The sequence below is a fragment of the Methylobacterium frigidaeris genome, from assembly GCF_022179185.1.
Taxonomy (GTDB): Bacteria; Pseudomonadota; Alphaproteobacteria; order Rhizobiales; family Beijerinckiaceae; genus Methylobacterium; species Methylobacterium frigidaeris.
In genome coordinates, this window is record NZ_BPQJ01000010.1 from 115343 (window position 1) to 172187 (window position 56845).

At 71.3% G+C, this 56845-nt stretch carries 48 protein-coding genes (1 of these 48 only partly in view); 22 read left to right on the forward strand and 26 right to left on the reverse strand.

Annotated features, from left to right (window positions below; all coding sequences use genetic code 11):
• The 4 genes from aceF to MFF64_RS12950 all read left to right on the forward strand — a co-directional run.
• Positions 1-812, forward strand: partial view of a dihydrolipoyllysine-residue acetyltransferase gene (gene aceF, locus MFF64_RS12935; protein WP_099907393.1) — the 3' portion only. The gene continues 499 nt to the left of window position 1, outside the view; 812 of the gene's 1311 nt are visible here — the last part of the coding sequence; its start codon lies beyond the left edge, outside the window; its stop codon occupies positions 810-812.
• A gap of 24 nt (positions 813-836) precedes the next feature.
• Positions 837-2678, forward strand: coding sequence for a dihydrolipoyl dehydrogenase (gene lpdA, locus MFF64_RS12940; protein ID WP_099907395.1), 1842 nt, complete (start codon positions 837-839; stop codon positions 2676-2678).
• 478 nt (positions 2679-3156) lie between these two features.
• Complete coding sequence (locus tag MFF64_RS12945) at positions 3157-5433, forward strand: NADP-dependent malic enzyme (RefSeq protein WP_238191101.1); 2277 nt, start codon at positions 3157-3159, stop codon at positions 5431-5433.
• 254 nt (positions 5434-5687) lie between these two features.
• Entirely contained in the window at positions 5688-7445 is a 1758-nt protein-coding gene (locus MFF64_RS12950) for a methyl-accepting chemotaxis protein (RefSeq protein ID WP_238191103.1), read from the forward strand.
• A gap of 28 nt (positions 7446-7473) precedes the next feature.
• Here MFF64_RS12950 and paaE read toward each other — a convergent pair whose 3' ends face one another.
• The 6 genes from paaE to MFF64_RS12980 form a co-directional block, all read right to left on the reverse strand.
• Positions 7474-8547, reverse strand: a complete 1074-nt coding sequence (gene paaE, locus MFF64_RS12955; protein WP_099904221.1) for a 1,2-phenylacetyl-CoA epoxidase subunit PaaE — start codon at positions 8545-8547, stop codon at positions 7474-7476.
• Between the two features lie 7 nt (positions 8548-8554).
• Positions 8555-9052 (reverse strand): 1,2-phenylacetyl-CoA epoxidase subunit PaaD, encoded by a 498-nt coding sequence (paaD, locus tag MFF64_RS12960; RefSeq protein WP_099904219.1) that lies wholly within the window; start codon positions 9050-9052, stop codon positions 8555-8557.
• Positions 9046-9822: a 1,2-phenylacetyl-CoA epoxidase subunit PaaC gene (paaC, locus tag MFF64_RS12965; RefSeq protein ID WP_099904217.1), complete on the reverse strand. Its 777-nt coding sequence runs from the start codon at positions 9820-9822 to the stop codon at positions 9046-9048. Before paaC ends, paaD begins: the two co-directional genes overlap by 7 nt.
• A 286-nt stretch (positions 9823-10108) precedes the next feature.
• On the reverse strand, positions 10109-10396 hold the full coding sequence (gene paaB / locus MFF64_RS12970; RefSeq protein ID WP_099904215.1) for a 1,2-phenylacetyl-CoA epoxidase subunit PaaB: 288 nt from the start codon (positions 10394-10396) through the stop codon (positions 10109-10111).
• An 11-nt stretch (positions 10397-10407) separates the two neighbouring features.
• On the reverse strand, positions 10408-11421 hold the full coding sequence (paaA, locus tag MFF64_RS12975) for a 1,2-phenylacetyl-CoA epoxidase subunit PaaA (protein WP_238191105.1): 1014 nt from the start codon (positions 11419-11421) through the stop codon (positions 10408-10410).
• 107 nt (positions 11422-11528) lie between these two features.
• Positions 11529-12374: a PaaX family transcriptional regulator C-terminal domain-containing protein gene (locus tag MFF64_RS12980; RefSeq protein WP_099906896.1), complete on the reverse strand. Its 846-nt coding sequence runs from the start codon at positions 12372-12374 to the stop codon at positions 11529-11531.
• A 130-nt stretch (positions 12375-12504) separates the two neighbouring features.
• Here MFF64_RS12980 and paaZ point away from each other — a divergent pair, with 130 nt between their 5' ends.
• On the forward strand, positions 12505-14535 hold the full coding sequence (gene paaZ / locus MFF64_RS12985) for a phenylacetic acid degradation bifunctional protein PaaZ (RefSeq protein ID WP_099906899.1): 2031 nt from the start codon (positions 12505-12507) through the stop codon (positions 14533-14535).
• Positions 14536-14927: 392 nt separating this feature from the next.
• Here the strand turns inward: paaZ and MFF64_RS12990 are convergent, their stop codons facing one another.
• The 8 genes from MFF64_RS12990 to MFF64_RS13025 all read right to left on the reverse strand — a co-directional run bounded on the left by MFF64_RS12990 (position 14928) and on the right by MFF64_RS13025 (position 22893).
• Complete coding sequence (locus MFF64_RS12990) at positions 14928-17063, reverse strand: S9 family peptidase (RefSeq protein WP_099906901.1); 2136 nt, start codon at positions 17061-17063, stop codon at positions 14928-14930.
• A 75-nt stretch (positions 17064-17138) separates the two neighbouring features.
• Positions 17139-17567 (reverse strand): SufE family protein, encoded by a 429-nt coding sequence (locus tag MFF64_RS12995; RefSeq protein ID WP_099906904.1) that lies wholly within the window; start codon positions 17565-17567, stop codon positions 17139-17141.
• Positions 17568-17633: 66 nt separating this feature from the next.
• Positions 17634-18626: a sensor histidine kinase gene (locus MFF64_RS13000; RefSeq protein ID WP_099906906.1), complete on the reverse strand. Its 993-nt coding sequence runs from the start codon at positions 18624-18626 to the stop codon at positions 17634-17636.
• 104 nt (positions 18627-18730) lie between these two features.
• The gene (locus tag MFF64_RS13005) at positions 18731-19120 is read right to left on the reverse strand and encodes a DoxX family protein (RefSeq protein ID WP_099906909.1); all 390 of its coding nucleotides are present in this window, start codon (positions 19118-19120) and stop codon (positions 18731-18733) included.
• Positions 19121-19278: 158 nt separating this feature from the next.
• Positions 19279-20148 (reverse strand): S1 family peptidase, encoded by an 870-nt coding sequence (locus MFF64_RS13010; protein ID WP_099902152.1) that lies wholly within the window; start codon positions 20146-20148, stop codon positions 19279-19281.
• Positions 20149-20276: 128 nt separating this feature from the next.
• Positions 20277-21020 carry a S1 family peptidase gene (locus MFF64_RS13015; RefSeq protein WP_099902150.1) on the reverse strand — a complete coding sequence of 248 codons (744 nt, stop codon included), beginning with the start codon at positions 21018-21020 and terminating at the stop codon, positions 20277-20279.
• Between the two features lie 742 nt (positions 21021-21762).
• Entirely contained in the window at positions 21763-22380 is a 618-nt protein-coding gene (locus MFF64_RS13020) for an HAD family hydrolase (protein ID WP_099900674.1), read from the reverse strand.
• Positions 22381-22485: 105 nt separating this feature from the next.
• Complete coding sequence (locus MFF64_RS13025; protein ID WP_238191107.1) at positions 22486-22893, reverse strand: hypothetical protein; 408 nt, start codon at positions 22891-22893, stop codon at positions 22486-22488.
• Between the two features lie 225 nt (positions 22894-23118).
• On the opposite strand from MFF64_RS13025, the gene MFF64_RS13030 reads away from it, so the two are divergent.
• From MFF64_RS13030 to MFF64_RS13050, 5 genes are all read left to right on the forward strand, one after another.
• Positions 23119-23496 (forward strand): PepSY domain-containing protein, encoded by a 378-nt coding sequence (locus MFF64_RS13030; RefSeq protein WP_099901275.1) that lies wholly within the window; start codon positions 23119-23121, stop codon positions 23494-23496.
• Between the two features lie 35 nt (positions 23497-23531).
• On the forward strand, positions 23532-24209 hold the full coding sequence (locus MFF64_RS13035; protein ID WP_048450520.1) for a response regulator transcription factor: 678 nt from the start codon (positions 23532-23534) through the stop codon (positions 24207-24209).
• A gap of 17 nt (positions 24210-24226) precedes the next feature.
• Positions 24227-25708 (forward strand): sensor histidine kinase, encoded by a 1482-nt coding sequence (locus tag MFF64_RS13040; protein WP_238191148.1) that lies wholly within the window; start codon positions 24227-24229, stop codon positions 25706-25708.
• Between the two features lie 32 nt (positions 25709-25740).
• Positions 25741-26898, forward strand: a complete 1158-nt coding sequence (locus MFF64_RS13045) for a glycosyltransferase family 61 protein (RefSeq protein ID WP_099907762.1) — start codon at positions 25741-25743, stop codon at positions 26896-26898.
• Between the two features lie 94 nt (positions 26899-26992).
• The gene (locus MFF64_RS13050; protein WP_099907764.1) at positions 26993-27748 is read left to right on the forward strand and encodes an SHOCT domain-containing protein; all 756 of its coding nucleotides are present in this window, start codon (positions 26993-26995) and stop codon (positions 27746-27748) included.
• Positions 27749-27925: 177 nt separating this feature from the next.
• Here MFF64_RS13050 and MFF64_RS13055 read toward each other — a convergent pair whose 3' ends face one another.
• From MFF64_RS13055 to ispH, 3 genes are all read right to left on the reverse strand, one after another.
• Positions 27926-28252: a GIY-YIG nuclease family protein gene (locus MFF64_RS13055; protein ID WP_099907766.1), complete on the reverse strand. Its 327-nt coding sequence runs from the start codon at positions 28250-28252 to the stop codon at positions 27926-27928.
• Between the two features lie 419 nt (positions 28253-28671).
• Positions 28672-29646 (reverse strand): homoserine kinase, encoded by a 975-nt coding sequence (locus MFF64_RS13060; RefSeq protein ID WP_099907768.1) that lies wholly within the window; start codon positions 29644-29646, stop codon positions 28672-28674.
• Between the two features lie 142 nt (positions 29647-29788).
• Positions 29789-30790: a 4-hydroxy-3-methylbut-2-enyl diphosphate reductase gene (gene ispH, locus MFF64_RS13065; protein ID WP_099907769.1), complete on the reverse strand. Its 1002-nt coding sequence runs from the start codon at positions 30788-30790 to the stop codon at positions 29789-29791.
• 182 nt (positions 30791-30972) lie between these two features.
• Between ispH and MFF64_RS13070 the strand changes: the two genes are divergently transcribed.
• Together MFF64_RS13070 and MFF64_RS13075 are read left to right on the forward strand one after the other, a co-directional pair.
• On the forward strand, positions 30973-32832 hold the full coding sequence (locus tag MFF64_RS13070) for a monovalent cation:proton antiporter-2 (CPA2) family protein (protein ID WP_099907771.1): 1860 nt from the start codon (positions 30973-30975) through the stop codon (positions 32830-32832).
• Entirely contained in the window at positions 32825-34252 is a 1428-nt protein-coding gene (locus MFF64_RS13075; protein ID WP_099907773.1) for an MATE family efflux transporter, read from the forward strand. The genes MFF64_RS13070 and MFF64_RS13075 overlap by 8 nt, the downstream gene beginning before the upstream one ends.
• A gap of 302 nt (positions 34253-34554) precedes the next feature.
• Here MFF64_RS13075 and MFF64_RS13080 read toward each other — a convergent pair whose 3' ends face one another.
• Both MFF64_RS13080 and MFF64_RS13085 read right to left on the reverse strand, forming a co-directional pair.
• Positions 34555-36837, reverse strand: coding sequence for a Hint domain-containing protein (locus MFF64_RS13080; RefSeq protein ID WP_238191109.1), 2283 nt, complete (start codon positions 36835-36837; stop codon positions 34555-34557).
• 610 nt (positions 36838-37447) lie between these two features.
• A complete protein-coding gene (locus MFF64_RS13085) occupies positions 37448-37780 on the reverse strand; it encodes a DUF1127 domain-containing protein (RefSeq protein ID WP_099903486.1) in 333 nt (110 codons plus the stop codon).
• 146 nt (positions 37781-37926) lie between these two features.
• On the opposite strand from MFF64_RS13085, the gene MFF64_RS13090 reads away from it, so the two are divergent.
• Positions 37927-38817: a LysR substrate-binding domain-containing protein gene (locus MFF64_RS13090; RefSeq protein ID WP_099903488.1), complete on the forward strand. Its 891-nt coding sequence runs from the start codon at positions 37927-37929 to the stop codon at positions 38815-38817.
• Positions 38818-38953: 136 nt separating this feature from the next.
• On the opposite strand, the gene MFF64_RS13095 is transcribed toward MFF64_RS13090, so the two are convergent.
• The 3 genes from MFF64_RS13095 to MFF64_RS13105 all read right to left on the reverse strand — a co-directional run bounded on the left by MFF64_RS13095 (position 38954) and on the right by MFF64_RS13105 (position 40795).
• A complete protein-coding gene (locus MFF64_RS13095) occupies positions 38954-39148 on the reverse strand; it encodes a Flp family type IVb pilin (RefSeq protein WP_099903490.1) in 195 nt (64 codons plus the stop codon).
• Between the two features lie 276 nt (positions 39149-39424).
• Positions 39425-39685, reverse strand: a complete 261-nt coding sequence (locus MFF64_RS13100; RefSeq protein WP_099903492.1) for a DUF3072 domain-containing protein — start codon at positions 39683-39685, stop codon at positions 39425-39427.
• Between the two features lie 222 nt (positions 39686-39907).
• Positions 39908-40795: a branched-chain amino acid aminotransferase gene (locus tag MFF64_RS13105; RefSeq protein ID WP_238191111.1), complete on the reverse strand. Its 888-nt coding sequence runs from the start codon at positions 40793-40795 to the stop codon at positions 39908-39910.
• A gap of 193 nt (positions 40796-40988) precedes the next feature.
• Between MFF64_RS13105 and MFF64_RS13110 the strand changes: the two genes are divergently transcribed.
• The 9 genes from MFF64_RS13110 to nadC all read left to right on the forward strand — a co-directional run bounded on the left by MFF64_RS13110 (position 40989) and on the right by nadC (position 49761).
• Positions 40989-41615, forward strand: coding sequence for a MarR family winged helix-turn-helix transcriptional regulator (locus MFF64_RS13110; RefSeq protein WP_238191113.1), 627 nt, complete (start codon positions 40989-40991; stop codon positions 41613-41615).
• On the forward strand, positions 41612-42343 hold the full coding sequence (locus tag MFF64_RS13115) for a response regulator (RefSeq protein WP_099902942.1): 732 nt from the start codon (positions 41612-41614) through the stop codon (positions 42341-42343). The genes MFF64_RS13110 and MFF64_RS13115 overlap by 4 nt, the downstream gene beginning before the upstream one ends.
• Before the next feature lie 126 nt (positions 42344-42469).
• Positions 42470-43813 carry an ATP-binding protein gene (locus tag MFF64_RS13120; RefSeq protein ID WP_238191150.1) on the forward strand — a complete coding sequence of 448 codons (1344 nt, stop codon included), beginning with the start codon at positions 42470-42472 and terminating at the stop codon, positions 43811-43813.
• Positions 43814-43881: 68 nt separating this feature from the next.
• Positions 43882-44409, forward strand: a complete 528-nt coding sequence (locus MFF64_RS13125) for an MbcA/ParS/Xre antitoxin family protein (RefSeq protein ID WP_207767986.1) — start codon at positions 43882-43884, stop codon at positions 44407-44409.
• A complete protein-coding gene (locus tag MFF64_RS13130; protein ID WP_238191115.1) occupies positions 44406-45074 on the forward strand; it encodes an RES family NAD+ phosphorylase in 669 nt (222 codons plus the stop codon). The genes MFF64_RS13125 and MFF64_RS13130 overlap by 4 nt, the downstream gene beginning before the upstream one ends.
• Positions 45075-45277: 203 nt before the next feature.
• Positions 45278-46240: an NUDIX hydrolase gene (locus tag MFF64_RS13135; protein ID WP_099905479.1), complete on the forward strand. Its 963-nt coding sequence runs from the start codon at positions 45278-45280 to the stop codon at positions 46238-46240.
• Between the two features lie 133 nt (positions 46241-46373).
• Complete coding sequence (nadA, locus tag MFF64_RS13140) at positions 46374-47375, forward strand: quinolinate synthase NadA (protein WP_099905477.1); 1002 nt, start codon at positions 46374-46376, stop codon at positions 47373-47375.
• Positions 47376-47383: 8 nt separating this feature from the next.
• Positions 47384-48901 (forward strand): L-aspartate oxidase, encoded by a 1518-nt coding sequence (locus tag MFF64_RS13145; RefSeq protein WP_099905475.1) that lies wholly within the window; start codon positions 47384-47386, stop codon positions 48899-48901.
• Complete coding sequence (nadC, locus tag MFF64_RS13150; RefSeq protein ID WP_099905473.1) at positions 48898-49761, forward strand: carboxylating nicotinate-nucleotide diphosphorylase; 864 nt, start codon at positions 48898-48900, stop codon at positions 49759-49761. The genes MFF64_RS13145 and nadC overlap by 4 nt, the downstream gene beginning before the upstream one ends.
• 24 nt (positions 49762-49785) lie before the next feature.
• Here the strand turns inward: nadC and MFF64_RS13155 are convergent, their stop codons facing one another.
• The 4 genes from MFF64_RS13155 to MFF64_RS13170 all read right to left on the reverse strand — a co-directional run bounded on the left by MFF64_RS13155 (position 49786) and on the right by MFF64_RS13170 (position 56758).
• A complete protein-coding gene (locus MFF64_RS13155; RefSeq protein WP_238191117.1) occupies positions 49786-53706 on the reverse strand; it encodes a non-ribosomal peptide synthetase in 3921 nt (1306 codons plus the stop codon).
• A gap of 75 nt (positions 53707-53781) precedes the next feature.
• A complete protein-coding gene (locus MFF64_RS13160) occupies positions 53782-55104 on the reverse strand; it encodes an outer membrane beta-barrel protein (RefSeq protein ID WP_238191119.1) in 1323 nt (440 codons plus the stop codon).
• Positions 55085-56509, reverse strand: coding sequence for a prohibitin family protein (locus tag MFF64_RS13165; protein WP_238191121.1), 1425 nt, complete (start codon positions 56507-56509; stop codon positions 55085-55087). Before MFF64_RS13165 ends, MFF64_RS13160 begins: the two co-directional genes overlap by 20 nt.
• 69 nt (positions 56510-56578) lie before the next feature.
• On the reverse strand, positions 56579-56758 hold the full coding sequence (locus tag MFF64_RS13170) for a hypothetical protein (RefSeq protein WP_238191123.1): 180 nt from the start codon (positions 56756-56758) through the stop codon (positions 56579-56581).
• Positions 56759-56845 lie beyond the last annotated feature (87 nt).

A 56845-nucleotide genomic window follows, 5' to 3' on the forward strand; every position in this document is an offset into this window, starting at 1 on the left:
AGGACGTGAAGGGCTCGCTGGTGCGCTCGGCCGCCCCCGCGGCCCCGGCAGGCGCGGTCGCCCCGACCGGCGGCATGGGCATCCCGGAGATCCCGGCGGTGGACTTCTCGAAGTTCGGCCCGACCGAGGTGAAGCCGCTGCCGCGGATCAAGAAGATCTCCGGCCCGCACCTGCACCGCGCCTGGCTCAACGTGCCGCTCGTCACCCATTCGGACGAGTCGGACATCACCGAGACCGACGCCTACCGCAAGGAACTCGACACTGCCGGCAAGGACAAGGGCTACCGCGTCACCCTGCTGTCGTTCCTGATCAAGGCCGCGGTCTCGTCGCTACGTCAGCACCCGGAGTTCAATTCGTCGCTGAACCCCGAGAAGGACGCGTTGATCCTCAAGAAGTACTACAACATCGGCGTCGCCGTCGACACGCCGGACGGCCTCGTCGTCCCGGTGGTCAAGGATGCCGACCGCAAGGGCATCGTCGAGATCAGCCAGGAGCTGGGCTCGCTGTCGAAGAAGGCCCGTGACGGCAAGCTCGGCAGCGGCGACATGCAGGGCGCCACCTTTACGATCTCGTCGCTGGGCGGCATCGGCGGCACCGGCTTCACGCCCCTCGTCAATGCTCCCGAGGTCGCGATCCTGGGCGTCGTGCGCTCCAAGATGGCGCCGGTCTGGAACGGCACCGAGTTCAAGCCGCGCCTGATGCTGCCGCTCTCGGTCTCCTACGACCACCGCGTGATCGACGGCGCGCTCGCGGCGCGCTTCACCCGCCACCTCGCCCACGTCCTCGAGGACGTCCGGCGCCTCGTCGTCTGACGAGAGAAAAAGCGAGGCGATCCGATGAGCAACGAAGTCCGTCTGCCGGACATCGGCGACTTCAAGAACGTTCCGGTGATCGAGGTGCTGGTCAAGGCCGGCGACACGATCGCGGTCGACGACACCATCGTCGTCCTGGAATCCGACAAGGCGACCATGGACGTCCCCTCCTCCGTGGCCGGCAAGGTCGTGGAGGTGAAGGTCAAGCCCGGCGACACGGTCACGGAAGGTGACCTGCTCCTGGTGCTGGAGGGCGCGGCGTCGGCCGGCCAGGCCAAACCCGAGGTCGCCGAGAAGGCGGCCCCGGCGCAAGGCTCGGCTCCCGCGGCCGGCGGCTCGCCGCTGGCGGCGGGCACCGGCCAGGCCGGCTACGGCTCGCCGGCCACCGCCGGCGGGACGGGGGCGTCTGCCGCCCCGGCCCCGAGGGGCGCGGCCCCGGTCTCCGGCGAGGAGATGCGGGCCGAGGTGCTGGTGCTCGGCGCCGGCCCCGGCGGCTACACGGCGGCGTTCCGCGCCGCCGACCTCGGCAAGAAGGTTATTTTGGTCGAGCGCTGGGCGAGCCTCGGCGGGGTGTGCCTCAACGTCGGCTGCATCCCCTCGAAGGCCCTGCTCCACGCCGCCAAGGTAATCGACGAGAGCCAGGCGATGGCCTCGCACGGCATCAGCTTCGCCGCTCCCCAGATCGACATCGATCAGTTGCGGAGCTGGAAGGAAGGCGTGGTCAAGCGCCTGACCGGCGGCCTCGGGGGTCTGGCCAAGCAGCGCAAGGTGACGGTCGTCACCGGCACCGCCCGCTTCGTCAGCCCGCACCAGATCGAGGTCGAGCACGAGGGCACCAAGAAGGTCATCGGCTTCGACAACGCGGTCATCGCGGCCGGGTCCGAGCCGATCAAGATGCCGTTCATCCCGCACGACGACCCGCGGGTGATCGACTCGACCGGGGCGCTCGAGCTCGACGGGGTGCCGAAGCGCCTCCTCGTCATCGGCGGCGGCATCATCGGCCTCGAGATGGCGACGGTCTACCACGCGCTCGGCTCCAAGGTGACCATCGTCGAGCTGATGGACCAGATCATCCCTGGCGCCGACAAGGACATCGTCACGCCGCTCTTCAAGCGGATCTCGAAGCAGTACGAGGCGATCCACCTCAAGGCCAAGGTCACGGCGGTCGAGGCGCTGCCTGAGGGCCTCAAGGTGACGTTCGAGGGCGGCTCGGCGCCTTCGACCGACACCTTCGACAAGATCCTGGTCTCGGTCGGCCGCCGTCCCAACGGCAAGCTGATCAACGCCGAGGCGGCCGGCGTCGCCGTGGACGAGCGGGGCTTCATCCCGGTCGACAAGCAGATGCGCACGACGGCGCCGCACATCTTCGCCATCGGCGACGTGGTCGGCCAGCCGATGCTCGCCCACAAGGCGGTGCACGAGGGCAAGGTCGCGGCGGAGGCCGCCGCCGGCAAGAACTCGTTCTTCGACGCCAAGGTGATCCCGTCGGTGGCCTATACCGATCCGGAGGTGGCCTGGGTCGGCCTCTCGGAGAATGAGGCCAAGGCCAAGGGCATCAAGGTCGGCAAGGGCGTGTTCCCGTGGGCGGCGAGCGGCCGCTCGCTCTCGCTCGGGCGCGACGAGGGCCTGACCAAGGTGCTGTTCGACGAGGAATCGAACCGCATCGTCGGCTGCGGCATCGTCGGCCCCTCGGCGGGCGACCTGATCGCGGAAGCCGCGCTCGCCATCGAGATGGGGGCGGATGCGGAGGATATCGGGCTCACCATCCACCCGCACCCGACCCTGTCGGAGACGGTCGGCATGGCGGCCGAGGCCTTCGAGGGTACGATCACCGACCTCTACATGCCGAAGAAGAAGGCGCATTGAGGCGATAACTTCGATGTGGGGCGGCATCGCCGCCGCCCCGCGCAATCTTGATCAAGTCAAGCGCGGGATCCCCTCTCCCGAGTGGGAGAGGGGTAGCGGTGAGGGTGGCGACGGTGCCGGATAAAACTCCGGCCGTACCGCTAACAGCACGACACTCTGCGGTTCGCACTGAAGCGTGCCACCGTCACCCCCGACCCCTCTCCCACACGGGAGAGGGGAGGTCCCGCGCATCATCTTCGAATGACTATCGACGCGTCAGCGTAGTCGCCAGCGCAGCAGGCGACAGGGCTGGGACTCTGTGTCCCTGCTCTGGTGCTCTGCGCTCGCAAACATGTCTGCCCGCCGTCCCCAGCGGGATCACGACCCGAACCTTGAGCGTTGCCACCCTGATCGGCGCCCGCGAAGGCGCCGGCCGGGAGACGACCCCGCGCGCCTTGGCGCACTCGTCATCCCGCAAACACACCAGGAGGACTTGCCCGTGGACGAGCAACTCGAGAAGGCCGCCCTCGACTACCACCGCTTCCCGACGCCCGGGAAGATCGCCGTGCTGCCGACCAAGGACATGAGCACGCAGCGCGACCTCGCGCTCGCCTATTCGCCGGGCGTCGCGGCGGCCTGCCTGGCGATCGAGAAGGACCCGGCCCAGGCCGCGGAGCTCACCTCCCGCGGCAACCTCGTGGCGGTGATCTCGAACGGCACCGCGGTGCTGGGCCTCGGCAATATCGGGGCGCTCGCCGGCAAGCCGGTGATGGAGGGCAAGGGCTGCCTGTTCCGCAAGTTCGCCGGCATCGACGTGTTCGACATCGAGATCGACGAGACCGATCCCGGCAAGCTCGTCGACATCATCGCGAGCCTGGAGCCGACCTTCGGGGGCATCAACCTCGAGGACATCAAGGCCCCGGAATGCTTCGAGATCGAGACCCGCCTGCGCGAGCGGATGAAGATCCCGGTCTTCCACGACGACCAGCACGGCACCGCGATCATCGCCGCCGCCGCGATCCTCAACGGCCTCGAGGTGGTGGCGAAGAAGATCGGCGAGGTGCGCGTCGTCTGCTCGGGCGCCGGCGCGGCGGCGATCGCCTGCCTCAACCTGCTGGTCAGCCTCGGCCTCGACAAGAAGAACGTCCTCGTCACCGACAGCCGCGGCGTGATCTACCAGGGCCGCAACAACCTCGACGCCCAGAAGGCGCTCTACGCGCAAGTCACCGAGGCGCGCACGCTGGCCGACGCGGTGCCGGGCGCCGACATCTTCCTCGGCCTCTCGGCCGCCGGGGCGCTGACGCCGGAGATGGTCAAGGGCATGGCCGACAAGCCCCTGATCCTGGCGCTCGCCAACCCCGAGCCGGAGATCCGGCCGGAGGCGGCCAAGGCCGTGCGCCCCGACGCGATCATCGCCACCGGCCGCTCGGACTATCCGAACCAGGTCAACAACGTCCTGTGCTTCCCGTTCATCTTCCGGGGTGCACTCGATGTCGGCGCCACGACGATCAACGAGGAGATGAAGCTCGCCGCGGTGCGGGCCATCGCGGAACTCGCCCGGGCCGAGCAGTCGGACGTGGTGACGGCGGCCTACGGCACGCAGGACATCGCCTTCGGGCCCGACTACCTGATCCCGCGCCCGTTCGACCCGCGGCTCATCACCAAGGTGGCGCCGGCCGTGGCGCTCGCCGCCACCGAGAGCGGCGTCGCGACGAAGCCGCTGCTCGACGTCGAAGCCTATCGCCGCTCGCTGGAGAGCCGCGTCTACACGTCCGGCACGGTGATGCAGCCGGTCTTCGCCGCGGCGAGCGAGGCGGCCCGCGCCCGCGTCGCCTATGCCGAGGGCGAGGACGACCGGGTCCTGCGCGCCGCGCAGGTCGTGGTCGACGAGGGGCTGGCCCGGCCGGTGCTGGTCGGCCGCCGCGAGGTGATCGCCGACAAGATGAAGGCTTTGGGCCTTCGCATCGAGGTCGGCCGCGACGTCGACGTGCAGGACCTCGACGACGAGGCCTTCCAGGCGCAGGCCGCGCAGGGCTACTACGCCGCGCGCAAGCGCCACGGCCTGTCGCGCGAGGTGGCGCTCGCGGAGGCGCGGCGCAACCCGACACTGGTCGGCGCGATGCTGCTCAAGCTCGGCCAGGTCGACGGCCTGCTCTGCGGCGGCACCGGCTCCTATCACAGCCACCTGCGCCACGTGCGCGAGGTGATCGGGATGGCACCGGGGGTGAGGGCGCTCACCGCCATGAGCCTCCTGCAGCTGCCGCGGCACACCCTGTTCATCTGCGACCCCTACATCCACCTCGATCCGGGTGCGGAGGAACTGGCCGACATGACGCTCCTGGCCGCCGCCGAGATGCGCCGCTTCGGGCAGACCCCGCGGGTGGCCCTGGTCTCGCATTCGAGCTTCGGCACCGCCCGCAACCCCTCGGCCGAGAAGATGCGCGCGGCGCTGGCGCTCATCACCGAGCGGGCGCCGGACCTCGAGGTCGAGGGCGAGATGCAGGCCGACGCGGCGCTCAGCCGGCCGCTGATGGAGCGGGTGTTTCCGGACTCGCGCCTCACCGGCGAGGCCAACCTGCTGGTGATGCCGAACCTGGACGCCGCCAACATCACCCTCAATGCCCTGAAGGTGGTGGCCGGGCAGGGCATCAGCGTCGGGCCGATCCTTCTCGGGGCTGCCGCTCCGGTCCACATCCTCACCCACACCACCACCGTGCGCGGCATCGTCAACATGACGGCGGTGACCGCAGTGGCGGCGGCGTCGCGGGCGGAGTGACCCGGGAACCCGGGACGAAGGGAACCGGCCGCCGGGCGATCCGGCGGCCGGCCTCGAGGGCTCGCGGTGCTCCGGGCCAAGAGCATCTACCGCATCACATCACACCGGGCTCTCGGACAAGACATTATTCCCATGTTTTGCTGCGTCGCGTGACGCAGTATTTGCGCATCTCGACGTTCCTTTCGGAGGCAATCAGGCAAGAAATCTTAACTTTCCCTGGGGAAGAATGAGAGCTCCTGCTAGAGGGGAGCATCATGAGCCTTGCCAGCAAATTCGTTGGTCTGTGTACCGTCAGTCTGGTGTCGAGCGCCCTGCTGGCAGGGGCGGTGATGCTGTACCGGCACTCGGACGGGCAGGTGAGGGCGGCCAACGAGAACCGCGTCGCATCGATGCTCCTCGCCGACGAGCTTCGGCAGGTTTCCGACGATCTGACAAGGCTCAGCCGGACCTACATCGCCACCGGCAAGCCCACCTACAAGCAGCAATACAAGGACATCGTCGACATCCGCGCCGGCCGGAAGCCGCGCCCGATCGATTATCATCGCATCTACTGGGATTACGTAGCCGCCGGCGATCCCAAGCCGCGCCAGGACGGCGAGGCCGTGTCGGTGGACGCGCTGATGGATCGTCTCGGCGTCACGGCGGCGGAGAAGGAGAAGCTGGCCGAGTCGGTCCGCAACTCCAACGATCTCGTCAAGGTGGCCAACGCGGCGATGAAGCTCGCCGAGAGCGGCGAGGCGGGGGCCCGGGACGAGGCGATCCGGCTCGTCCACACCGACGAGTACCACGCCGCCAAGGCCCAGATCATGAAGCCGATCGACGACTTCTACGTCATGCTGGATGCGCGGACGAAGCACGCGGTCGCCGACGGCGAGGGGCGGGCCGCCCTCGCCTTCGCGGTCGTCATCGGCATGCTCGCCGTCACGCTCGCCTCGATGATCGCCCTGGCCTGGTTCGCCTACGAGGCCCTGGTGCGCGGCTACGCCGCGGTCGGCGGCGCGATGGGCCGGATCGCCGCCGGCGACTACGCCGCCGAGGTTCCGGGGACCGGTCGGCGCGACGAGGTCGGCGACATGGCCCGCAGCCTCGAGACCTTCAAGACCAACCTCGCCGCCGATCTGGAAGCCCGCCACGCCCGGGAGAGCGAGGAGCGCCGGGTCGTCCGCCGTGCGGAGACGGCGGCCCTGGCCGACGCGTTCGAGGAGGCGGTGGGCGGCATCGCCCGGACCGTGGCCGCCTCGGCGACCGAGCTGCAGGCGACCGCCCAGGCGATGTCACACCTCGCCGGAGGCACGGCGGAGCGCTCCGCCTCCGTGACCCAGGCGGCGCAGGAGGCTTCGGCCAACGTCGCCACCGTGGCGGCGGCCGCCGAGGAGCTGAGCGCGTCCGTGGGCGAGATCGCCCGCCAGGTCTCGGATTCGGCCGCCCTGGCCCGGGAGAGCGTGACGGAAGCCGCGCAGACCGCCGACTTGGTGCGCACCCTGAGCCAGGCGGCGACCCGGGTCGGGGACGTGGTCGCGATGATCAACGGCATCGCCGGCCAGACGAATCTCCTGGCGCTCAACGCCACCATCGAGGCGGCCCGGGCCGGCGAGGCCGGCCGCGGCTTCGCGGTCGTCGCCGCCGAGGTGAAGCAGCTGGCCAACCAGACCGCCAAGGCGACCGAGGAGATCGCGAACCAGATCGGCGACATCCAGGGCGCGACCCGCCAGGCCGTCGACGCGATCGGCGGGATCGCGTCGCGGATCGACGATCTGAGCGGCATCTCGACCGCGATCTCCGCGGCGGTCGAGGAGCAGGGGGCCGCGACCCGCGAGATCGTCCGCACCATCAGCCAGGCCGCGACCGGCACCGGCGCGGTCACGGCGACGATCAACGGCGTGGCCGACGCGGCGGGACAGGCCGGCCAAGCGGCCGGGCGGGTGCTGAGCGTCTCCTCGTCGGTCTCGCAGGATGCGGAGCACCTCAGCACCGAGGTCACGCGCTTCCTGACCCGGATCCGCGCCGCTTGAGGCGCGCCCGGGGGCGGTCCTCCGCCCCCTAGACCTGGTCGAAATCCACCGTCACCCGCCCGGAGGTCGGACGGGCCTGGCAAGTGAGGACGAAGCCGGCCTCCACTTCCCACGGCTCGAGCGAGTAGTTCACCTCCATGGCGACGTTGCCGTCGACCACCTTGGCGCGGCAGGTGCAGCACATGCCGCCGCGGCACGAATACGGCAGGTCGAGGCCGGCGCGGATCGCGGCGTCGAGGACCGCCTCGCCCTCGGCGACCGGGACCTCGGTGGCAATGCCGTCAGTGATGACCGTGGCGAGCGCCGCCGGCGCCGCCGTCGCGGAGACCGGACGGGCGGCGCGGGCGCGGCCTCGCTCGGCCGGGGTGAAGCGCTCGACATGGACGCGCTCGCGCGGCAGGCCGAGACCGAGGAGCGCGCCTTCCACCGTGTCGATCATCTCGCTCGGACCGCACACGAAGGCGTGATCGACGAGCGAGGCCGGGACGACATTGCGCAGGAAGAGCGCCGCCTTCTCGCCGTCGAGACGGCCGTTGAGGACCGAGACGTCCTGCGTCTCGCGGGAGAGGATGTGGAAGACCGAGAGCCGGTCGAGGAAGCGGTCCTTCAGGCTCTCCAGCGCCTCCCGGAACAGGATCGAGCCGGTGGCGCGGTTGCCGTAGAACAGGAAGAAGCGGCTCTGCGGCTCGGCGGCGAGCACGGTGCGGATGATCGACAGGATCGGGGTGATGCCGGAGCCCGCCGCGAAACCCACGAAGGTGCGGGCCTCGCCAGGGTGGATCTCGACGCCGAAGCGGCCCATCGGCGGCATCACCTCGATCTCGTCGCCCGGCGCGATCGCCTCGTTGGCGAAGCCGGAGAACAGGCCGCCCTCGACGCGCTTGATCGCCACCCGCAAGTCCGGATCGCCGACGCCGGAGCAGATCGAGTAGGAGCGGCGCACCTCCTCGCCGTCGATGGTCGCCTTCAGGGTCAGGTACTGGCCGCAGGAGAAGGCGAAGGCCGTGCGTGCCTCCTCCGGCACCGCGAGGGAGATCGAGACGGCGTCCGGCGTCTCGCGGCGGATATCGGCGACGCGCAGGCGATGGAAGCGGGGGGTCATCGGCGCCTCAGATGCACTTGAAGTAGTCGAACGGCTCGCGGCACACCGTGCAGCGCCACAGCGCCTTGCAGGCGGTGGAGCCGAACTCGGAGACCTTCTCCGTGCCGGCCGAGCCGCAATGCGGGCAGGCCACCCGCTCCTCGCCGAACAGGGCCCGGCGCGAGGCCTTTCCCGCTGGCGGAGCAATGCCGTAGGCGGTGAGCTTGGCCTTGCCCGCCTCGGTCATCCAGTCGGTGGTCCAGGCCGGGGAGAGCACGAGGCGCACCCGCGCGTCCGGGATACCGGCCTGCGCCAGCGCGGTCTGCACCTCGATCCCGATCACGTCCATCGCCGGGCAGCCGGAATAGGTCGGCGTGATCGCGACCTCGACCCGGCCGTCCTCGACGGTCACCGCGCGCAGCACGCCGAGATCTGCGATGGTGAGGACCGGGATCTCGGGATCGCACACGGTCGCGGCGGCGGCTTGCGCCCGCCTGGCCAGATCGGCGTCGGCGGGGGTCACCAGGTCGCCCCCGGATGGGCGCGCTGCAGGTATTGCAGGTCGGCCAGGATGAAGCCGAGATGCTCGCTGTGGCGCCCGGCCCGGCCGCCGCTCTGCATCCAGCCGCCCGCCGGGCGAGCGAGGGTGGCCTCACGCAGGATGTGGTCGATCGTGGCGTCGAACTCCGCGCGCAGGGAGCGCGGGTCCGGCAGCGTGCCGGCCTCGATGAGCGCCGCCTCGGCGGCATCGACCTCGAACATCTCGCCCGTATAGGACCACAGCTCGTCGAGGGCGGTGCGGGCGCGCTGGTGGCTCTCCTCCGTGCCGTCGCCGAGGCGGATCAGCCACTCGCCGGAATGGCGCAGGTGGTAGGCCGTCTCTTTCTCGGCCTTCGCCGCGATGGCCGCGAGCGTCGTATCGCGCGAGGCGGTGAGCGCCCGGTAGTACGGATCGATGAAGGCCGAGAACAGCACCTGCCGCACGATCGTCCCGGCGAAATCGCCGTTCGGCTGCTCGACCAGCAGGCAGTTGCGGTACTGCCCGGCCTCGCGGCGATAGGCGAAGTCGTCCTCGGCCAGCCCCTCCCCCGCCACCTCGGCGGCGTAGGCGTAGAAGGAGCGGGCCTGGCCGACGCAGTCGAGCGCGATGTTGGCGAGCGCGATGTCCTCCTCCAGCATCGGCGCGTGGCCGCACCACTCGGACAGCCGGTGCCCGAGGATCAGCGCGTCGTCCGCCAAGCCGAGGATGCCGGCCAGCAGCGGGGTCACTGAGAGGCTGAGGGAGGTGGTGGGCATGGGGGCCTCGGGGAATTCGGGGGCCGCGAGTGGACGATCACGCCGGTGACGGATGAGGCACGGGATTTCTCCTCTCCCTGCGGGCGGGGAGAGGGTCACGGCCCCCTTGCCGGGGCCGTGACGAGCGGAGGCGCAGCCACAGCGAGGGTGAGAGGGGTCTCGACGGGCCTCCTCCGGCACCTCACCCTCGCCCTGCGGGCTCCCTGACCCCTTCGGTGCTCAGGCCTCTCCCCGCCCGCGGGGAGAGGAGGACCCGCGCCCTATTCTTGGAGCGCGCGGGCGCGCGTCACATATGCCCCACCTCGTCCGGCACCTCGTAGAAGGTCGGGTGGCGGTAGATCTTCGAGGCGGTGGGCTCGAACAGCACGTCCTTGTCCGCCGGGTCCGAGGCGACGATCGCCGCGGAGGGCACGACCCAGAGCGACAGGCCCTCGCCGCGCCGCGTGTAGACGTCGCGGGCGGCCTGGAGCGCCATCGCGGCGTCCGCCGCGTGGAGCGAGCCGACATGCTTGTGCGCCAGGCCGTTGCGGGAGCGGATGAACACCTCCCAGAGCGGGATCTTCTGCTCGGGCATCGTCCCCTCCCTCACGCTGCCTGCGGCACGGCGTCGGCCTGCGCCGCCCGGCGGGCGCGCTTGTCGGCATGGGCCATCGCCGCCTCGCGCACCCAGGCGCCGGCGGCGTGGGCATCGCGGCGCTGCTTCATGCGCTGGCGGTTGCAGGGGCCGTTGCCGGCGAGCACCTGCTTGAACTCCTCCCAGTCGATCGCACCATAGCGCCAGTGGCCGGCCGCCTCGTCGTAGGCGAGATCCGGATCTGGGAATGTCAGGCCGAGATACCGCCCTTGCGGCACCGTCGCGTCGACGAATTTCTGACGCAGCTCGTCGTTCGAGAAGCGCTTGATCTTCCACTTCGTCGACTGGTCAGAGTGCTGGCTCTCGGCGTCCGGCGGCCCGAACATCATCAGGCAGGGCCACCACCAGCGGTTCAGGGCGTCCTGCGCCATCGCCTTCTGCTCGGGCGTGCCGCGGCAGAGGGTCAGCATGATCTCGTAGCCCTGGCGCTGGTGGAAGCTCTCCTCCTTGCAGACGCGGATCATCGCGCGGGCGTAAGGCCCGTAGGAGCAGCGGCAGAGCGGGATCTGGTTCATGATCGCCGCGCCGTCGACCAGCCATCCGATCGCGCCGATATCGGCCCAGGTCAGGGTCGGGTAGTTGAAGATCGAGGAGTACTTCGCGCGGCCGGCGAGCAGCTGGTCGACCAGCTCCTCGCGGCTGGTGCCGAGGGTCTCGGCGGCGGAATAGAGGTAGAGCCCGTGGCCGGCCTCGTCCTGCACCTTGGCAAGCAGGGCGGCCTTGCGCTTGAGCGTGGGCGCGCGGGTGATCCAGTTGCCCTCCGGCAGCATGCCGACGATCTCGGAATGGGCGTGCTGCGAGATCTGCCGGGTGAGCGTGCGCCGGTAGGCCTCCGGCATCCAGTCGTTCGGCTCGATCCGCTCCTCGGCGTCGATCCGCGCCTGGAACCGGGCGGCGCGCTCCGCATCCTCGGGGCCGCCGAGCGGGGTCGTGGTCTCTCTGGCGTTGAGGGCCTGCGTGTACATGGCCGCGCCTCCCTGGGCTTTCTGACCCGCAATATGTCACGGAATTTTTGAATTACAAGATTTTTCGTAACACGTTGCGGTGCGGCACGCCCGCGGGAGGGCGTCGCTCAGGCGGCGAACCGCGCGGCGAAATCCGGCCCCGGCAGCGGCAGCGGGCCGGAATCGGTGGTGGCGTTCGCGTCGAGCCAGGCTTCCGCCGCCGGCGCGACGGCGCGGTAGATCGTGGCGCAGAGATCCCGCGCCGCGGCACCGGGCCAGTCGGCCGGCAGGAGGTCGGCCGGCAGCAGCGGGTCCTTGAGCACGGCGCGGCGATACTCGTGGATGAGCAGGATGCGCAGCACCAGGGCGTCGAGCCCCACCGGCGGCTCCGCCGCCACGGCCGCCGCGAAGGTGGCGGTGAAGCGGGCGTAACGCTCGCCCACCTCCGCGACCGGCCAGGCCCGGGCGGCGAGGCGCCGGGCGGTAGCCGGGTCCTCGGGCCGGGCGGCGAGGCGCAAGGCCCCCTCCCCCGCGCCCGCCGCGGGCGCCGCCCCGATCATCAGGTCGGGCCCGAGGCTGCCGTAGCCCGCCGCCGCGAGCTCGGCCCGCCTGTCGCCGGTGCCGTCGAGGAACAGGAGGTCGAAAACACCAGACCAGGCCGGGGCCGGCAGGCCGTAGATCCGCGCTGTCGCCTGGGCGAAGGCGGCGGCGCCGGAGCCGGTCAGGCGGTAGAAGCTGTTGCGGCCGAGCTTCCAGCGCTCGAACCAACCGTCGGCGACCAGCCGCGACAGGGCGGTACGCACCACCCCGTCGCCGATGCGGAACGCCCGGGTGATCGCCAGCAGCGATTCCAGCGACAGCACCCCGCCCCGCGGCACCACCGCGTCGCCGAAAACCGTGACCACGAGGGAGCCGGCGCGGATCGGCGTGCGGGCGTGGAAATGGTCGATGAGCGGCGCGAGGAGGTCGGGCATTCCAGTCCTTCGCGGGGTCCGTCGGGAAGACTGGTTCCCGATAGCGGCGCCGACCCGGAGCTGTCGAGGTACCGTGCTTGACCAACCGGCCGGTCGGTTAATAATGAGCCCAGAACAAGGGAGGATCGCCATGCGGCTGGAGAGCTACGTCCAGGGACGCTGGATCGCGCCGGAGGGAGACTGGACCGGTATCCGCAGCGCCGTCACCGGCGCGGTAGTGGCGGAGGTCGGACAGGGCGGCCTCAGCATGGGCGAAGTGCTGGACCATGCCCGCCGGGTCGGCGGCCCGGCACTTCGGCGCCTCACCTTCCACCAGCGTGCCGAGATGCTGAAGCGGCTCGCCACCTACCTCAACGAGCGCCGGGACGGGCTCTACGCCCTCTCCCACCAGACCGGCGCGACGCGCACCGACAACCTGATCGACATCGACGGCGGCATCGGCACGCTGTTCGTCTACGCCTCGAAGGGGCGGCGCGAATTGCCGAACGCGGCTTTCCTGATCGACGGGGCGGTGGAACCCCTGTCGCGGGGCGGGAGCTTCGTCGGGCGCCACGTGATGACCTCGCGCACCGGCTGCGCCGTCCACATCAACGCCTTCAACTTCCCGTGCTGGGGCCTGCTGGAAAAGCTCGCGCCGGCGATCCTCGCCGGGGTGCCGGTGGTGACGAAGCCCGCCACCATCACGGCCTACCTGGCGCATGCCCTGGTGCGGCTGATCGCCGAATCCGGCATCCTGCCCGTTGGTGCCCTGCAATGCGTGGTCGGGCCGGCCGGCGACCTGTTCGATCACCTCACGGGCCAGGACGTGGTGTCGTTCACCGGCTCGGCCGAGACGGCGCAACTCCTCCAGCGCCATCCCGTCATCGCCCGCGAGGCGGTGCATTTCGTGGCCGAGCGCGATTCGCTCAACGCCGCGATCCTGGCGCCCGATGCCGGGCCGGGCACGCCGGAATTCGACCTCTACATCCGCGAGGTCGCCAAGGAGATGACCGTCAAGGCCGGGCAGAAATGCACGGCGATCCGCCGGGCGCTGGCGCCGCGCGCCCACCTCCCGGCGGTGATCGAGGCGTTGCAGCAGCGCCTCTCCGGAGTGCGGATCGGCGATCCCTCCCGCGAGGACGTGCGGATGGGGCCGGTGGTCGGCCTCGCGCAGCGCCGCGACGTGCTGGCCCGGGTCGAGTCCTTGAGGACGGAGGCCGAGCTGGTCTTCGGCGATCCAGGCCGCCTCGAGGTGGAGGGGGCCGACACCGAGACCGGCGCCTTCCTGCCGCCGCTGCTCCTCCACTGCGCCGACCCGCTCCGGGCCCGGCAGGTGCACGCGCTGGAGGCCTTCGGCCCAGTCTGCACCGTGATGGGCTATGACGGGCTGGAGGAGGCGGCCGCGCTCGCCAATCGCGGCGAGGGCAGCCTCGTCGCCTCGCTCTACACCCACGATCCGGCTGCGGCGGCGGAGCTGGTCTTCGGGATCGGCGCCTATCACGGCCGCCTCGTCGTGATCGACCGCGACTGCGCCAAGGAGCAGACCGGCCACGGCTCGCCGATGCCGCACATGATGCATGGCGGCCCCGGCCGGGCCGGCGGCGGCGAGGAACTCGGCGGCGTGCGCGCCCTCCACCACTACCTGCAGCGCACGGCCCTCCAGGGCTCGCCGGCGATGCTGAGCCGGATCACGGGGAGCTGGATCAAGGGCGCACCGGAGACGGTCCTGCCGGAGCACCCGTTCCGCTGCCACTTCGAGGATCTGGAGATCGGCCGCAGCTTCCACTCGGCCGAGCGGGTGATCACGCTGGACGACATCGAGCATTTCGCGCACTTCACCGGCGACACCTTCTACGCCCATATGAGCGAGGAAGCGACGAAGGGGCACCCGTTCTTCCCCGGTCGGGTGGCGCATGGCTACCTGCTCCTGTCCTTCGCGGCAGGCCTGTTCGTCGATCCCGATCCGGGCCCGGTCCTGGCGAATTACGGGCTCGATTCCCTGCGCTTCCTCAAGCCGATCCAGCCCGGCGAGGCGATCCGGGTGCGGCTCACCGCCAAGGAGAAATCGCCCCGCAACGCCCAGTACGGCGAAGTGCGGTGGGACGTGGAGATCCGGACGGCGGCAGGTGAGACGGCAGCGACGTATGAGTTGCTGACGATGAATGCGATGAGGGGAGCGTGAGCGAGGGAGCGGAGCGCGGTCACCGTCGGTAGCCCATGCCCGATCCCTCCTCCTGCGCAGGACTGTCCGGGGACGTTGGACGGGGCTGCGTGGTGGCGGGCGCATGCCCGATGCAGCTTCATCCCGCGGATGCGCCCGTCCGAGCAGGCCCGGTCGTGCAGGGCACCCGAGCGGGGAGTGGGGCTGACATCGATCGGGCGCAGCAGGGCGCGCCCGCCGCGGCGCAGGCGCAGACGCCGGTCGGAATTCGAGAAGGTGCCGCGGCCCGGTGCCGAGTGGGGATGGGCGGCGGCACGGGCGTTCCAGGCCACTTCCAGGTCGCGCAGGCTGGAGGCGGGGCGCCCTCCCCCGCTGGAGGGGGAGGTTCGCGTTAACATCACGGCCAGGACAGGTCAGGCCGCCTCCGCCCCCACCGCCGCCAGCGCGAAGGCGTAGATCAGCGCCACTTCCTCCAGCCGGTCGAAGCGTCCCGCCGCCCCGCCGTGGCCGGCCTCCATGTTGGTGCGCAGGAGCACCGGCCCGCCGCCCGTCATCGTGGCGCGCAGGCGCGCGACCCACTTCGCCGGCTCCCAGTAGGTCACCCGGGGGTCGGTGAGGCCGCCGAGCGCCAGGATCGCCGGATAGGCCTTCGCCGCGACGTTGTCGTAGGGCGAGTAGGAGAGGATGGTCTCGAAGGCCGCGACGTCGGCGCCCGGATTGCCCCATTCGGGCCATTCCGGCGGGGTCAGGGGCAGGTCGCCGTCGAGCATGGTGTTGAGCACGTCGACGAAGGGCACGTCGGCGACGATCCCCGCGAACAGCTCCGGCGCGAGGTTCGCCACCGCCCCCATCAGCATGCCGCCGGCGCTGCCGCCATGCGCGACGATGCGGCCCGCCCCGGTGTAGCGGGCGTCGATCAGCGCGCGGGCACAGGCGACGAAGTCCGAGAAGGTGTTGGGCTTCTTCTCGCGCTTGCCGTCGAGGTACCAGCGCCAGCCCTTCTCGGTGCCGCCGCGGACATGCGCGATGGCGTAGACGAAGCCGCGGTCGACGAGGGAGAGCGGGTTGGTGCGGAAGGCCGCCGACATCAGCGAGCCGTAGGAGCCGTAGCCGTAGAGGAGGAGGGGCGCGGTGCCGTCCAGCGGCGTATCGCGCCGGTGCAGCAGCGAGATCGGCACCTGCTCGCCGTCCGGCGCGGTCGCGAAGAGGCGCCGGGTGACGTAGGACGCGGGATCGTGACCGCTCGGCACGTCCTGGCGCTTGCGCAAGGTCCGCTCGCGGGTCGTCGCGTGGTAGTCGTAGGTCTCCGCCGGCGTCGTCATTGACGAGTAGGTGAAGCGGATGAGATCCGTGTCGAAGGCGTGGCCCGGCGAGAGGCCGAGCGAGTAGGCTTCTTCCGCGAAAGCCACCGTGTGCTCGGCGCCGCTCTCGGCGTCGCGCACGATCAGGCGAGGCCGGGCGTTCTCCAGCTCCAGCCGGACGAGGTGGCGGGCGAGGACGTGCTGGAAGCGGATCATCACGCCGGCGCGGTGCGGGATCAGGTCGCGCCAGTTCGTCCGGGCCGGGTCGGAGACCGGCGCCACCACGATCTTGAAGTCCTCGGCGCCGTCGGCGTTGGTGAGCACGAACAGCTCGTCGCCCCGGTGCTCGACCGAGTAGATCAGCTTGGGCTCCCGCGGCGCCACGACGCGCAGGAGGCCGTGAGGCTTGGCGCGATCCGCGAGATGGACCTCGGAGGTCTCGTGGTCGTTCGCCGTCACCACCAGGTAGGCGCCGGACTGGGTCTCGCCGATGCCGACGAAGAAGCCCGCGTCGCTCTCCTCGTAGACCGTCTCGTCGTCGCTCTGCAGCGTGCCGAGGCGGTGCAGCATCACCGTGGCGGGGCGGTGGTTCTCGTCGACCGCGACGTACCAGAACGCCTTGCCGTCGGCGCTCCACACCACGTCGCCGGTGGTGGCGAGCACCTGGTCCTCCAGGTCCTGGCCGGTCGCGAGGTCGCGGACCCGGATGGTGTAGAGCTCGGAGCCCTTGGTGTCGGCGCTCCAGGCGACGAGGGCGTGGTCGTCGGAATGGCTGGCATCCTCCAGGCTGAAGAAGGCGTGCCCCTCCCCTTCCCGGTCGCCGTCGATCAGGATCTGCTCGCCCTCGCCGGCCAGGTCGCCGACGAGGCCCGGAGCCACGCGGTCGGCCGGGCGGCGGCAGACCAGGGGGTGCTGCCCGCCCTCGCGGTAGCGGGTGTAGTAGGCGAAGGGCCCGTCGAGGTCCGGCACGCTGCCGTCATCCTCGCGGATGCGCCCGCGCATTTCGGCCACCAGCGTCTCGCGTAACGGAACGGTGCCGGCGAGCGCGGCTTCCGCGTACGTGTTCTCGGCCACCAGAAGGTCGCGGATCTCCGCCGGCAGGGCGGCCGGATCCTTCAGGACATCCTTCCAGTTCTCCGCCTTGAGCCAGGCATAGGGGTCGGTCACCGTGCGGCCATGGACCGTGACGGTGACGGGCCGGGCTGGCGCCGTCGGCGCGGCGGCGGGCGGGCTCAGGCGAAGGGTCATGCGGCTCCCCGGGAGGTGGCATCAAGGCACGGATGTGCCGTCCCGGAGCGGCCGCCGCAAGGGCGGGATGGCGCGTTACGCCGCCGCCGCGACGCCCTCGGCGTCGGCCCGGATGCGGTCCATCATCGCCCGGGCGCCGTTCGAGCGCTGCGCCGTCAGGTGCTCGGAGAGGCCGAGCGTCTGGAACAACCCGAGGGCGTCGGCCCGGGCGGCATCGGACGCCGTGCGGCCGTCGAAGAACGCGATCAGCACCGCGACCACGCCCTTGGTGATGTGGGCGTCGCTGTCGCCGCGGAAATGCAGCCGCGGCTCGGGGCCGGAGCGGTCGACATGGGTCTCGAGCCAGACCTGGCTGACGCAGCCGCGCACCCGGTTGGCCTCGTTATGGGCCTCCTCGGGCAGGGGCGGCAGCTTGCGGCCGAGCTCCATCAGGTAGTGATGGCGGTCGTCCCACTCGTCCAGGAACTCGAAATTGGAGACGATCTCGTCGATGGGCGGCAGCATGGGACCCGAAGGGGATGTGAGATGAGACCCGGCATATAGGCGGGCGGGCCTCTGCCCGCCACCGCCTCACGTCGGCAGCGTCAGCTCGAGCGGCGCCTCCGGGGTGCCGGTGCCCGAGACCGCGATCTCGGCCTGGCCCGCATAGGCCGCGATCAGACGGGGGCCGATGCGCGGCACGCCGGCCGGCGGCTCGCCGGCGACACCGCCCGACGTGATCAGTACCCGCACCGGATCGGCCGGCCCCCCCGCCGGCACCTCGACCCGGGTGACGCAGGCGGCTCCCTCGTCGGTGCCGTCGAGGCATTCGGCGACGATCTCGGCCACGATCATGCCGAGCGCGTTGACCCGGCGCGGCTCCAGGAGGGCGGTGCGCCCGGCCTCGACCGTGACGGTGATCCGCCCGGCCCGGCGCAGCTGACCCAGGCCTTCGGCGAGGCGCGTCAGGTATTCGGCGAGGTCGACGCTGGCGATCTGCGGCGCCTCGTGCAGGTGCTGCTGCACCAGGGCGATCGCCCGCACCCGCTGGCCCAGCGCGTCGAAGGCCGGACGGCAGGGCGAGGCCGCGGCGCGGCCGTAGAGCCCGATCAGGCTGACCGTGACCTGCAGGTTGTTGCGCACCCGGTGATAGATCTCGGCCAGCAGCGCCTCCTGCTCGGCCATCGCCCGGGCGGCGTGCTCCTCGGCCTCCTTGCGCTCGGTGATGTCGAAGCAGGAGCCGGCGAAGCCCGTGAACGCGTCACCCTCGTGCAGCGGGTAGGCGTGGCCGTGGACCCACCGGAAGGCACCGTCGTGGCGGCGCAAGCGGTACTCGGCGCTGTGCGGCCGGCGGCCGGCATAGGCCGCCGCGAGCGCAGCCTCGTGCCCGGCCCGGTCGTCGGGATGCAGCCCATCCTTCCAGCCGTGGCCGAGCTCGTCCTCCGCCGCGCGGCCGCGGAACGCCGTCCAGGCCGGGTTGACGTAGATGAGCCGGGCTTGCCGGTCGGCGCGCCAGATCATCAACCCGGCGCCTTCGGCGAAGCTGCGGAAGGCCGCGTCCGGCAATGTCGTGTCCGCGGCCATGCCCCTCGCCTGCTCCGTGTCGCCGATCGCATCCCCTCAGGGCCGGTCAACGTACCGGGCGCGGCGCCGTTCCGGCGCAGACCTCAAGACAAAAAGCCTCTTGGTCAGCGCCGGTTGAGGGCGAAGCGGCCGGGGCCGGCGGCGGCGATCATCAGGAGTCCGCCGACGATCGAGAGATTCTTGAGGGCCTGGATCTGGTTCGTCCTGGCGGCGTCTCCGGTCATGGACCAGAAATTGTGGAAGAACACGATCGTCGCGACGGTGAAGACGGCGAGCAGCACGGAGGCCGCCCGGGCATAGAAGCCCAGCGCGATCAGGAGGCCGAGGCCCAGTTCGGCCGCGATGGTGAGGTAGGCCAGCACCTCCGGATAGGGCAGCCCCTTGCCCGAGACCGCGCCGACGACGCCGGCCGGGTTCATCAGCTTCTGGGCGCCTGAGACGCAGAACAGCACGACGACGAGGATGCGGGCGAGGCTGAGGACGGCTTGGCTCATCGGGATCTCCGGGTGTGACGGAGCCCGTTGGAGGACCTGGCCGCGCAACAGTCAAGCTGCCGTGAGAGCATCCTCCGACGAATCGGCATCCGCTTCGTCGAAGAAAATTCCGTCAACTCAACGACCCGGAGCGTCGCCTGGTGGCAACGCGATCGGGTCTAGTGCCCTCCGGTCCAGTCCGCCCGGTTGGGGCGCGTGCCGGCCGGCATCGCCTCCCCGGGCTCGAACCGGGCGAGCTCGGCGGCGCGGGCGTTGATCCAGCCGGCATGCTGGCCGATCGGCGTCACGGCGGTGAAGCCGCCGCAGGCGGTGCGGACGCGGCCCTGCTGAGCGGCGCCGCTCGACCAGCTGACCACGCCGACGAGCTGGTAGCCGCCGGGGCCGCCGCGCAGGATCGGCCCGCCGGAATCGCCGAGGCACGCGCCGGCGCCAGCGGTCTCGGCGAGCGTGGCGCGATCGGCCACCACCGTGACGGTGTTGGCGACCTGAAGCTCGCCGAGCGAGACGAGGCGGGCCTGGCGCAGCACCCGAGCGGTGCTGCGGCGGTTCTCCGCCACCACGCCGTAGCCGGCGATCGCCACGGCGTCGCCCTGCGGGATGTCGCCGCCATAGCGGGTGTCGAGGGGGTGGAAATCGGGGCCGAGGCGCTCGCTGAGCTTCAGGATGGCGAGGTCGGTGCCGGGCTGGGTCTCGGGCGTGGTACCGGGCACGAAATCCGGGTGCATCGCCGCCGCGATCGCCCGCAGGCGGCGCTGGCGGAAGCCACGGTCGACCACGACGACCCAGTAGCCGGCCTTGCGCATCACGCAATGGGCCGCGGTGAGCACGAGGTCGGGGCCGATGAGCGAGCCGGAGCACATCTCGCCGGTGGTGCTCTCGATCCGCACCACCGAGCCGCGCAGGCCGTCGGGATCGCGGGTCACCTCGCCCCGGACCACGGCGCCGGCGCCGCCGCTCCACAGGCCGAGGGGCGCGGCCACCGCGAGGGCGGCCAAGGCGGAACGGAGGCGGGACGGAGAGACGCGCATGAATCCACCCTAGAAGCGTGCGGCCACGCTCGACAAGTGAAGTCTCGCGCCGGGCGTGTGGTTCCGCACCGGCACCGGGCCGTAGCGTGAACGAAAGCGTGAGCGCGGCACCGGCGCGGGGATTCCTCTCACTCCCAGCGCGCCTCGGCGCCCCACGCGCCGGTCGTGCGGGCGATCCAGGCCCGTTGCGGCCCGACCAGCACGCCCTGCGAGACGCCGCCGCACGCCGACTTGCCGGCCCCGCTCGCCCAGGTGGTCACCGCGAGCACGCCTCCGCCCGCGGCGGTGATCGGCCCGCCCGAATCGCCCTCGCAGGCGCCGGAGGCGGCGGCCCCCTTGAGCCAGACCAGGATGCGGCTCGGGCCGTAGGGCTCGACCAGCGGCAGGATCGCGGTGCGGAACGTGCCGGTGCTGCGATGGTCCCCCGGGCGCGCCACGCCGTAGCCGCCGAGCGTCAGCGGCGTGCCGGGGGCGGCGGGCGCTTCGGTGAGGACGGCCGGGACGAAGCGGGCCGGCAGGGCGGAGTCGGTGCGCAGGAGCGCGAGGTCGATCGAGCGCCGCCGCCCGGCGATGGCTCCCGCATCGTAGCCTGGATGCACCGCCCGGGCGGCGACCCCGATCAGCACCGGCGCCCCGGCCTCGTCGCGAAAATGCACCCGGTGCTCGGCCCCGGGGGCGGCGCAATGCGCCGCCGTGAGCACCACGTCGCGAGCGAGCACGATGCCGGTGCAGACCCCGCCGCGGGAGGAGAGCACCATCACGCTGGAGCGCGCGAGGGTCGCGTCGGGTGCCTCGGTCCCGCCGACCACGGCCTGGGCGGGGGTGGAGAGGGCGAGGAAGGCGGCGAGGAGGGGCAGCGGGAGGCGGGACATGGGATTCACGAGGACATGGGATTCACGGGGAAGCGGAGCCGGTGGTCCCGCCCTGCCCGGTCCGGGGTGAAAGGTCCAGAGCGGCGAACCTCGATGCCCGATATATCTGCGAAGCGTGGTGATCACTCGAAGATCGCATGATCGAGGCTGGTCCACCGAGGCGACCGGCAGCTTCGGACACGTCGGGGCAGCGACAGGAACGGCGTGCGGTATTTTTGTACGCACGGAAAATCTTGAATACCCGGAGGTCCGCATGGAAGGATGGCCCATGCGGTTGGTCTGGGACGAGCCTGAGCGCGAGAGCAACATCCGCAAGCATCGGATGGATTTCGCCGATGCGCGCGACCGGTTCGAGTGGGTGGACTCCAGGGTCGCGGCGGCCGAGCCGGCACCGGATGGCCGCCCGCGTTTCCTCGCGGTCGGAGCTTCCTCGACGGGCAGCTCGTATCCCTGGTCTTCGCCCGCGTCGGCAGCGAGGCCTTCTCGATCATCAAGCCTGCGGCGGGCGAGCCGCAGCGAGAGGAGTCGCTATGACCAAACGGAGGGCGAGCCTGCCGCCCCTCTCCGACGAAGAGGAGGCGGAGATCCAGGCCGGGATCGCGCAAGACGCCGACAACCCAGAGATCACGGCGGAGCGGTTCGCCCGGATGCGGCCCGCTGCCGATGTGCTGCCGCCCGCGCTCTACGCCGCCCCGACGCGCCCGCGTGGCCCCGACCGAAGGCCAAGGTCAGGTCGAGGGCCCTACACGTCCATGCCCCGAGTCGCGAGATCCCTGAGCAGCCTGTCGACCGATGTGAAATGATGGGCATGGAGCCCTGCCGCTCGTGCTCCCGCGACGTTCTCGGGGAGATCGTCGATGAACAGCACGGCCGACGGCTCCACCGCCAGACCCGCGAGGCAGCGCTGGTAGCATGCAACATCGGGCTTCGCCGCGCGAAACGACGCCGACGCGTAGATCCGATCTCCGAACAAGGGCCTGAGCTCCGGGCAGATGACGTCGATGTGGTCGGTCAGCAGCTCCGAGTTGTTCGTCAGGACCGCGACGTCCTTCGAGGCCCGCAGCCGCTCGACGAGCGCGAGCATCTGGTCGTTCGGCGCGACGGATGCACGACGCGCATCCAGCCACTCCGTCAGGCTGATCGGGTAGCCGATCCGGTCGCCGAAGGCCCGAAGATAGGCCCGCGGCGCGAGAGCCCCGCTATCCCCCTGAAACTCCAGACCGCCGTCCCAGATCGCGGCGTAGATGTCGTCGGCAGGGATGCCGGTGATCTTCGACAGGTACTCGACCCGCCGGCGGCGGTCATAGTGGTACAGGACATTGTCGAGGTCGAACAAAACGAGTTCGATGTCAGCGACCATGCTCGCCGATGCCTCCTGCGCCAAGGCGACCGAGACGGAGGGCCGCTCCGCCCTGTCCGCCGGTGACATCGGGGGCGGACTCGGAAAGGTCGTCAACCTCGCTGATCACGGCTCCGTCATCGCGACCGAAGCCGGAACCAGCCGTGGCGGCGCGGCCACGGCGCCCGGCGGCGCCAGCGCCACGGATGGCGGCACCGGCCCCAGGCACCCGGTGCAGACCGAGGCGATCGCCCGGTTGGCCCGGGCGGTGATCCGCGCCTCGAACGCCTCCCGGGCCGCAACGGCGCGGGCGAGGGCCGTCTGGCGCGTCGCCTCCGCCTCGCGGGCGGCCTCGGCGGCATCGACGCCCGAACCGTCCTCCGGCGCCTCGTCCCGGGGGCGGATGCGCAGCAGCAAGGGAGCGCTCCCCGCCTCCACGACGGCGGCCGCGGGCTCGGACGACACGTCCTGCGCGAAAGCCGCACCAGCGAGGCACCACGCGGCGGCGAGGAACGGGAACGCGGCGGGGCGCATGGCATCTCCCTGGTGGCGGCCGACAGGGTCGGCCGGCGCGGTTAGCGTGGCCTTAACCATAACGGCCGCGCCGCCGGATCGGTTCACCCGCGCCACCGAAGCCACACCGCGGGAGCCGCATCGATAGGGTGAGCCGCACACGAGGATGTGACCGCCCCCGCACCCCGGAACCCGGCACTTTCGCATTCAGGGTGCATTCAGTGCCCGGCGACGATGGTCCCCGGCATGCGTCAGCTCGCCCTCCTCCTGCTCCCCGCCCTCGTCGGCCTCGCCGGCGCTTCGGGCTGGCTCGCGGCCGCGGAGGAGCGGGACGAGACCGCCACCGGGGCCGTGCCGGCCCGGCCGATCAAGGCCGCCGAGACCACCCAGACCTGCCTCTCCTCCGGCGACCTGCGCGAGGCGGTGGCGGAGAAGCGCGTGGTCGAGCCGGTGGCGGCGATCCGCGCGGCGCGAGCCGCCGTGCCGCGGGCCGACATCGTGCGGGCCAATCTCTGTCGCCGGGACGAGACGCTGGTCTACATGCTGACGGCCTTGCGCAAGGACGGCCAGTTCGTGCACGTGATGGTGGATGCCCGGTCGGGGCAAGTCTCCGGCCAGTGGTGAAACGCGGGTTGGTTCTGAACTGAGGGGTTCGGGTCGTGCGTCTGCTCGTGGTCGAGGATGACCGGGATCTCAACCGCCAGGTCGTGAGCGCCCTGGAAGAGGCGGGCTACGCCGTCGACAAGGCGTTCGACGGCGAGGAGGGCGCCTTCCTGGGCGAGACCGAGCCCTATGACTGCATCATCCTCGACATGGGCCTGCCGAAGGCCGACGGCGTCTCGGTCCTGTCGGGCTGGCGCCGGGCGCAGGTGAAGACGCCGGTCATCATCCTCACCGCCCGCGATCGCTGGAGCGACAAGGTCAACGGCTTCGATGCCGGCGCGGACGACTACGTGACCAAGCCCTTCCACATGGAGGAGCTGCTCGCCCGGGTGCGCGCCCTCCTGCGCCGCACCGCCGGCCACGCCACGAGCCAGATCAGCGTCGGTCCCGTCGTGCTCGACACCCGCTCCGGCCGCGTCTTCGTCGACGGGAGCCCGGTCAAGCTCACCTCGCACGAGTACCGGCTGCTCTCCTACCTGATGCACCATACCGGCCGGGTCGTCTCCCGGGCCGAGCTGACCGAGCACCTCTACGACCAGGATTTCGACCGCGACTCGAACACCATCGAGGTCTTCGTCGGGCGCCTGCGCAAGAAGCTCGCGGTCGACCTGATCCAGACCGTGCGCGGCCTCGGCTACCTGATCGACGCGGGCGCCGGCGGACCGCAACCGTGACCGGTCCCGGCCGGGCCATGGCCGAGACGCCGGCGCCCGCGGAGACGGGCCTCGCCGGCGGCGTCGCTGCCGCCTCGCCGCGCCAATGGCCCCTCGGCTGGCGGCCGTGGCGCAAGCGCTCGATCGCGGTGCGGCTGGCGGTCTCGTCGCTGCTCGCGAGCGCGCTCATCCTGCTGATCGCCGGGCTGATCCTCTCGACCCTCTACCGCGAGACCACCGAGCGGGCCTTCGACAGCCGGCTCCTCGTCTACGCCAACGATCTCGCCACCAACCTCGTCTCGCCCTCCGATACCGAGGCGCGCAGCTTCGGGGCGCTCGGCGATCCGCGCTTCGACCTGCCGCTGTCGGGCTGGTACTGGCAGGTCGGCCGGCCGAATGCCCGGCCGCGGGACCTGCGCACCTCGCGCTCCCTCGTCGGCGTGCCGCTCCAGCCCCCCGACAACGCCGTCGGCGAGGCGGGCGCCGGGCAATTGCGCAAGGGCTACGGCAAGGCGCAGGACGACCGGCCTTTGCGCATCATCGAGCGCACCGTCGATCTCGGCGAGGAGGGCCGCTACATCGTGCGGGTCGCCGGCCCCTCGGACGAGATCGCCGCCGACATGCGGCGCTTCACCCTCGCGCTCACCACCACCTTCGCGCTGCTCGGCCTGTCGCTCGGCCTCACCACGCTTCTGCAGATCCGCTTCGGCCTCGCGCCCCTGATCAAGCTGCGGGCGGCCCTCGGCGCGATCCGCCGCGGCGAGGCGGACCGCATCTCGGGCGAATACCCGCAGGACATCGCGCCGCTCGCCGGCGAGGTGAACCTGCTCCTCGAGACCAACCGCGAGATCCTGGAGCGGGCCCGCACCCAGGTCGGCAACCTCGCCCACGCACTCAAGACCCCCCTGAGCATCATCGTCAACGAGGCCTCGGCGGGCGACGCCAGCAGCGAGCTGGCCGTGAAGGTGCGCGAGCAGGCCGCGGTGATGCGCGACCAGGTGAACTACCACCTCGACCGCGCCCGGGCCGCGGCGCTCGCCGGGGCGCTCGGCACCTTCACCGACGTCGAGCCGGTGGTGGCGGCCCTGGTGCGCACCTTCGGCAAGATCTTCTACGACAAGGACCTGACCTTCGACACCAGCGTCACCCCGGGCCTGCGCTTCCGCGGCGAGCGCCAGGACTTCGAGGAGATGATCGGCAACCTCGTCGACAACGCCGCCAAGTGGGCTCACGGCCGGGTCTCGATCCGCGCCGAGGTGATCGGCCAGGGCGAGTATCCGCACCTCATCGTCACGGTGGAGGATGACGGGCCCGGCCTGCCGCCGGAGGCAAGGGCCGCCGTGCTGGAGCGCGGCCGGCGCCTCGACGAGACCAAGCCCGGCTCCGGCCTCGGCCTTTCCATCGTCTCCGACCTCGCCGCCCTGTATCGCGGGCGCCTGCGCCTCGACGCGGCCGCACTCGGCGGCTTAAGGGCAGTGATCGAGGTGCCGGGGGATGCGAGCCCGGCGGCGCAGGCCTGACCGCTCGCGCGCGACGGGAATCCAAGTTCGGCATGATCCTGCAGCGGAGCGAAGCGTTCTACGGCCGTGCCGATGTGCGGGAGGGCCGGCCGGCCCTGCGCCTGGTCGAGGACGCCCACTACCTCACGCGGGTGCCCCATCTCGACAAGGTCCCGGTGATCTTCGACGCGGCGCGCCGGGTGGTGCCCGAATCCCTCGATCATCACAGCGGCGACCGCACCCCGACCTGGCAGACGACCGATTGGCCGGAGCATCAGGGCCCGGTGACCGACGAGGCGCCGGAGGGGACCGCCCTCTATGTCGGGGCGATCCACCCGCATTACGGCCACTTCGTCATCAACACCCTGGCGCGGTTCTGGCCGCTCCTCGACCTCGACGACCGGGGCCTGCGCCCGACCCTGCTCTGCCACGGTCCGGGGCTCGGGGCCGACTGGAGCTCCACCCCGTTCATCCCGGAGATCCTCGGCCGGCTGGGTCTCAGCGTGATGGACCTCGCCACCTTCGGACGGCCGGTGCGGATCCCGACCCTCCTGGTGCCGCAAGCCGCCCTGCAGCAGGACGACTACGCCTTCCCGGTCATGGCCGATCTGTGCCGGGAGATCGGGCGCGGCTACTACGCCCCCGAGGAGGTCGATGCCGACCCGCAGCCGGTCTACCTCTCGAAGACCCGCCTGACGGGCGGCGTGCGGCGCTTCGCCAACGAGGAGGCGGTGACGGCCGTGCTGGAGCGCGAGGGGGTGCGGATCGTCCATCCCGAGCTCCTGAGCTTCCCCGAGCAGGTGCGCCTCTTCGCCCGCCACCGGGTGATCCTGGGGGCCAACGGCTCGGCCTTCCACACCCTGCTATTCGCCCCCCCGGGCCGGCGGGTGATCGCGCTCGCCGACCGGCTCAAGCTGAGCGCGACCTACCGGCTGATCGACCTCATCACCGGCACGCAGGCCCACTACTATTACCCGGTCGGCACCAGCAGCCACGCCGGCGACGGCTTCACCGTCAACTTCGTGCTGCGGGAGCCGGAGACGGTCGCGGCGGAACTCCTCGGCAAGATCGCCCGGATCGACACCCTGCGGGAGAGCGACATGCGCCTCGATCCGGGCTCCTGGCACCTCTCGCCGACGATCCCGCCCCTGCCGCGCCGGTCCGGGGGGCTGCTGGAGCGCCTGCGCGGGATGATGCCGGGCCTCGGCTGACGCGAGGGTGCCCCCTTGGAAGCGTCCCCTTGAGGCGTTCCCCTTGGGCAGGGAGTGCGCTAAGCCCTGCTCCTGCTCCGGAGCGACCTGACCGATGCCCGACCTCGACGCGATCGCCGCCCGCCACGGCGTCAGCCCAGACGCCGCCCGCCATCTCCTCGACGCGCTGGCTCGCGGCCACGGCCGGATGGCGCAGTTCAATCATCCCGATCTCGGCGGCATGGGCCAGTGGTCCGCCGGCGGGATGACGATGATCGGCGACATGTTCAATTCCGGCCTCAAGGCCCGGGTCGTCGCGCTCTGCGAGGAGCTGGCGCCGCTCGCCACGGCACTGCCGGCCGAGAGCCGGGGCGTCCAGGCTCAAGGCTTCTCGGGACAGGGTTCTTCGGGACAGGGCTTCGGCGGGTCGTGGTGGCCCGAGGGTCTGGGCCAGCCGGCCACCTCCGGCTCGCAGAACGACGCCCGCTACGCCTTCTTCCCCGAAGCCCGGCGCCTCGCCATCGAGAGCGGCGGCCGGGTGACGCTCTACGACACCGGCGATCACCGGATCGGCGGCGTCTCGCAGCAGCAGGGTTCGTCGCATTCCCTGAGCTTCACCAGCCAGCACGGGCCGGTACGGCTGGACGAGCTGCCGGTGGTGGGAGAGCCAGGGCAGGATGCGAGCCCCGCCCCCCAGGCCGCGCCGGCGCCCGCGCCTGAGGCTGTCGCGGCGTCCTCGTCCCAATCGACCGGTGCGCCGAGCGGGGACGTGTTCGGGATGATTGAGCGCCTGTCGGAGCTGCACCGCCGGGGCGTGCTGACCGAGGCCGAGTTCGCCGCGAAGAAGACGGAGCTGCTGGCGCGGCTGTGATCCGGGATTGAGGCGGGTCCACTCACGGCGCATCGCCGCATCACGAGCTACCTTACTATTTGCGAAGCTATCGATTTTAGGATCGCAACACTCTCGGAACCTGCTCCGCCCCACCCGCGACCTCATCCTGAGGTCGCGACTTGGAAGCTTTTGAAACTTGCAATGCTCCGCAGCTATTTAGCAAATATCACTGTCGTTCGCGCGCAGCTCGTCCTGCACGCTCTGGCGTTTGTCCAGTTGTTGAAGCTGTTCCCAGTCACGCCGGATCAACGCTTCCTTCTTCGTCCTGCTCCAGCCTTTGATGCGCCTTTCCATAGCGATCGCGTCCGTGATGCGTTCGAAAAGCTCGGCATAGACGAGTATCACGGGCCTGCGCTGGCTTGTGTACCCGCGATAGGTACCGGCTTGGTGCTCACTAACGCGCTTATCGAGGCTCGTTCCACGCGCAGATCCGACGTAATAGCTACCGCCGGCACAGCGAAGAATATAGACAAACGCACTCACGAGAAAACACCTCGCGAAACATATCCATTAGTCCAAATCACAAACCTCATCCTGAAGCGCCGCGCAGCGGTCTCGAAGGAGGTCTCCAGATAGCCTTGAGACTTCTGGAGGCCTCCTTCGAGGCTCACTTCGTTCGCACCTCAGGATGAGGTCGCGGGTGAGATAAATTTTGCTGATCAGCAAAGCGGGATTTCATCGTCCGTCGCCATCCCAAAAGCAGCAGATCTACTCACGACTCCACAGCCGAGCCGCATGACGCGCGCGAAGACTAGCGCGCACATCATCTACGGACCGCCCGCGATCCGGATCGCGCACCATCGCATCGTAAGTCATCACGACGTCGGTGAGGGGCCAAGTCTCGACAGACGAGGCCCGCTCCTGCCGAACTCTTGTATCGACGCAATCATAGGACGGGCCGCTCACCCCCCTACCGCACTCCACCCATACTCCTCCGCCGCCGCGACCTTCCGGTGGAAGGCGAGCCTGCGGTCGTATTCGAGCGGGTCCTTCGGCTTGACCAGGGCGCCGGGGGGCACGTTGAGCCAGTCGACGAGGCGGGTGAGCATGAAGCGCAGGGCCGCGCCGCGGGCGAGCAGCGGCAGCGCAGCGACCTCGCGGGGCTCGAGCGGGCGCACGGCCTGGTAGGCGGCGATCATCGCCTGGCCCTTGGTGCGGTTGAACGAATAATCCGCCTCGAAGCACCAGGCGTTGAGGCAGATCGCCAGGTCGTACGCGAAGGCATCGGTGCAGGCGAAGTAGAAGTCGATCAGGCCCGAGACGTCGTCGCCGAGGAAGAAGACGTTGTCGGTGAACAGGTCGGCGTGGATGACGCCGCCGGGCAGGTCCTGCGGCCAGGAGGCTTCGAGGAGCGCGAGATCCTCGCGGGTGCGGGCGGCGAGGCCCGGGGCAACGCGGTCGGCCTGGGGCTCCGCCGCCTCGAAGAGCGGGCGCCAGCCCGCGACCGAGAGGGCGTTCGGCCGCTGCATCGGGAAATCGGCCCCGGCCGCGTGCAGGCCGGCGAGCGCGGCACCAAGCGCCCGGCAATGCCGCACGCCGGGCCGGCGCACCGACACGCCCTCCAGGAACGACACGATCACCGCCGGCCGGCCGCAGAGCCGGCCCAGAGTGGCGCCGTCGCGGGTGCGGATCGGCTGCGGGCAGGCGAGGCCGTTCGCGGCCAGGTGCTGCATCAGCCCGAGGAAGAACGGCAGGTCGCCCTCCTTCACCCGCTTCTCGTAGAGGGTCAGGATGTAGGAGCCGGTGGTGGTGTGCAGGATGAAGTTGGTGTTCTCCACCCCCTCGGCGATGCCCTTGTAGGACAGGAGATCGCCGATCTCGTAGGCGGCGAGAAAGGCGGCCAGCGCCTCGTCCGGAACCTCGGTGTAGACCGCCACGGCCGTTCTGCTTCGCTCTGGAAATGGATGAAGAAAACGAGGCGCCAGCCTCCGAAGAAAGGCGCGGTCCCCCTCTCCTGTACCGGACAGGGGGACCGCGCCTCATCCTGAGACGCCGTGATTCACCGGTGGACGCCCGGTCCTATTCCGCCGCTTCGCTGCGCAGTTCGCGCGGCAGCGGGAAGACCATGTCCTCGGTCGTGGTCGAGACGGTGTCGACCGTGACCTCGTAGCGGGTCGCGAAGGCGTCGATGATCTCCTCGACCAGCACCTCGGGGGCCGAGGCGCCGGCGGTGAGGCCGAGCCGGCGGATGTTGGAGAAGGCCTCCCAATCCACGTCCTCGGCGCGGTTGACGAGCCGGGTGATCGGGCAGCCGACCCGCTCGGCGACCTCGCGCAGGCGCTGCGAGTTCGAGGAGTTCGAGGAGCCGACGACGATGAGCGCGTCGACGAGGGGGGCCACCTGCTTCACCGCCTCCTGGCGGTTGGTGGTGGCGTAGCAGATGTCGTCCTTGTGCGGGCCGACGATCGTCGGGAACTTGCGCTTCAGCGCCTCGACGACGTGGCGGGTGTCGTCGACCGAGAGGGTCGTCTGGGTCACCCAGGCGAGGTTGTCGCGGCTCTCGGGCTCCAGCGCCTCGATCTGCTCGACATCCTCCACCAGGGTGATCGAGCCCTTGGGCAGCTGGCCCATGGTGCCGACGACCTCCGGGTGGCCGGAATGGCCGACGAGCAGCACGTGACGGCCGCGCTTGTGGTGGATCTCGGCCTCGCGGTGAACCTTGGTCACCAGCGGGCAGGTCGCGTCGATCGTGGTCAGCCCGCGGGCGACGGCGTTCTGCGGCACGGTCTTGGCGACGCCGTGGGCGGAGAAGATCACCGGCGCCGTGCCGTCCGGCACCTCGTCGAGCTCGGCGACGAAGACCGCGCCTTTGCGCTTCAGGCTCTCGACCACGTACTTGTTGTGCACGATCTCGTGCCGCACGTAGACGGGCGGGCCGTAGAGGGCGAGCGCCCGCTCGACCACGTCGATGGCCCGCACCACGCCGGCGCAGAAGCCGCGCGGCGCGCAGAGGAGGATCTCGAGGGGCGGCTTCGCGGGCGCGGCGGCACCGGCGTCGGTCTGGTTCACGGAGGCGCTCATGATCCGGGATGTGGCGAGGCGGGGCGGCCCCTGTCAACCTCTTGTGCCACGCAATCGTGGCGATCAATAGGTCGCCCGCGCGACAGGTCCCCTGCGGCGGACGCGACCCGGCTTCGCCCCGGGCCCCGGTTCGGGTTAAGGGAGGGTCTGAGCCGACCTCGAACCCGGGAGATCCCCGCGCGATGGCGACCGCCGCCGACCACGCCAGCTTCCTGCCGCCGGTCCTGACCTTCCTGTCCGCCGCGGTGATCGGCGTGCCGATCTTCCGCCTCCTCGGGCAGAGCGCGGTGCTCGGCTACCTCGTGGCCGGCGTCGTCATCGGCCCGTCGGGCCTCTCGCTCATCACGGAGCCGGAGACCGCCCGCAGCGTCTCGGAACTCGGGGTGGTGCTGCTCCTGTTCATCGTCGGGCTGGAATTGGAGATCTCGCGCCTGATCTCGCTCCGGCGCGACATCCTGGGACTCGGCACGCTCCAGCTCGGGCTCTGTGCCCTGGCGCTCGGGGGCCTCGGCTTCCTCTCAGGCCTCTCGGGCGGCGCCGCGACGGTGATCGGCATCGCGCTCGCCCTCTCGGCGACGGCGGTCGCGCTCCAGCTCCTGGAAGAACGGCGCGACCTCGCCTCCCCTTACGGCCAGCGCGCCTTCGCGGTGCTCTTGTTCCAGGACCTGTCGATCGTCGGCATCCTCGCCCTCCTGCCGCTGATCGCCCAGACCGGCACGGGCGGGGGCGGCGAGGCCTGGCTCGGCACGGCCCTGCAATCCGCGGGCACCGCGGTCGCGGCGGTGATCGGGGTGGTGCTGGTCGGGCGCTATGGCCTCAACCCGTTCTTCCGCCTGCTCGCGGCGAGCGGCGCCCGCGAGGTCATGACGGCGGCCGCCCTCCTCGTCGTCCTCGGTACCGCGCTCCTGATGGAGGAGGTCGGGCTGTCGATGGCGATGGGGGCCTTCCTCGCCGGCCTGCTGCTCGCCGAATCGAACTTCCGCCACCAGCTCGAGGCCGATATCGAGCCGTTCCGCGGCATGCTGCTCGGCCTGTTCTTCATGAGCGTCGGCATGTCGATCGACCTCGGCCTCGTGGCGCAGAACTGGCTCGGCCTGTCCGTCGCCACGGTGGGGGCGATCCTGATCAAGGTCGCGCTGGTCGCCGGCCTGTTCCGGCTGTTCGGCTCGTCCTGGCTCGACGGCTTGCGCGGCGCCGCCGTGCTGGCGCCGGCGGGCGAGTTCGCCTTCGTGCTGCTGCCGGTGGGCCAGGAACTCGGCCTCGTCGACGGTCCCTCGGGGCGCCTCGCCATCGCGCTCGCCGCCATCACCATGCTGATCGGGCCGATCGGCGCCAAGGTCCTCGACGGGGTGCTGTCGCGGCGCGCCACCGCCCCGCTCGAGCCCGAGCACGAGGCGATCGAGGGCGCCGAGGCGCGGGTTCTGGTGATCGGCTTCGGCCGCTTCGGCCACATCCTCAACCAGGTGCTGCTGGCGCAGGGCCTGAGCGTCACGGTGATCGACAAGGACGTGGAGCAGATCCGCAGCGCCGCCCGCTTCGGCTTCCGGGTCTATTACGGCGACGGCACCCGGCTCGACGTGCTGCGCGCCTCGGGCGCCGGCAAGGCCGAGGTGGTCTGCATCTGCATCGACGACCCGGAGGCGACGCTCAAGATCGTCGACCTCGTCCATGCCGAGTTCCCGGCCGCCCGCACCTACGTGCGGGTGTTCGACCGGGTGCAGGCGATCGAGGCGATGGGCCGGGACGTCGACTACCAGATCCGCGAGACCTTCGAATCGGCCCTCGCCTTCGGCCGCGCCACCCTGGAGGCGCTCGGCCTCTCGCCCGAGGAGGCCGCCCGCACGGTCGACGACGTGCGCAAGCGCGACCTCGCCCGGCTGGTGCTGCAGCAGGCCGGCGAGCCCCTCGACCGGGCCGATCCCCTGCGCAGCCTGGTACGGATCAAGCCCGAGCCCCTGACCGCGCCGCTCCACGCCTCGCACGGCCTCAACCCCGAGACCGAGGACATCATCGCCCGCGAGCGGGCCGGCGCCGATGGGTGAGGTGCGCCCTCCCGACCCCGTCGCCCCGACCGCCCGCTTCGTCACCGGCTCGACCCTCCGCCACGTCGTGGTGATGGCGGCGACCGGCTCGGTCGGCCTGATGGCGATCTTCGTCGTCGACCTGCTGTCGCTGCTCTACATCGCGCGGCTCGGCGACCCGGTCCTGACGGCTGCGGTGGGATTTGCCACCATCGTCCAGGTCTTCGCGGTCTCGATCAATATCGGGATGATGATCGCGGTCGGCGCCCTCGTCTCGCGGGCGCTCGGGCGCGGCGACGTCGGGGAGGCGCGCCGCCTCGCCGCCTCCTCCCTCGTCCTGTCGCTCGTCGCCTCGGGGCTGGTGACGGCGCTCCTGCTGCCGCTGCTCACGCCCTTCCTGACGCTGATCGGCGCCAACCCCGAGACGGTGCCGGCGGCCCGGACCTTCCTGTGGATCGCCCTGCCCTCGAGCCTGCTGATGGCGCTCGGCATGGGATTCTCCGGCGTGCTGCGGGCGGTCGGCGACGCGCGGCGCGCGATGAACGTGACGCTCGCCGGCGCCGCGGTCACGGCCGTGCTCGACCCGCTCCTGATCTTCGGCCTGAATCTCGGGATCGAGGGGGCGGCGATCACCGTGGTGATTGCCCGCCTCGCCTTCGCGTGGGTGGGCTATTCGGGCGCGGTCCGCATCCACCGGATGGTGGCGCAGCCGAGCCTCGCGGCGGTGCTCACCGACGCCGGGCCGATCCTGCACGTCGCGCTGCCCACCGTGCTCACGAATCTCGCGCCGCCGGTGGCGAGCGCGTTCCTCGCCCACGTCATGGCGGGGTTCGGCACCGAGACGGTCGCCGGCAACGCGGTGGTCGACCGGGTGGTGCCGGTGGCCTTCGGTGGCCTGTTCGCCCTCTCCGGCGCGATCGGGCCGATCCTCGGCCAGAACTGGGGTGCGGGCCGATTCGACCGGATGCGCGCGGCCTTGCGCGACGCCGCCCTGGTCACCGGCCTCTACGTCGCGACGGTCTGGCTCGCCCTCGTCGTTGCCCGCGGGCCGCTCACCGCCCTGTTCGGGCTCGACGGCGCGGGCGCCGACCTCCTCGGCTTCTTCTGCCACGCCGGCGGGGCGATCTGGTTCTTCAACGGGCTCCTCTTCCTCGGCAACGCCTCGTTCAACAACCTCGGCTTCCCGCTGACGGCGAGTGCCCTCAACTGGGGACGGGCGACGCTCGGGACGATGCCGCCAGCCCTGCTCGGCGCCCACCTCGCCGGGCCGGAGGGGGCGATGGCCGGGATGGGGATCGGTTCGGCGTTGTTCGGGGCGATCGGGCTCGCGCTGGCGTTCCGGGTGGTGGGAGTTTTGGAGCGGCGGGAGGCTGCGGCGAGCGTCGAGGTTGCGGGAGGGCGGTGTGTCGGGGGAGAGACGCCTCGTCTTGAAACCGATTAGCTGAGACGAGCTCCGGACGATTCCTTCCGGACCTCGTCTCAGCAGCCCGTGCGGCACCTGAGCAAAGCCGATTTCCGCATTGCGAAGCAATCAATCGGAACTCGTATGACCGTGCGGGTGAGAACTCGAGAATGGTGACAACGGTCGGTCCCAATGACCGCTGGCACGTCGGACCTTGATCGGAAGCGGCCGGTCCGCCGTCACGCGATGGCGGCATCGAGGCGGTTGCCTTGCTCCCGTCCCGGCAGGAACGGCCGCTCGAAGGGGTGTGCCCGACCGCAAACTCGTATCGGCGACGAGGGTCAGGCGATCTGACGGTCGTCGCCGGCTCCGCCCGAGGACGCTTGCGGCCGGACCCAGCGCCGCAGGGCGGTGCGGTTCAGCCGCACCCGCAGGAAGATGGTTCCCCGGCAGCCCTCCCATAGGGACGGCGGCAGCACGGCCCCGCCGTCGGTCCAGCGCCAAATCGCATCGTCGCTGCTCTCGACTGCGTGGAAGCCCTCCGCCAGGCGCGCGTCGTCGAGCGCGATGGTCCGGGCGCCGGTCAGCCCGTCGTCGATCGCGAGGGCGCCCAGCAGCACGCCCAGCCGACGGAAGTCCCCGGACTCCGCCTCGACATGGGCCGGCACGCTGGAACTCGAGACGAGGCGGACCTCGCGCGCCTCTGCGGACAGGACGAAGCGGGCGGTGAGATCGACGATGTCGGGGCGGATCATCTGCCCGTCGGCCACGAGGTGCAGGTCGGTCATCGGGACGTCGACGAGCGTCCAGCCGGACGCCTCGGCCCGTTCGCGCAGGCGGGCGCGGGCGAACTCGACCAGGGGGCCGGCCTCGTGGAGGGGCCGGCAGAACGCGGCTGCGGTACGGTCGGCGGGGATGTCGGGCCCGAGCGCCAGGTCGACGGTCTGCGCCTCGGCGAAGAAGGCGCGATTGCCCCTGTCGAGGTAGCTCTCGGCGGGCAGGCCCTCGGCGAGGAGGATGTCGTGGCTGTCGAGCTCGACGTGCCAGTAGGTGACGCGCTCGAGCGGCTCCTGCGCGAGGGTGGTGCCGTTGACGAGGTGGATGGCCGGGACGAGCACCTCGCCCACGAGGTCGAGGCAGAGGGCATGGGCGGGGGAGACCCGGAGGTCGCGGGCGGGGCGGTCGTCGGCGAAGGCGTGGGCGGCGATGCGCACGGGCATGAGGTCGGGGCGGCCCTGGCAAAGGACGGTGCGGTGACCGGTCCAGCGAATGGGGCGGTGGGCGCCCGAGGCGGTGACGGCGAGGTCGCCCACCATGAGGTCCTCGACGGCGACCTCGCCCCGCACCGTGCGGATGCGGGTGCCGGCGGCGAAGCAGACCGCATGGGCCGCGAAGACGTCCTGAGAGCTGTTCGTGTCGTTGGCGACGAGGTTGGTGGCGGTGCTCTGGAAGACGACGCGCGAGCCGTCGCCCGAGATCGAGGGGGTGTTGCTGCTGCCGCTGCTGGTCGGTGTTCCGTCGCTCGCGACGGAGACGCGGGTGATGGTGCCGGTGGTCAGGTCCTTGACGAAGACGTCCAGTGCATTGTTCGTGTCGCCGCTGACGAGATTGCCGGATACACTGTGGAAGGCGACGCGGCTGCCATCGGCCGAGATCGAGGGGTTGCCGCTGTTACCGCTACTGGTCGGTGTTCCGTCGCTGGCGGTGTTGACGCGGGTGATGGTGCCGGTGCTCAGGTCCTTGACGAAGATGTCCTGTACATTGTTCGTGTCGCCGCTGACGAGATTGCTGGCGGTGCTGGCAAAGGCGACGTAGCGGCCGTCGGCCGAGATCGAGGGGTTGCCGCTGTTACCGCCGGAGGCCTGCGTGCCGTCGCTGGCGGTGTTGACGCGGGCGATGACACCGGTGCTCAGGTCCTTGACGAAGACGTCGGGGGCATTGTTCGTGTCGCCACTGACGAGATTGCGAGCGGTGCTGGCAAAGGCGACGTAGCGGCCGTCGGTCGAGATCGAGACGCCGTTGCTGTTACCGCCGGAGGCCTGCGTGCCGTCGCTGGCGGTGTTGACGCGGGCGATGACGCCGGTGCTCAGGTCCTTGACGAAGACGTCCTGTAGATTGTTCGTGTCGCCGCTGACGAGATTGCTGGCGTTGCTGGCAAAGGCGACGTAGCGGCCGTCGGCCGAGATCGAGGGATTGTTGCTGTTACCGGAGGCCTGCGTGCCGTCGCTGGCGGTGTTGACGAGGGCGATGGTGCCGGTGGCCAGGTCCTTGACGAAGATGTCGGCGATATTGTTCGTGTCGCCGCTGACGAGATTGCTGGCGCGGCTGGTGAAGGCGACGTAGCGGCCGTCGGCTGAGATCGAGGGGGAGGCGCTGTCACCGCCGTTGCTGGTCGGTGTTCCGTCGCTCGCGACGGAGACGCGGGTGATGGTGCCGGTGCTCAGGTCCTTGACGAAGACGTCCTGTGCGTTGTTCGTGTCGCCGCTGACGAGATTGCTGGCCTCGCTCGTAAACACAACGTAGCGACCGTCGGCCGAGATCTGAGATACACCCGTCGAGTTGGTGAAGCTCAATCCGTTGCCTTGTGTCCCGTCGGCGGCCGTTGAAACGCGCGTGGTCGTCATCGTCATGCCCTGCTTGGAAGCGCTGGTTGGGACGTCAGCATTCCGTAACGGCAGGCCTAGCGCGGCGGACTTGATGAAGGAACGGTTAAGGCGGCGCTCGCGACGTCAATTGCGAAGGCTGCGCTGTTTCAGCAACAATTCAGCAACATACAAGTCCTCCGACCACGCGGGATTGCCTGGCCATATGGCTCGAAGGTTGACGCACGCGCTCGGACGTCGAGATTCAAGAATCCGGAAGAATTCGATTAGAATTCCATGGCTCTCCTCCCAACAGGCACTTCAGTTTCAGCAATAGCATATTGCAGGCCTGGAGGCCTCGGGATCCCCTCATCGGCTTCCGGAGGGTGCGATCGACGGCGAGTGCAGGGTGGCGATCGCCGCGAAGCGGAATGTCGGCTTTCGGGCGATCCCGAGGCGGAGGCATCTCGGCGGAACTCGAAAGAGCCTGGCCGAAGCGAACAGGCTCATCGAACGGGTTCCTGGCGTCTCGTACTGCCCTCACCGCATCGACCGGCCAATCCCGGACGGGTCCGATCCCCTCTCCCGTGCAGGAGAAGGGATCGCGCGCCTGCGACGGCAGGGCAACTCGGTCACAGGCGGCGCGGGCGTCTCACGCCCCGCACCCCCTCCCCTCTACCGCCCGCCCGTCCCGGGCGGCGAGGCGCACGCTCACGGCCGGCGGCGGGGGCTGACGCCGCGCGCGGCGTCGATGCACCAGGGGCACGGTCGGGTCGTGCCGGAAGGGCAGGTCGAGAACGCCGAGCACGTCGCTGCGGGTGAGGCCGATGTCTTTCAGCGCCCGGTCGTCGAGCTCGGCCAGGCGGTAGGCGGCGCGGCGGTGGGTCCACAGGATGACGATCCGGGCCACGATCTGCGCGGCCTTGCGGCCGGAGCCGAGCGCCAGCGAGAGGACACCGAAGAGGGGGGCGAAGCTGATCGTCATCGTGGTCTCCGGCGGGAGCTGTCGGCGAACCTCGTCATGCGCCGGCCATCGCTCTTCCGCTGCGTCGTCATAGCCCCGCTTGGCCGATGCGTTGAGCGAATGATTGAGATGTGTCACATCACACGGATTGATGACGGAGCGGCCCGTTGCATCCCCTCGACATCGACCAGCTTCGGACCCTGGTGGCGATCGCCGAGAGCGGCTCGTTCACCCGCGCGGCGGAAACCGTGCACAAGACGCAATCCGCCGTCTCGATGCAGATGAAACGGCTCGAGGAGCGGATCGGGCGCGAGATCTTCGCCAAGTCCGGCCGCGGGGTGCGGCTGACCGACGACGGCGAGCGCCTGCTCGATTATGCCCGGCGCATCGTGCGGCTGCAGACCGAGTGCCTGGCGACCTTCGACGAGGGCGACCTCGCCGGGCGGGTGCGCCTCGGCCTGCCGGACGACTACGTCGACCGCTACCTGCCGGAGATCCTCGGGCGCTTCGCCCGGACTCATCCCCGGGCCGAGGTCACGGTGATCTGCGAGCCCACCGACATGCTGGCCGAGCGGATCGCCGACGGCGACATCGACCTCGCCATCGTGACGGAAGCCAAAGGTTCCACGAAGGAGAAGGGACGGCGGACCATCGAGACGATCCGCACCGAAGCCCTGCTCTGGGTCACGTCGAGCCGCCACGCCGTCCATACCGAGCAGCCGGTGCCCCTCGCCCTCGGGCGGCCGGCCTGCAACTGGCGCCGGGTCGCGATCGAAGCGCTGGAGCGCGGCGGGCGCCAGAGCCGGATCCTGTTCGTGAGCTGGAACTCGACTGCGGTCGGCGCCGCGGTGCTGGCGGGGCTCGCCGTCTCGGTGCTGCCCGAGAGCGCGCTGCGCCCCGGCATGCGGGTGCTCGGGCCGCAGGAGGGCTTCGCGGCCCTGCCGGCCTGCCGCATCGGCCTGATGCGCCACCGCTCGGACGAGCCCAACCCGCTGGCCGACATCCTGGCCGGGCAGATCCGGCAATGCCTGGACAATCTCGGGCTGGCGGCGGAGTGATACCGCCGCGCCTTCGATCGGACGCGTTCGAAGGTGCAAGGCAAGCCCGAACGGGCGCCGGCGCTGATGCGCCGGTCGCCTTCGCATCGACGCGTCGAGGCGAAGGCGCGAGGGTATGACGGGCCGGAGACCGGCCTCAGTTGAAGGCGGCGGCGACCCGGTTGCTGAGATTGCCGTACAAGCCACCGGCGGCGCTACCGTAGACGGCGAGCGCGCTCGTCAGCGCGAGGAAGATCAACGTCGCGATCAGCGCGTACTCGATTGCCGTTGCGCCGGATTGCTCATGCCGGAAGCGCCGGAGCGCCCCCGTCAGCCGCGATCTGCCACGCACGTCGAGTTCTCCCGGTCCGCCGCACCCGACAGTAAGACGGACATCCTCACCGGGAGTTAATGCGACGCCGGAATCGCCGTCCCTGGGCGGGCGCAGCCCTCCTGACTCGCCGGATGCGACAGAATCCGCTCATGAGGCTGCGACGGTCTTTCCGCGCCGCGCGAGGCTATCCGACGCAAGCAAGAGGCGCTGCTCCCCTGATCGGATGAAGGGAGCAGCGCCCTGACCGTGTCCCCGGACGATTCTCGGATCCCGCGCGGCGGGACGGAGCCTGCCTCAGGCCTTGCCGGTCTCCTTGCGCAGGGCGTCGATGCGCTGCGAGGCCTCGGCCTTGTCGAGGTCGGGATCGAAGGCGTCCTCGTCCTTGGCCTGCTCGGCCAGGGTCTTGAGGTAGGAGGCCTGCGCCCCGGTCATCGGCTCGGAGCCGGTGGTCCAGTCCTTCGGATCCTTGATGCGGTTCGAGGTGTCCTTCGGGTCCTGCTTCGGGTTCTCGGTCTCGGCCTTCTGGGTTTCGGCCTGCTTGGTCTTGGCGCTCATGAGGGCTCCCCATGTTCTCTGAATGTTCCAGCCAGACAACGGGCAAGCCCCGGCTCGCGTTCCCGGCCCGACCGCCGCAGGCGTGGCTTGTCCCCGCAAAACACGAAGCCCCGCCGCCGACCAGGACCGAGGACGGCGAAGGCCCCGGGCGGTTTCCCGCCCGGGGCCTTCGGTCCACGCGATCATCAGAGGTTCAAGCCGCCTCGATGCAGGTGGCCGTGTTCAGGCCGCCTTGGCCCGCGGCTGCACCTCGGCGGCGTAGTCGTCCATCAGGGTCGCGGTCATCGCGGCCGGGGTGAAGCGGTACTGGGCGATCTCCGAGACCGGGGTGACCTCGGCGGCCGAGCCGGTGATGAAGCACTCGGAGAAACCCGCCATCTCCTCGGGGCGGATGCGCCGCTCGACCACCTCGTAGCCGCGCCGCCGCGCCAGCTCGATCACGGTCTGGCGGGTGATGCCGTTGAGGAAGCGGTCGGCCGCCGGGGTGTGGATCACCCCGTCCTTGATGAAGAACACGTTGGCGCCGGTGCACTCGGCGACGTTGTCCTCCCAGTCGAGCATCAGGGCGTCGGCGTAGCCCTTGTTCTCGGCCCGGTGCTTGGAGATCGTGCAGATCATGTACAGGCCCGCCGCCTTCGAGGCCGACGGCGCGGTGCGGGGATCGGGCCGGCGGTACTCCGCGAGGTCGAGCCGGATGCCCTTCATCTTGGTCGCCGGGTCGAAGTAGCTCGGCCACTCCCACGCCGCGATGGCGAGATGGATCGTGTTGTGTTGCGCCGAGACGCCCATCATCTCCGAGCCGCGCCAGGCGACCGGGCGGAGATACGCGTCCTGCAGGCCGCTCTCCTTCAGCACCAGCCGCTTGGCGGCGTCGATCTCGGCCACCGAGTACGGGACCTCGAAGTCGAGGAGCTCGGCCGAGCGGCGCAGGCGCTGCGAATGCTCGGTGCACTTGAAGATCTGGCCGCCATAGGCGCGCTCGCCCTCGAACACGCAGGAGCCGTAGTGCAGGCCGTGGCTGAGTACGTGAATCTTCGCGTCCGCCCACGGCACCATGCGGCCGTCGAACCAGATGTGGCCTTCACGCTGGTCGAAGGGAATGACGGACATGACGATGATCCTCGTATGCGTTCGTTTCCGCCTGGCTGGTTCTCGCGCAACGTTCGTGCTTGAGCGGGGCGCGGGGCGTACGTTCGTTTCGCCGGCGGGGTTGACGGGTATCAATGGGGCTGAGATATGTCAACAAGACTGACATAAATGACGAGGGCCCTCGAAGGCCCGGTCTCGCGAAGAGGTGCGACCCGTGACCCAGGCCGCCCGGACCCGTCCGGCCCCCATCCCGGACGCCGCCAACGAGGACCTGCCGGAGGTAGGCTACTCCCCGGACAGGCCCGCGCAAGATACCTCCGGACAAGACCTCTCCGAAGACCAGCCCTCCGGTGCGGGCGAAGCGCCGGCCTACGACCTGATCGAGCTCCTGTTCTTCGCCTATCGCGACTTCGTCGCCGATCCGGACCGGATCCTGGCCGAGTACGGCTTCGGCCGCGCCCATCACCGGGTGCTGCACTTCGTCGACCGCCATCCCGGCCTCACCATCGCCGAACTCCTGGATATCCTGCGGATCACCAAGCAGAGCCTCAACCGGGTGCTGAAGGAATTGATCGAGCAGGGCTACATCGCGCAGCGGACGGGCACGAGCGACCGCCGCCACCGCCTCCTCACCTGCACGCCCGAGGGGCGGCAGCTCGCCCAGCGCCTCGCAGGGGTCCAGGGCCGGCGGGTCCGCCGGGCGCTGGCCGAGGCCGGCCCGGCGCTCCGGGAGCCGGCGAGCCGGTTCCTGCTCGCCATGATCGAGCCGGAGGAGCGCGCGGCGGTGAGCCGGCTCATCGCCGGTGGCGATCCGACGGCCGGGACCGGGAGCCGCTCGTGAGCGCCGGCCCCGCCCTCAGCCCCCGCGCCGAACTCCCCGACCACGCCCCCCACATCCTGGTGGTCGACGACGACCGCCGCCTGCGCGACCTGCTGGCGCGCTTCCTCGGCGAGAACGGCTACCGCGTCACGGCCGCCGCGAGCGCCGCCGAGGCCCGGGCACGCGGGCGCAGCCTCGTCTTCGACGCGGTGGTGCTCGACGTGATGATGCCGGGCGAGACCGGCTTCGACTATGCCCGCCAGATCCGCCTGACCTCGCAGGTCCCGATCCTGATGCTCACCGCCCGCTCGAACCCGAACGACCGGGTCACCGGGCTCGAGATCGGCGCCGACGACTACCTCCCGAAGCCCTTCGAGCCGCGGGAGCTGATCCTGCGCCTCAACAACATCCTGCGCCGCAGCGCCCGCGGGCCCGCCGACGGCGCGGCCGCCCCCCTCGACGCGGTGCGCTTCGGGCCGTTCCAGTTCCGGATTGAGCGCGGCGAACTCACCCGCGACGACGAGGCGATCCGCCTCTCCGAGCGCGAGCGCGAGATCCTGACCATCCTGGCGCTCGCGCGCGGCGGCAATGTCGAGCGCGAGGCGCTGACCGGCACCAACGGAGCCGCCAACGAGCGCACCGTCGACGTGCAGATGAACCGCCTGCGCCGGCGCATCGAGGACGACCCGGCCAACCCGCGCTACGTGCAGACCGTGCGCGGCGTCGGTTACCGGCTGGTCCTGGACTGAGGCGACCGGCGTTGGCGCGCCAACGCCGGTCTGCCGGCATTCTTGCCGTGTCGCAGGTTTTGATCGCAAAACCGGAGGCCACTTTTGCGAAACCTGCTCAGGCCGGCCCCGACCCTCGCCGGGACGCTGCCGACGCCCCGGCGGGCCTGGCGCCGTCTCGGCCGCCTGATCGGCGACCGGCTGCCGAAGGGGCTCTACGCCCGCTCGCTCATCATCATCATCGCCCCGATGGTGCTGCTGCAATCGGTGATCGCCTACACCTTCATGGAGCGGCACTGGCAGCTGGTGACGCGGCGCCTCTCGGCCGCGGTGACCGCCGACGTCGCGGCGCTGATCGACATCTACGAGAGCTATCCGCAGGACAAGGGCTCCGAGACCCTGGAGCGGATCGCCAGCGAGCGCCTGAACCTCGACATCGACATCTTGGAGGGCGCCAGCCTGCCGGCGCCGGGTCCGCGGCCGTTCTTCTCGCTCCTCGACGAGGCCCTGTCCGACGAGATCCGCCGCCAGATCGCCCGGCCGTTCTGGATCGACACCGTCGGACGCTCCAGCCTGATCGAGATCCGGGTCGAGATCCCCGGCGGGGTGATGCGGGTGATCGCGAGGCGCAGCCAGGCCTACGCCTCGAACTCGCACATCTTCCTGCTCTGGATGGGCGGCTCCTCGATGGTGCTGCTCGGTGTCGCGATCCTGTTCCTGCGCAACCAGATCCGGCCGATCCTGCGGCTGGCCGACGTCGCCGAGAGCTTCGGCAAGGGCCGCGAGCTGGATTTCCGCCCCCGCGGCGCCCGCGAGGTCCGCAAGGCCGGCCACGCCTTCATCGAGATGAAGCGGCGCATCGAGCGGGCGATGGAGCAGCGCACCACGATGCTCAACGGGGTGAGCCACGACCTGCGCACCATCATCACCCGCTTCCGGCTCTCCCTGGTGCTCCTGCCGCAGACCCCCGAGATCGACGACCTGCAGCGCGACGTGGACGAGATGAGCCGGATGCTCGAGGCCTATCTCGCCTTCGCCAAGGGCGATTCCGGCGAGCCGGCCGCGGCCATCGACCTGCGCGCGCTGCTCGAGGACGTGCGCACCGACGTGGAGCGCCTGGGCGGCCACGTCTCGGAGGTGACGCTGGAGGGCCAGCCGACCGTGACGGTCAGGCCCGACGCGTTCCGGCGCTGCCTGTTCAACCTCGCCGCCAACGCCGCCCGCTACGGCGACACCATCGCGATCACCGCCCGCCAGGAGGCGCGCTGGCTCGCCGTCTCGATCGACGACGACGGCCCGGGCATCCCGCCCGAGCAGCGCGAGGAGGTGTTCAAGCCCTTCGTGCGCCTCGACGACGCCCGCCAGGATGCCGGCGGCTCAGGGCTCGGCCTCGCCATCGCCCTCGACATCGCCCGGGCGCATGGCGGCGACGTGGCACTGCACGATTCTCCGCTGGGGGGTCTCAGGGCGACGGTGCGGGTGCCGGCGTAAGGAACGGACGGGCCGGCTTGCGATCGTCCAGATCTGGACTATATCTTGATCCAGACTGGAGTGAGGCCATGGTCACCGCCCTTGTCCGGCCAATGCCGGCGCTCGATGCAGGACCGGCACGTCTCGACGCGAACCGTTTCTCGGCCGCGAACCGGCGCCGCCTGAGCGGGCCGGCCCTGCGGACCTTCACGGCCATCGCCGACCTGTGGCGGCTCGATGAGGGGGAGCGCCTGCTGGTCCTCGGCCTGCCGTCGCGCTCGACCTATTACGGCTGGCTCAAGGCCGCGCGGGAGCACCAGGACGTCACGCTCGGCGTCGATGTCCTGACGCGGATCTCGGCCGTGCTCGGCATCCACCAGGCCTTGGGCGTCTTGCACGCCGACGAGCAGGATGGGATCGCCTGGCTGCGGCGGCCGCATCAGGCGCCCTTGTTCGGCGGGCAGCCGCCGCTCGCCCTGGTGACGGGCGGGACGCAGGATGGGCTCATGGCCGTGCGCCGGTTCCTGGATGCCGCCCGCGGCGGCCTCTTCCTGGCGCCAAACGCGGTCGACCGCGACGCTCAGGCCGCCACCGACGCCGACATCGTCCTCGCGTGACCGACGCCCCGGCGCCGCACCCGACCTACCGGCTGATCCCCTCGCGCTTTCCGCCGATCGGCCTGTTCGACACCGTCGCGACCGCCGCCGACCTCGCGGCGGTGATGGATCTCGCCGGCTGGACCAACGACCGCCTGGTGGCGGAGCGGCTGGCCCGGCTGCCCGAAGCGGACTGGGTCTACGGAAGGCCCAATGCCAGCATCGTCATGGCGTCGTTCCTGCACGTGGCGCCCGGCGGCATGCGCTTCAACGGCGGCGATCTCGGCGCCTGGTACGCCGCCGCGTCCTTGCGCACGGCGGTGGCCGAGGTCGGGCACCATCTGCGCCGCGAGGCGGTCGCGACGGGACTGCCCGCAGTGACGCGGACCTACCGCGCCTATACCGCCCGGCTCGAGGGACGCTACCGCGACCTGCGCGGGGCGGTCCCGCCCGATCCGCCGGGGATCCTCGACCCGCAGGATCATGCCGCGTCGCAACGTTTCGGCGAGGCCGTGCGGGCGGCCGGCGGGCACGGCATCCTGTATGACAGCCTGCGGCATGTCGGCGGCGTGAACGCCGTTGCCTACCGGACCCGCAGCATCCTGGATGTCACCCAGGGGGATCACTACGCGGTGACCGTGCAGGCCGCGGCCTCGCGGATCGAGGCGCGCCGCATCGCGCCCTGAGGCGCCGATGGTCGATGGCCCGTCGGTGCCTCGTCCTTCCAGGTCACCCAACGCGATGCAGGGTGCCGGAGGAACACCGGCCATCCCCTCACGAGGTTGCGCTTCACGGAAGAGGCGAGCGCTCGCTGGCGCGAAGCCCTGACAAAACCCTGGCCGCCACCGCCGGGCATGCTAAGCCCCCGCCGGATCGGGAGGAACGGGCGATGAGAGAGGCGGAACCGCGTGCGGCAGCACCCCTGGTCGGCCTCGCCGCGGCGATCCTGGCGGCGACCCTGGACGAGCCGCGGGTGCTCACCGTGCCGGTGGCGGGCCAGCCCGAAGGCCGGGGCGAGGGCCTGCCGGCCGGTCCGCTGGAGCCGGCGCACCCGACCCTGGAGCGGGGCCTGCGCGCCTGGGTCGAGCGCCAGACCGGCCAGAGCCTCGGCTATGTCGAGCAGCTCTACACCTTCGGCGACCGCAACCGCCGGCCGGGGGGCGAGGGAGCAGGAGGCAAGGGGAATGGCGGCCAGCACGCCCTCTCGGTCGCCTACCTGGCCCTGGTGCGGGAGGCGCGGCCCGCGGCCGATTCGGCCTGGCAGAGCTGGTACCGCTACTTCCCCTACGAGGATCGGCGGGCGGGCCGGCCGCCCTCCCTCGACGCACTCACCGCCCGGCTCGAGGCCTGGGCCGAGGCCGCCCCGAACCCCGAGGAGCGGCGACGCCGCGGCGACCGGATCGGCCTGACCTTCGGGGCGGCCGGGAGCGGCTGGAACGAGGAGCGAGTGCTGGAGCGCTACGAACTCCTGTTCGAGGCCGGCCTGGTGCCGGAGGCGGGCGCGCCCGACTCTCTCGCCGGCCAGGCCATGGCCGTCGACCATCGCCGCATGCTCGCCACCGCCCTCGGGCGCCTGCGCGGCAAGATCAAGTACCGGCCCGTCGTCTTCGAGCTGATGCCGCCGGTCTTCACCCTGGGCCAGCTCCAGCGCGTGGTCGAGGCCCTGTCCGGCATCCTCCTGCACAAGCAGAACTTCCGCCGCCTCGTCGCCCAGCAGGGCCTCGTCGAGGAGACCGACGCCGTCACCGCCGAGACCGGCGGACGGCCCGCCCGGCTGATGCGCTTCCGCCGCGAGGTGCTGCTGGAGCGCCCCGCCCCGGGCTTGCGGCTGCCGTCGAGCCGGGCGGGCTGACGCGCCGGCTTACGATCGATCTGCGGCGCCCTGCCGCACTTATGCTCAGATCCAACATATCTGGACAGGCTGGAATCCGGAGATTAGCCTAGCCGGGTAAATGCTCATTTTGAGCATATATCGGGAGGCGAGAATGGACGCGGCATCCCTCGACCGGAGTCAGGTCCTGTCCCAGGCGGAGCTCTACGCGCGGGTGCGCCACCACGTGCCGGCGATCGAGTGGCCGGCCCTCGCCGCGGACGTGGCGGCGATCCAGGCGCTGAAGCGCGAACGCAACGCCGTGGTGCTGGCGCATAACTACCAAGCGCCGGAGATCTTCCACACCGTGGCGGACATCGTCGGCGACAGCTTGGCGCTGGCCCGAGAGGCGGCCCGCACCGATGCCGACGTGATCGTGCTCGCGGGCGTGCACTTCATGGCGGAGACCGCCAAGATCCTGAACCCGGGCAAGACCGTGCTGATCCCCGATCCGGCGGCCGGCTGCTCGCTGGCCGACTCGATCACCGCCGCCGACGTGCGAGATCTGCGCCGCCGCCACCCCGGCGTGCCGGTGGTCACCTACGTCAACACCTCCGCCGCCGTGAAGGCGGAATCGGACCTCTGCTGCACCTCGGGCAACGCCAAGGCCGTGGTCGAATCCCTCGGCGCGAAGCGGGTGCTGATGATCCCGGACGAGTACCTGGCCCAGAACGTCCAGGCCGAGCTGCCGGGGATCGAGATCCTGACCTGGGCCGGCCATTGCGAGGTGCACGAGCGCTTCACGGCAGAGGACATCCGCGAGGCCCGGCAGGCCTATCCGGGCGTGACGGTGCTGGCCCATCCCGAATGCCCGCCCGCCGTGGTGGCGGAGGCCGATTTCTCCGGCTCGACAGCGGCGATGCAGGATTACGTCGAGACGCGCCGGCCGGCGCAGGTGGTGATGATCACCGAATGCGCGATGGCCGACAACCTGGCCTTGCGCAATCCGGACGTGGCCTTCGTCAAGCCGTGCAACCTCTGCCCGCACATGAAGCGGATCAGCCTCGCGAAGATCCGGCGCAGCCTGGAGACCCTGACCCACGAGGTCACGGTGCCGGACGACCTGATCGCCCCGGCCCGGCGCGCGGTCGAGCGCATGCTGGCGGTGCGGCCATGAGACCGGACATGAGCCCGAATCCTGTCATCGTGGTCGGGGCCGGCGTCGCCGGCCTCGCCACGGCCCTGCGCCTCGCGCCGCTCCCCGTCACGCTGCTCAGCGCCGCCCCCATCGGCGAGGAGACCGCGACCGCCTGGGCGCAGGGCGGCATCGCGGCGGCGATCGGGACGGACGACGACCCGGCCCTGCACGCCGCCGACACGCTTAGCGCCGGCGCGGGCCTGAGCGATCCCGAGGTGGCACGGCGCGTCGCCGAGGCCGGCCCCGGCCTGGTGGATTGGCTCTGCGGGCTCGGCCTCGCCTTCGACCGCAAGCCCGACGGCGCCCTGGCGCTGGGCCTGGAGGCGGCCCATGGCCGGCGCCGGATCGTGAAGGCGGGGGGCGACGCCACCGGCGCGGCCGTGTTGCGGACCCTCACCCGGGCGGCTTCGTCCTGCCCGTCGGTGACGGTCGTGGTCGGGCGGGCGACGGCCCTGGTGCAGGACGGCGAGGGCCGGGTGACCGGCCTCGTCGCCCGGACCGACCGGGGCAGCGTCGCCCTGCCGGCACGGGCGGTGGTGCTGGCGACCGGCGGCCTCGGCGGGCTCTACCGCTCGACGACGAACCCGGCCGGCGCGGTCGGCTCCGGCCTCGTCCTGGCGGCGCGGGCGGGGGCGGTGATGCGCGACGTCGAGTTCGTGCAGTTCCACCCGACCGCGATCGCGATTCCGACGGACGGCCCCCTGCCGCTCGCCACCGAGGCCCTGCGCGGTGAGGGCGCGATCCTGATCGACGCGGCCGGCGGCCGGGTGATGGCGGGCATCGCCGGGGCGGAACTCGCGCCCCGCGACGTGGTCGCCCGGGCCATCGCGCTCCGCACGAATCGGGGCGAGGCGGTCTTCCTCGATGCGCGCCGCCTCGACGTGGCGCGCCGCTTCCCGACCGTGACCGCTTTCTGCCGCGCCGCCGGGCTCGATCCGGCGGCAGCGCCGATCCCGGTGCGGCCGGCCGCCCATTACCACATGGGCGGGATCCGGGTGGACGGCTGCGGGCGCAGCTCGCTGCCCGGCCTCTGGGCCTGCGGCGAGGTCGCCGCGACCGGTCTGCACGGGGCGAACCGCCTCGCCAGCAACTCGCTTCTCGAGGCGATGGCCTTCGCGGACTGGATCGCGGCGGACATCCGGAGCATGCAGGCGCGCGCCGCCGGCCCGGGCCACGCCCCGGACGCGACCTCCGCCCCGGAGGCGCTGCCGGAGATCCGCGCCCTGATGGAGGCGGAGGTCGGGCTGGTGCGCCACGCCGCCGGGCTCGCCGATGCGGTCTTGCGCCTCGCCGCGCTCGCGCGGGCCGTCTCGGCGGAGGCCGTCGCGGGCCTCCTCGTGGCCGCCGCCGCCCTCGGACGGTGCGAGAGCCGCGGTGCCCATTGGCGGGCCGACCATCCCGAGCAGCGCCCGCCTCGGGCGACCGAGATCACCCTGGCCCAGGCCTTCGCCGTCGCGGAGACCGCCGGCGCTTCCCTGCCATCCTCCCTCGAGGCAACCCGATGACCGACTTGCCGATCCTCCCGCCCCTGCCCCGCCTGCTGGTCGAGCCGGTCGTGCGGGCCGCTCTCCTCGAAGATCTCGGCCGCGCCGGCGACCTCACCACCGACAGCATCGTCCCGGCCGAGGCCCGCTTCTCGGGCGCCATCGTCTCCCGCCAGGCCGGTACGGTGGCGGGCATGCAGGCCGCAGCGCTCGCCTTCGAACTCCTCGATCCGGCGGTGACGGTGCGGGTCCTGCGTCCGGACGGCAGCGCGATCGCCCCCGGCGAGGCGGTGATCGCCCTCGATGGCCCGGCCCGGGCGATCCTCTCGGCCGAGCGCGTCGCGCTCAACCTGCTCTGCCGCTTGTCGGGCGTCGCCACCGCGACCGCCTCGCTGGTCGGGGCCGCACGGCCGCACGGAAAGGCCCGCATCGTCTGCACCCGCAAGACGACGCCGGGCCTGCGGGCCCTGGAGAAGCACGCGGTCCGCGCCGGCGGCGGGGCGAACCACCGCTTCGGCCTCGACGACGCGGTGCTGATCAAGGACAACCACGTGGCGGTGGCGGGCGGCGTCGCCCCGGCGGTGCGGCGCGCCCGGGCCGGGATCGGTCACCTCGTGAAGGTCGAGGTCGAGGTCGACACCCTGGCGCAGCTCGAGGAGGCCCTGGCGGTCGGCGCCGACGCGGTGCTCCTCGACAACATGACTCCGGAGACCCTGCGCCGGGCGGTGGCAATGATCGACGGGCGGGCGGTGAGCGAGGCCTCGGGCCGCATCACCCGCGAGACGGTCGGCGCCGTCGCGGCCTCGGGCGTCGACCTGATCTCGACCGGCTGGATCACCCACAGCGCCCCGATCGTCGATCTGGGCCTCGACGTGGCGTGACGCCACGGTCGGCGGCCATCGGTGTCAAGCCCCCAGGCACCCGCCGAGCAGGGCCTGAACCTGCGCCAGGTGCGGCGGGTGGAACATCGAATAGTGGTCGCCGCCGACCTCGTGGAGCACGAAGCGGCCGCGGGTGAACCGGCGAAAGCCGGCCATCCCGGCCCGTGGATCGGCCCCGGTCGCCTCGATGCAGGTGATCGGCCCGTTCAGGACGCCCTGGAGGTCATCCCGGCGGGCGAGGCCGTGGTGGTGCTGCGCCAGCCGCTCGATGCGGGCGAGGTCGGCCTCCGGGAGCGCGTCCATGACGGCGAGCACGCGCCCCCAATAGGGCCGGGTGCGCAGGGCGGCGAAGCCGGCCGCCGGGGCGTCGGCCTCGTCGGGGCCCCGGTCCGGCCGCGGCGGCGCGCCGTCGAGGAGGATCAGCGCGACGGCGCGCCCCTCGGATTCGAGCTGCAACCCGGTCGCCAGGGCGAGCACGGCCCCGAACGACCAGCCGACGAGCGTCACCGGCCGCGCATCGAGTTGCGGCCGCAGCATCGCGGCGAAGATCCGGCCGTACTGCGTCAGGCTCCCGGCGAAGGGCGCGTCGCGGTCGAAGCCTGGCGCCTGGAGGCCGAGGCACGCGATGTCGGTACGAAGCGGCTGGAGCAGCTCGCGATAGACCGTCGCGGTGCCGAGGGCCGGGGGCAGGAAGCCCGCGACGGGAGCCCCTGCCGCCCCGCGCCGCAAGGGGATCAGGCCGTCCGACGATGGGCCTCCCGCCGACAGATGGGCCGCCAGCCCCCGGATCGTCGGATGGTCGAACAGGCTGCGCAGGGCGAGCGGCCGGCCGGTGGCGGCCTGCACCTTGGCGGCGATCAGGATCGCCTTCAGGCTGTGGCCGCCGAGGGCGAAGAAGTCATCGTCGAGGCCGATCCCCTCGAGGAACAGCACCTCCTTCCAGATCTCGCGCAGGCGCCGCTCGGTCTCGGTGGCGGGCTCGTCACCGATCGGCGCGGCGATCGCGGGCCGGTGATGGCGCTGGAGCGCCGCGCGGTCGAGCTTGCCGTTGGGCGTGAGCGGAAAGCGCGAGACGGGGAAGAACCGGGCCGGCAGCATCGCGGGCGGGAGGAGCCGGGCCAGCGCGGCGCGCAAGGCGGCGGGGGCCAAGGTGACGTGGGTCGGGGCGGCGCCCTCGGCCGGGACGAGGTAGGCGACGAGCTCCGTTCCGCCGCCCCGGGTCTCGGCGAGGATGGCGGCGTCGCTCACCCCGTCGAGGGTGCGCAGGGCGGCCTCGACCTCCTTCAGCGACACCCGGTGGCCGCGCACCTTGACCTGGTCGTCGGTGCGGCCGAGGAATTCGAGGCTGCCGTCCGCGAGCCAGCGGACCCGGTCGCCGGTGCGGTAGACCCGCAAGTTACCATCCAAGCCCCCCGCGCCCGGAAGCACCGTGAAGCGGGCGGCGTCCGTCGGCGCGGCGTTCACGTAGCCCTGCGCCACCCCCTCGCCGCCGACCAGCAATTCGCCGACGAGCCCGGCGGGCACCGGCCGCAAGGTGGGATCCGTCACGAAGACCCGGGCGCCGGCGATCGGCCGGCCGATCCGCTGCGGTCCCGCGCCAACCTGCGCCAGGTCGTCGAGCGGGCCGGCGGCGCAGCCGATGGTGGTCTCGGTCGGGCCGTAATGGTTGAAGAGCCGTAAATGCGGGCACAGGGCCCGCACCCGCTGGAGCAGGCCGAAATTCTGCGGCTCGCCGCCGAGCAGCAGGAGCCGCAGCGGAACTGCGCCGAGCCGCGCCTCGCCCTCCGGCCCCGCGAGGAGCAGGCCGAGATAGGACGGCGTCGCCTTGAGGACCGTGATCCCGTGCGCCGCCAGGCGATCGAGGACGAGGCCGGGGTCGCGCCGCTCGTCCTCGCCGAGGAGCGAGACGCAGCCCCCGCCGAGGAGGGCGCCGAACAGGCCGGTATAGCCGAGGTCGAAAGCCGGCGAGGTGACCAGCATCGTCCGTAGGCCCTCGCCGGCCTCCGGCAGGGTGTTGAACCAGCGCGCGTAGTTGGCGAGCGCCCGCTGCCCGACCCGCACCCCCTTGGGCAGGCCGGTCGTTCCGGAGGTGTAGATGATGTAGGCGGTCGGATCGGTGCCGGCGCCGGGCAGCGTCCCGGGGGCCGGGTCGGCGTCGCGCTCCGCCTGCGCCAGGGGAACGACCGGGACGGCGAGGTCGGGGAGGTTGCCCGGATCGCGGTTCGTCAGCACGACGCGGGCGCCGCTGTCACGCAGGATGTGGGCGATGCGGGCGACGGGATGGTCGGGCTCGACTGGCACGAAGGGACAGCCGAGGAGGAGGCAGGCCATCATCGCGACGACCATCCGGTCGTCGGCCTCGGCCAGCAGCATCACCGGCTCGCTCGGGCCGATGCCGGCCGCGCGGTGGAGCCAGCCCGCCAGCCGGACGGCCCGGTCGGCGAGCGCCGCGTAGTCGACGATCCGCTCGGCCACCCGCAGGGCGGGGGCATCGGCGCGGGACCGGGCCAGGGCGGGCCAGGTGGCGGCGACCGGCTCGGCCGGCGCCGCGGGGGCGCCGCGCCCCCAGGCGAGGACCCGCGCCGCCTCCTCGGCGTCGAGCAGCGTGAGGGCGTCGAGGGCGGTGTCGGGCGCGTCGGCGGCCTGGGCGGCGAGGGTGAGGAACCAGCGGCCGAGCCGCGCCACCGCCTCGGGATCGACCCGGACCGCGTTGAAGCCGAAGACCATCCGCGTCTCGGCGCCCGGTAGGGCCATCACGCCGAAATCGTAGCTGTTGGTCTGGAACGGCTGCACGTCGTGGATCGTGACGCCCGGCGCCAGAACCTGGGCCTCGCCCTTGAAGCCCTCGTCGAGGGGATAGTTCTCGTAGACGAAGGAGTGGCCGATCAGCCCGGAGCGGGGCGTACTGACTCCCTGGATCTCGGCGAGCGGGCAATGCACCCGGGCGAGCCGCTCGACGCTCTCGCGCTGGGCTGAGCGCAGCAGGTCGGCGAGGCTCTCCTCTCCGGAGAAGCGGACCCGCACCGGCAGCATGCCGATGCACGGCCCGAGGATCGCCTCGCTCCCCGGCAGGTCCGGCATCCGCGTCGAGGCGACGGCGCCGAACACGGCGTCGCGCCGGCCCTCGACCTTGGCGAGCAGCACGCCCCAGAGGGTCTGGAGCATCGTGCTCGCGGTGATCCCGAGGGCGCTCGCCCGGGCGGCGAGGCGTCCCGTGAGGTCGGGGCCGAGGCCGATCTCCAGGGTGCGGGGATCCCGCCCGCCCTCGCCCTCGCCGGCACGGCGGCCGGGCAGGTCGAGGGGCGTGTCGTAGCCCTCCAGGTAGCGGCGCCAATAGGCCAGCGCCTCGGGCGTGCGCCGCCCGTCCGCGGCCTTGACGAAGCGGCCGAACGGGACCGGCGGCGGCAGGCGCGGCGCGTCCCCCGCGGCGAGGGCCCGGTAGGCCCGGCCGAGATCGTCCTGCAGCAGGCCGATGCACCAGCCGTCCATCAGCAGGTGGTGGAACCCGAGCACGACCCGCGTCTCGCCCTCGGCGACCCGGATCAGGCCGAGCCGGAGCAGCATGTCGCGGCGGATATCGAATGGGCGCCGGCTCTGCGCCTCGGCGTAGCGCGCGGCAGCGCGGCGGGCCGCCGCCGGCCCGTCCGCGCGGGCGTCGATCACGTCGGGCGCGAGGCGGCGCTGCTTGAGGACGATCTGCAGCGGCCGCTCGGCGCCGGTCGGCCGGAACACCGTGCGCAGGATGTCGTGCCGGTCGACGAGGTGCTGCCAGGCCTCCGCGAAGGCCGCGAGGTCGAGGGGCCCCCACACCGTGAAGGCCAGCTGCTGGATGTAGGCGCGCGGGCCCTCCCCGCCGGCCTCCCGCTCCAACGCGTCGTGGAACACCAGGCCTTCCTGGAACGGCGTCAGGGGATAGATGTCCTTGACGGTCTCGCGCGCAATCATCGTCTGGGTTCGCTCGCTGGAGCGCCCTGCTCGCCGCAAGGCCGAGAGGACGCGTGAGGGGGGAGAGCCGGCGCCTTAGAACTTCATGGTCACGCCCAGGCCGAGATTATGCTCGCGGAAGTTCTGGCTGCCGTCGGTCGTCTTCTGGCGCTGGAACTTGTAGCCGAACTCCAGAGCGGTCCGCTCCGAGACGAGGTACTGGCCGCCGAGGACGACGGCCCAGCCGCGGTAGGTGATCGGGAGCTGGATCGCGGCCTGGATGAGCCGCTCGAGCCGGACCTCGAGCGAGAGCGCCGGATCGACCTGGTAGGTCACGGCGGTGCCGTAACTGGTGACGGTGATGGCCGGGATCCCCGGCGAGACGAGCTCGGAGGCAGCCCGGCTCCAGTAGCCCCGCCAGGCCCAGTCCTGCGACATCTGCCAGGTCGTCGTGGCCTGCCCGACGAGCCGGCCGACGGTGTTGAAGCGGGGATCGGCGAAGCGCTGGGTGAGGTAGCCGACCTGCCCGGTGGTCCGGAGGCCGTCGAGGACCGGCAGGTCGAGGCCGAGGGCCACCATCGCGCCGCGCGAGTCGCGGTCGTAGCCGTCCGCGAGCTGGTAGGCGATGCGGTTGCCCGCGACCAGCAGGTACGCTGTCGCATCGTCGAAGAAACGCAAACCGACCTTGCCGATCTGGTTGAACTCGGTGCGCTGGTACCGGTTGGCGAAGGCGGGGGCCGCGGCCTCCCCGGTCCCCTCGACCCCCTGCCCCCAGGCCTGGACCTGGCCGACGAACTCGGCGAAGTAGGGCCCGGATTCGTAGGACAGGGCGGTGCGGGAGGTCTGCGTCGTCACGAAGGTCTGCACGTTCCCGGCGCCGAGCGTGCCGAGGGCCGAGAGGGCGTAGGCCTGGCGCTTGACCTGGAAGCTGGTGGTCAGCGTCCAGGGCTCGGCGAGCCGCGCCCGCAGCGACGGGCCGAACAGGTAGCCGTCCTGCCGCAGGGCGTCGGTGAGCAGGTAGCGCCCGAAGCGGCCGCTCGCGACGAGCGAGGCGCCGACATCGCCCTGGTCCAGCGCGACGGTGACGGCCGGCGCCACCACCGCCTTCAGGTCGGCGATGCCGGTCGCGTTCTGGAACAGGTTGCTGCTGGAGATGCCGCTGAGCGAGAGCTGCGGGGCGACGACGAGCGCCCCGTCATAGAAGCGCAGGCCCGTGGCCGGCGTGGGCTTGGGCACGTCGAGCGGTCTGGCCAGGGCGGCCTTCGCGGTCTCCGGATCGACGGTCTGGCTCGGCGCCGTCAGGCTCTGCGCCCGGGCGGTCCCGTCGCAGGCCAGCACCCCGCCGAGGAGGCAGCCGCGCACCGCCCAGCCGCGGCGGCCGCGGGACCGGCGGTGCGTCTCAGCGGTTCGGCGTCCCACCCTTCACCTCACCTTTGGCCTCGCTGTTGCCCGGCCCGCCGAACCAGCCCGTGTAGCTCAAGAGGTCCCGCATCCGGGTCCAGAACGTGCCGCCGCCACCGGTGCCCGCCGGCGAGGACAGGAGCGGGATCCCGCCGGCGGGCACCGGGGCCGGGACCGCCTGCGGGGCGCTCTGCCGGAGCGCGGGCGCATCCGGATCCGTGGACGGGATCGTCCGCAGGCCGAGGGTGAGGTCGTGGGACCAGGCGCCGGTCGGCGCCGGCAGCGGCGCCCCGAGGCTGTAGGGGCTGGGCTGCTGGTTCTTCAGTTCGGGCCGCGAGACGTCGACGCTGCCCTCGTAGGCATTCGCCCCTTCGAGCGGCGGGGCGTCGCCGGCGGCAGGCGTCGGCCCGGAGGAAACCGGCCCCTGCGGGATGCGCGCCTGCGGGCCGGGCGCGGAGGGGCCTTGAGGCGTCGCCGCGTCGCCGGTGTTCAGGATCAGCGGCAAGCCTCCGTTCCCGCCGATCACGACGGTCTTGGCGTTCGGCGAGGTCGCCAGCATCACGGTGGCCTCGATGCCGCGCCACTTCAGGTAGGCCTCCGAGATCCCCGCTTGCACGATCTCCTGGAACTGCTTGATGCCATTGGCCTCGATGACCTTCCGCTCGCTCTCGTACTGCTCGCGCTCGACCCGGAACCGCATCTCCTTGACGAGCTGCTCCTGCTCGATCTTCGACTGGATCGCCCCGGTGATGCGCGGCGGCAGGATGATGTCCCGGACCAGGATGTCGGTCATCTCGATCAGGCGGTCGCGAATCTCCGCCTCCGCGTCGGGCCGCCCCTGCCTGCTCTCCCGGTCGAGTTCGCGCTCGTTGCGCGCGTAGATGAAATTGGGCCGACCCGGATCGACAACGCCCGTGTAGACTTCGCGGGCCATCACCTCCCGGCCGGCATTGTAGAAGTCGGTGGTCTGGAACTTGCCGAACTCCCGCCGAGTCGAGGCGTTGACCTCCGGGATCAGCAGCAGCTTCAGGTAATCAGGGCCGACCAGCTTGTGCAGGTAGCCCAGGTTGTCCCGGTCGACGAACCACCGGAAGGTCAGCGCGATAGTGACGTTGAGGCCGTCACGGGTGAGCGCGACGATGTCGAGGCTGTGGGATTGCAGGCGGGTGTCGTAGAGGTAGACCCTGTCCCAGGGCCAGATCAGCGCGATGCCCTCGGGCAGCACCTTCCTGGTGTCGGTCCCGCCGGAGAACCGGTGCCAGATCACGCCGGCGGAGCCGGCCGGAACCGTCACGACGACGTAGGGCGCCAGGAAGACGGCGCAGATCAGGACGACGAGCAGGCCGAGCAACGCGTCCCGCCGGCGCGGCAGCCGGAACCGCCGGCGGGGCCGCGGCTCCGCCTCCACCCTCTCGATACTCACCAGATCACGCCCTTCTCGCTCCCGCACGGGCTTCTCGAGTCCCGCGCTCCACCCCGATACTCGCACCGGTCAGCGCTTCATCCGCCTTCGCTCCTCCCCGTCGTTCGAGCTCACGATGACCAGCACCAGGAGCCCGACCAGGGGCGTCAGGGCGAGGGACAGGATGAAGTACAGGAGGAAGCCGCCGCGGTAGCCGATGCCGAAACACGCGACCAGGATGCAGAGGACGAGATAGACGACGGCCGACATCGATGAGCCTCGCGCCGCGGGTCGGGACCGGCCGGAGGGCGCGGCCCGCCCCGGCCTCGAACCCGGGTAGAGCGGCGCTCGGCCGCT

What these genes read in the sequence shown, in the direction of transcription:
- lpdA (WP_099907395.1), top strand. Translation starts at nt 837, where the DNA reads ATGAGCAACGAAGTCCGTCTGCCGGACATCGGCGACTTCAAGAACGTT.
- MFF64_RS12950 (WP_238191103.1), top strand. Translation starts at nt 5,688, where the DNA reads ATGAGCCTTGCCAGCAAATTCGTTGGTCTGTGTACCGTCAGTCTGGTG.
- paaE (WP_099904221.1), bottom strand. Translation starts at nt 8,547, where the DNA reads ATGACCCCCCGCTTCCATCGCCTGCGCGTCGCCGATATCCGCCGCGAG.
- paaC (WP_099904217.1), bottom strand. Translation starts at nt 9,822, where the DNA reads ATGCCCACCACCTCCCTCAGCCTCTCAGTGACCCCGCTGCTGGCCGGC.
- paaB (WP_099904215.1), bottom strand. Translation starts at nt 10,396, where the DNA reads ATGCCCGAGCAGAAGATCCCGCTCTGGGAGGTGTTCATCCGCTCCCGC.
- paaA (WP_238191105.1), bottom strand. Translation starts at nt 11,421, where the DNA reads ATGTACACGCAGGCCCTCAACGCCAGAGAGACCACGACCCCGCTCGGC.
- MFF64_RS12980 (WP_099906896.1), bottom strand. Translation starts at nt 12,374, where the DNA reads ATGCCCGACCTCCTCGCGCCGCTCATCGACCATTTCCACGCCCGCACG.
- paaZ (WP_099906899.1), top strand. Translation starts at nt 12,505, where the DNA reads ATGCGGCTGGAGAGCTACGTCCAGGGACGCTGGATCGCGCCGGAGGGA.
- MFF64_RS12990 (WP_099906901.1), bottom strand. Translation starts at nt 17,063, where the DNA reads ATGACCCTTCGCCTGAGCCCGCCCGCCGCCGCGCCGACGGCGCCAGCC.
- MFF64_RS12995 (WP_099906904.1), bottom strand. Translation starts at nt 17,567, where the DNA reads ATGCTGCCGCCCATCGACGAGATCGTCTCCAATTTCGAGTTCCTGGAC.
- MFF64_RS13000 (WP_099906906.1), bottom strand. Translation starts at nt 18,626, where the DNA reads ATGGCCGCGGACACGACATTGCCGGACGCGGCCTTCCGCAGCTTCGCC.
- MFF64_RS13005 (WP_099906909.1), bottom strand. Translation starts at nt 19,120, where the DNA reads ATGAGCCAAGCCGTCCTCAGCCTCGCCCGCATCCTCGTCGTCGTGCTG.
- MFF64_RS13010 (WP_099902152.1), bottom strand. Translation starts at nt 20,148, where the DNA reads ATGCGCGTCTCTCCGTCCCGCCTCCGTTCCGCCTTGGCCGCCCTCGCG.
- MFF64_RS13015 (WP_099902150.1), bottom strand. Translation starts at nt 21,020, where the DNA reads ATGTCCCGCCTCCCGCTGCCCCTCCTCGCCGCCTTCCTCGCCCTCTCC.
- MFF64_RS13020 (WP_099900674.1), bottom strand. Translation starts at nt 22,380, where the DNA reads ATGGTCGCTGACATCGAACTCGTTTTGTTCGACCTCGACAATGTCCTG.
- MFF64_RS13025 (WP_238191107.1), bottom strand. Translation starts at nt 22,893, where the DNA reads ATGCGCCCCGCCGCGTTCCCGTTCCTCGCCGCCGCGTGGTGCCTCGCT.
- MFF64_RS13030 (WP_099901275.1), top strand. Translation starts at nt 23,119, where the DNA reads ATGCGTCAGCTCGCCCTCCTCCTGCTCCCCGCCCTCGTCGGCCTCGCC.
- MFF64_RS13040 (WP_238191148.1), top strand. Translation starts at nt 24,227, where the DNA reads ATGGCCGAGACGCCGGCGCCCGCGGAGACGGGCCTCGCCGGCGGCGTC.
- MFF64_RS13045 (WP_099907762.1), top strand. Translation starts at nt 25,741, where the DNA reads ATGATCCTGCAGCGGAGCGAAGCGTTCTACGGCCGTGCCGATGTGCGG.
- MFF64_RS13050 (WP_099907764.1), top strand. Translation starts at nt 26,993, where the DNA reads ATGCCCGACCTCGACGCGATCGCCGCCCGCCACGGCGTCAGCCCAGAC.
- ispH (WP_099907769.1), bottom strand. Translation starts at nt 30,790, where the DNA reads ATGAGCGCCTCCGTGAACCAGACCGACGCCGGTGCCGCCGCGCCCGCG.
- MFF64_RS13070 (WP_099907771.1), top strand. Translation starts at nt 30,973, where the DNA reads ATGGCGACCGCCGCCGACCACGCCAGCTTCCTGCCGCCGGTCCTGACC.
- MFF64_RS13075 (WP_099907773.1), top strand. Translation starts at nt 32,825, where the DNA reads ATGGGTGAGGTGCGCCCTCCCGACCCCGTCGCCCCGACCGCCCGCTTC.
- MFF64_RS13080 (WP_238191109.1), bottom strand. Translation starts at nt 36,837, where the DNA reads ATGACGACCACGCGCGTTTCAACGGCCGCCGACGGGACACAAGGCAAC.
- MFF64_RS13085 (WP_099903486.1), bottom strand. Translation starts at nt 37,780, where the DNA reads ATGACGATCAGCTTCGCCCCCCTCTTCGGTGTCCTCTCGCTGGCGCTC.
- MFF64_RS13100 (WP_099903492.1), bottom strand. Translation starts at nt 39,685, where the DNA reads ATGAGCGCCAAGACCAAGCAGGCCGAAACCCAGAAGGCCGAGACCGAG.
- MFF64_RS13105 (WP_238191111.1), bottom strand. Translation starts at nt 40,795, where the DNA reads ATGTCCGTCATTCCCTTCGACCAGCGTGAAGGCCACATCTGGTTCGAC.
- MFF64_RS13125 (WP_207767986.1), top strand. Translation starts at nt 43,882, where the DNA reads ATGGTCACCGCCCTTGTCCGGCCAATGCCGGCGCTCGATGCAGGACCG.
- MFF64_RS13135 (WP_099905479.1), top strand. Translation starts at nt 45,278, where the DNA reads ATGAGAGAGGCGGAACCGCGTGCGGCAGCACCCCTGGTCGGCCTCGCC.
- nadA (WP_099905477.1), top strand. Translation starts at nt 46,374, where the DNA reads ATGGACGCGGCATCCCTCGACCGGAGTCAGGTCCTGTCCCAGGCGGAG.
- MFF64_RS13145 (WP_099905475.1), top strand. Translation starts at nt 47,384, where the DNA reads ATGAGCCCGAATCCTGTCATCGTGGTCGGGGCCGGCGTCGCCGGCCTC.
- nadC (WP_099905473.1), top strand. Translation starts at nt 48,898, where the DNA reads ATGACCGACTTGCCGATCCTCCCGCCCCTGCCCCGCCTGCTGGTCGAG.
- MFF64_RS13155 (WP_238191117.1), bottom strand. Translation starts at nt 53,706, where the DNA reads ATGATTGCGCGCGAGACCGTCAAGGACATCTATCCCCTGACGCCGTTC.
- MFF64_RS13170 (WP_238191123.1), bottom strand. Translation starts at nt 56,758, where the DNA reads ATGTCGGCCGTCGTCTATCTCGTCCTCTGCATCCTGGTCGCGTGTTTC.